The 56,685-nt window shown below is 61.9% G+C and carries 50 protein-coding genes (1 of these 50 only partly in view); 29 read left to right on the forward strand and 21 right to left on the reverse strand.

The features are described from left to right. Positions 1-363 precede the first annotated feature (363 nt). Positions 364-2,568 carry an excinuclease ABC subunit UvrB gene (gene uvrB, locus ABNU55_RS11810; RefSeq protein WP_348764375.1) on the reverse strand — a complete coding sequence of 735 codons (2,205 nt, stop codon included), beginning with the start codon at positions 2,566-2,568 and terminating at the stop codon, positions 364-366. An 80-nt stretch (positions 2,569-2,648) separates the two neighbouring features. Further along, positions 2,649-3,371, reverse strand: a complete 723-nt coding sequence (locus ABNU55_RS11815) for a hypothetical protein (RefSeq protein ID WP_290754370.1) — start codon at positions 3,369-3,371, stop codon at positions 2,649-2,651. 232 nt (positions 3,372-3,603) lie between these two features. On the opposite strand from ABNU55_RS11815, the gene ABNU55_RS11820 reads away from it, so the two are divergent. After that, positions 3,604-5,112 (forward strand): MFS transporter, encoded by a 1,509-nt coding sequence (locus tag ABNU55_RS11820; RefSeq protein ID WP_290754369.1) that lies wholly within the window; start codon positions 3,604-3,606, stop codon positions 5,110-5,112. A 15-nt stretch (positions 5,113-5,127) separates the two neighbouring features. Here the strand turns inward: ABNU55_RS11820 and ABNU55_RS11825 are convergent, their stop codons facing one another. Then, positions 5,128-6,576 (reverse strand): AMP-binding protein, encoded by a 1,449-nt coding sequence (locus ABNU55_RS11825; protein WP_290754368.1) that lies wholly within the window; start codon positions 6,574-6,576, stop codon positions 5,128-5,130. A gap of 285 nt (positions 6,577-6,861) precedes the next feature. Here ABNU55_RS11825 and ABNU55_RS11830 point away from each other — a divergent pair, with 285 nt between their 5' ends. Then, the gene (locus ABNU55_RS11830; RefSeq protein ID WP_348764376.1) at positions 6,862-7,158 is read left to right on the forward strand and encodes a hypothetical protein; all 297 of its coding nucleotides are present in this window, start codon (positions 6,862-6,864) and stop codon (positions 7,156-7,158) included. Continuing rightward, positions 7,112-7,843: an HNH endonuclease gene (locus tag ABNU55_RS11835; protein ID WP_290754366.1), complete on the forward strand. Its 732-nt coding sequence runs from the start codon at positions 7,112-7,114 to the stop codon at positions 7,841-7,843. The genes ABNU55_RS11830 and ABNU55_RS11835 overlap by 47 nt, the downstream gene beginning before the upstream one ends. 241 nt (positions 7,844-8,084) lie before the next feature. Here the strand turns inward: ABNU55_RS11835 and ABNU55_RS11840 are convergent, their stop codons facing one another. Next, positions 8,085-10,250, reverse strand: coding sequence for a TonB-dependent hemoglobin/transferrin/lactoferrin family receptor (locus ABNU55_RS11840; RefSeq protein ID WP_290754365.1), 2,166 nt, complete (start codon positions 10,248-10,250; stop codon positions 8,085-8,087). Between the two features lie 139 nt (positions 10,251-10,389). Between ABNU55_RS11840 and ABNU55_RS11845 the strand changes: the two genes are divergently transcribed. The 7 genes from ABNU55_RS11845 to ABNU55_RS11875 all read left to right on the forward strand — a co-directional run bounded on the left by ABNU55_RS11845 (position 10,390) and on the right by ABNU55_RS11875 (position 17,821). Further along, positions 10,390-11,442, forward strand: coding sequence for a DUF6607 family protein (locus tag ABNU55_RS11845; RefSeq protein ID WP_290754364.1), 1,053 nt, complete (start codon positions 10,390-10,392; stop codon positions 11,440-11,442). Beyond that, the gene (locus ABNU55_RS11850; protein ID WP_290754363.1) at positions 11,439-12,239 is read left to right on the forward strand and encodes a DUF4198 domain-containing protein; all 801 of its coding nucleotides are present in this window, start codon (positions 11,439-11,441) and stop codon (positions 12,237-12,239) included. The genes ABNU55_RS11845 and ABNU55_RS11850 overlap by 4 nt, the downstream gene beginning before the upstream one ends. Before the next feature lie 196 nt (positions 12,240-12,435). Then, complete coding sequence (locus ABNU55_RS11855) at positions 12,436-14,709, forward strand: TonB-dependent siderophore receptor (RefSeq protein WP_290754362.1); 2,274 nt, start codon at positions 12,436-12,438, stop codon at positions 14,707-14,709. Between the two features lie 7 nt (positions 14,710-14,716). Next, a complete protein-coding gene (locus ABNU55_RS11860) occupies positions 14,717-15,592 on the forward strand; it encodes an alpha/beta hydrolase-fold protein (protein ID WP_290754361.1) in 876 nt (291 codons plus the stop codon). Next, the gene (locus ABNU55_RS11865; RefSeq protein ID WP_290754360.1) at positions 15,589-15,870 is read left to right on the forward strand and encodes a hypothetical protein; all 282 of its coding nucleotides are present in this window, start codon (positions 15,589-15,591) and stop codon (positions 15,868-15,870) included. The genes ABNU55_RS11860 and ABNU55_RS11865 overlap by 4 nt, the downstream gene beginning before the upstream one ends. Next, positions 15,867-16,178, forward strand: a complete 312-nt coding sequence (locus ABNU55_RS11870; protein WP_290754359.1) for a hypothetical protein — start codon at positions 15,867-15,869, stop codon at positions 16,176-16,178. The genes ABNU55_RS11865 and ABNU55_RS11870 overlap by 4 nt, the downstream gene beginning before the upstream one ends. Beyond that, positions 16,175-17,821, forward strand: coding sequence for a PepSY-associated TM helix domain-containing protein (locus ABNU55_RS11875; protein ID WP_348764377.1), 1,647 nt, complete (start codon positions 16,175-16,177; stop codon positions 17,819-17,821). Before ABNU55_RS11870 ends, ABNU55_RS11875 begins: the two co-directional genes overlap by 4 nt. 26 nt (positions 17,822-17,847) lie before the next feature. On the opposite strand, the gene ABNU55_RS11880 is transcribed toward ABNU55_RS11875, so the two are convergent. Beyond that, positions 17,848-20,235, reverse strand: a complete 2,388-nt coding sequence (locus tag ABNU55_RS11880; RefSeq protein ID WP_348764378.1) for a transketolase — start codon at positions 20,233-20,235, stop codon at positions 17,848-17,850. A gap of 218 nt (positions 20,236-20,453) precedes the next feature. Between ABNU55_RS11880 and ABNU55_RS11885 the strand changes: the two genes are divergently transcribed. From ABNU55_RS11885 to ABNU55_RS11900, 4 genes are all read left to right on the forward strand, one after another. Next, positions 20,454-23,108: a M14 family metallopeptidase gene (locus ABNU55_RS11885; RefSeq protein ID WP_290753906.1), complete on the forward strand. Its 2,655-nt coding sequence runs from the start codon at positions 20,454-20,456 to the stop codon at positions 23,106-23,108. 67 nt (positions 23,109-23,175) lie between these two features. After that, positions 23,176-23,508 carry a hypothetical protein gene (locus tag ABNU55_RS11890; RefSeq protein WP_290753908.1) on the forward strand — a complete coding sequence of 111 codons (333 nt, stop codon included), beginning with the start codon at positions 23,176-23,178 and terminating at the stop codon, positions 23,506-23,508. A gap of 138 nt (positions 23,509-23,646) precedes the next feature. Beyond that, positions 23,647-25,437, forward strand: coding sequence for a DUF885 domain-containing protein (locus ABNU55_RS11895; RefSeq protein WP_290753910.1), 1,791 nt, complete (start codon positions 23,647-23,649; stop codon positions 25,435-25,437). Positions 25,438-25,601: 164 nt separating this feature from the next. Beyond that, on the forward strand, positions 25,602-26,387 hold the full coding sequence (locus ABNU55_RS11900; protein ID WP_290753911.1) for an EAL domain-containing protein: 786 nt from the start codon (positions 25,602-25,604) through the stop codon (positions 26,385-26,387). Positions 26,388-26,566: 179 nt separating this feature from the next. On the opposite strand, the gene ABNU55_RS11905 is transcribed toward ABNU55_RS11900, so the two are convergent. The 3 genes from ABNU55_RS11905 to ABNU55_RS11915 are packed head-to-tail and all read right to left on the reverse strand — an operon-like array spanning position 26,567 to position 29,481. Next, positions 26,567-27,985, reverse strand: a complete 1,419-nt coding sequence (locus ABNU55_RS11905; RefSeq protein ID WP_290753912.1) for an NAD(P)(+) transhydrogenase (Re/Si-specific) subunit beta — start codon at positions 27,983-27,985, stop codon at positions 26,567-26,569. 3 nt (positions 27,986-27,988) lie between these two features. Then, complete coding sequence (locus ABNU55_RS11910; RefSeq protein ID WP_348764382.1) at positions 27,989-28,294, reverse strand: proton-translocating transhydrogenase family protein; 306 nt, start codon at positions 28,292-28,294, stop codon at positions 27,989-27,991. Between the two features lie 59 nt (positions 28,295-28,353). Next, positions 28,354-29,481, reverse strand: a complete 1,128-nt coding sequence (locus tag ABNU55_RS11915) for a Re/Si-specific NAD(P)(+) transhydrogenase subunit alpha (protein ID WP_290753914.1) — start codon at positions 29,479-29,481, stop codon at positions 28,354-28,356. A gap of 57 nt (positions 29,482-29,538) precedes the next feature. On the opposite strand from ABNU55_RS11915, the gene ABNU55_RS11920 reads away from it, so the two are divergent. Then, entirely contained in the window at positions 29,539-30,306 is a 768-nt protein-coding gene (locus ABNU55_RS11920; RefSeq protein ID WP_290753916.1) for a glucose 1-dehydrogenase, read from the forward strand. 22 nt (positions 30,307-30,328) lie between these two features. Here ABNU55_RS11920 and ABNU55_RS11925 read toward each other — a convergent pair whose 3' ends face one another. Both ABNU55_RS11925 and ABNU55_RS11930 read right to left on the reverse strand, forming a co-directional pair. Then, complete coding sequence (locus ABNU55_RS11925; protein ID WP_290753917.1) at positions 30,329-31,372, reverse strand: mechanosensitive ion channel family protein; 1,044 nt, start codon at positions 31,370-31,372, stop codon at positions 30,329-30,331. Between the two features lie 34 nt (positions 31,373-31,406). Beyond that, positions 31,407-31,607, reverse strand: coding sequence for a hypothetical protein (locus ABNU55_RS11930; RefSeq protein ID WP_290753919.1), 201 nt, complete (start codon positions 31,605-31,607; stop codon positions 31,407-31,409). Here ABNU55_RS11930 and galU point away from each other — a divergent pair. Together galU and ABNU55_RS11940 are read left to right on the forward strand one after the other, a co-directional pair. Next, on the forward strand, positions 31,600-32,475 hold the full coding sequence (galU, locus tag ABNU55_RS11935; RefSeq protein ID WP_290753921.1) for a UTP--glucose-1-phosphate uridylyltransferase GalU: 876 nt from the start codon (positions 31,600-31,602) through the stop codon (positions 32,473-32,475). The two genes, ABNU55_RS11930 and galU, sit on opposite strands and share 8 nt — an antisense overlap. Further along, positions 32,475-33,464 (forward strand): threonine/serine dehydratase, encoded by a 990-nt coding sequence (locus ABNU55_RS11940; RefSeq protein ID WP_290753922.1) that lies wholly within the window; start codon positions 32,475-32,477, stop codon positions 33,462-33,464. The genes galU and ABNU55_RS11940 overlap by 1 nt, the downstream gene beginning before the upstream one ends. Here ABNU55_RS11940 and smpB read toward each other — a convergent pair. Both smpB and dapA read right to left on the reverse strand, forming a co-directional pair. Further along, positions 33,461-33,940 (reverse strand): SsrA-binding protein SmpB, encoded by a 480-nt coding sequence (gene smpB, locus ABNU55_RS11945; protein WP_290753923.1) that lies wholly within the window; start codon positions 33,938-33,940, stop codon positions 33,461-33,463. The genes ABNU55_RS11940 and smpB overlap by 4 nt on opposite strands. Before the next feature lie 6 nt (positions 33,941-33,946). Next, a complete protein-coding gene (gene dapA, locus ABNU55_RS11950; protein WP_290753924.1) occupies positions 33,947-34,822 on the reverse strand; it encodes a 4-hydroxy-tetrahydrodipicolinate synthase in 876 nt (291 codons plus the stop codon). Positions 34,823-34,919: 97 nt separating this feature from the next. Between dapA and ABNU55_RS11955 the strand changes: the two genes are divergently transcribed. Next, positions 34,920-36,953, forward strand: coding sequence for a lytic transglycosylase domain-containing protein (locus ABNU55_RS11955; protein WP_290753925.1), 2,034 nt, complete (start codon positions 34,920-34,922; stop codon positions 36,951-36,953). A 343-nt stretch (positions 36,954-37,296) separates the two neighbouring features. Here the strand turns inward: ABNU55_RS11955 and ABNU55_RS11960 are convergent, their stop codons facing one another. Beyond that, the gene (locus tag ABNU55_RS11960; protein WP_290753928.1) at positions 37,297-37,857 is read right to left on the reverse strand and encodes an RcnB family protein; all 561 of its coding nucleotides are present in this window, start codon (positions 37,855-37,857) and stop codon (positions 37,297-37,299) included. Between the two features lie 120 nt (positions 37,858-37,977). On the opposite strand from ABNU55_RS11960, the gene arfB reads away from it, so the two are divergent. Next, entirely contained in the window at positions 37,978-38,412 is a 435-nt protein-coding gene (gene arfB, locus ABNU55_RS11965) for an alternative ribosome rescue aminoacyl-tRNA hydrolase ArfB (protein WP_290753931.1), read from the forward strand. Positions 38,413-38,487: 75 nt separating this feature from the next. Here arfB and ABNU55_RS11970 read toward each other — a convergent pair whose 3' ends face one another. Then, complete coding sequence (locus tag ABNU55_RS11970; RefSeq protein ID WP_290753934.1) at positions 38,488-39,111, reverse strand: superoxide dismutase family protein; 624 nt, start codon at positions 39,109-39,111, stop codon at positions 38,488-38,490. A 92-nt stretch (positions 39,112-39,203) separates the two neighbouring features. On the opposite strand from ABNU55_RS11970, the gene ABNU55_RS11975 reads away from it, so the two are divergent. Beyond that, a complete protein-coding gene (locus tag ABNU55_RS11975) occupies positions 39,204-39,938 on the forward strand; it encodes a TlyA family RNA methyltransferase (RefSeq protein ID WP_348764379.1) in 735 nt (244 codons plus the stop codon). Here ABNU55_RS11975 and ABNU55_RS11980 read toward each other — a convergent pair. Continuing rightward, on the reverse strand, positions 39,935-40,804 hold the full coding sequence (locus ABNU55_RS11980) for a MoxR family ATPase (RefSeq protein ID WP_290755335.1): 870 nt from the start codon (positions 40,802-40,804) through the stop codon (positions 39,935-39,937). The two genes, ABNU55_RS11975 and ABNU55_RS11980, sit on opposite strands and share 4 nt — an antisense overlap. 179 nt (positions 40,805-40,983) lie before the next feature. On the opposite strand from ABNU55_RS11980, the gene ABNU55_RS11985 reads away from it, so the two are divergent. Genes ABNU55_RS11985 through ABNU55_RS11995 form a run of 3 tightly spaced genes read left to right on the forward strand, consistent with a single transcriptional unit; the run spans position 40,984 to position 42,346 of the window. Then, on the forward strand, positions 40,984-41,376 hold the full coding sequence (locus ABNU55_RS11985) for a flagellar biosynthesis repressor FlbT (RefSeq protein WP_290755333.1): 393 nt from the start codon (positions 40,984-40,986) through the stop codon (positions 41,374-41,376). 16 nt (positions 41,377-41,392) lie between these two features. Beyond that, a complete protein-coding gene (locus tag ABNU55_RS11990; RefSeq protein WP_290755330.1) occupies positions 41,393-41,686 on the forward strand; it encodes a hypothetical protein in 294 nt (97 codons plus the stop codon). Between the two features lie 18 nt (positions 41,687-41,704). After that, on the forward strand, positions 41,705-42,346 hold the full coding sequence (locus ABNU55_RS11995; RefSeq protein WP_290755327.1) for a MarC family protein: 642 nt from the start codon (positions 41,705-41,707) through the stop codon (positions 42,344-42,346). Between the two features lie 26 nt (positions 42,347-42,372). Here the strand turns inward: ABNU55_RS11995 and ABNU55_RS12000 are convergent, their stop codons facing one another. Next, positions 42,373-43,644 carry a hypothetical protein gene (locus ABNU55_RS12000; RefSeq protein ID WP_348764380.1) on the reverse strand — a complete coding sequence of 424 codons (1,272 nt, stop codon included), beginning with the start codon at positions 43,642-43,644 and terminating at the stop codon, positions 42,373-42,375. 241 nt (positions 43,645-43,885) lie between these two features. On the opposite strand from ABNU55_RS12000, the gene dksA reads away from it, so the two are divergent. Both dksA and ABNU55_RS12010 read left to right on the forward strand, forming a co-directional pair. Further along, positions 43,886-44,302 (forward strand): RNA polymerase-binding protein DksA, encoded by a 417-nt coding sequence (gene dksA / locus ABNU55_RS12005; RefSeq protein ID WP_290753902.1) that lies wholly within the window; start codon positions 43,886-43,888, stop codon positions 44,300-44,302. Between the two features lie 384 nt (positions 44,303-44,686). Next, the gene (locus tag ABNU55_RS12010; RefSeq protein ID WP_290753900.1) at positions 44,687-45,631 is read left to right on the forward strand and encodes a FliM/FliN family flagellar motor C-terminal domain-containing protein; all 945 of its coding nucleotides are present in this window, start codon (positions 44,687-44,689) and stop codon (positions 45,629-45,631) included. A 17-nt stretch (positions 45,632-45,648) separates the two neighbouring features. On the opposite strand, the gene ABNU55_RS12015 is transcribed toward ABNU55_RS12010, so the two are convergent. From ABNU55_RS12015 to ABNU55_RS12025, 3 genes are all read right to left on the reverse strand, one after another. Continuing rightward, positions 45,649-46,515: a tellurium resistance protein TerC gene (locus tag ABNU55_RS12015; protein WP_290753897.1), complete on the reverse strand. Its 867-nt coding sequence runs from the start codon at positions 46,513-46,515 to the stop codon at positions 45,649-45,651. A 68-nt stretch (positions 46,516-46,583) separates the two neighbouring features. Beyond that, positions 46,584-47,465 carry a D-Ala-D-Ala carboxypeptidase family metallohydrolase gene (locus ABNU55_RS12020; protein WP_290753894.1) on the reverse strand — a complete coding sequence of 294 codons (882 nt, stop codon included), beginning with the start codon at positions 47,463-47,465 and terminating at the stop codon, positions 46,584-46,586. Between the two features lie 6 nt (positions 47,466-47,471). Beyond that, positions 47,472-49,301, reverse strand: a complete 1,830-nt coding sequence (locus tag ABNU55_RS12025; RefSeq protein ID WP_290753891.1) for a L,D-transpeptidase family protein — start codon at positions 49,299-49,301, stop codon at positions 47,472-47,474. Positions 49,302-49,660: 359 nt separating this feature from the next. On the opposite strand from ABNU55_RS12025, the gene ABNU55_RS12030 reads away from it, so the two are divergent. Then, entirely contained in the window at positions 49,661-52,261 is a 2,601-nt protein-coding gene (locus ABNU55_RS12030; protein WP_290753888.1) for an ATP-binding protein, read from the forward strand. On the opposite strand, the gene ABNU55_RS12035 is transcribed toward ABNU55_RS12030, so the two are convergent. After that, complete coding sequence (locus tag ABNU55_RS12035) at positions 52,258-53,145, reverse strand: class I SAM-dependent methyltransferase (protein ID WP_290753885.1); 888 nt, start codon at positions 53,143-53,145, stop codon at positions 52,258-52,260. The genes ABNU55_RS12030 and ABNU55_RS12035 overlap by 4 nt on opposite strands. 10 nt (positions 53,146-53,155) lie before the next feature. Further along, entirely contained in the window at positions 53,156-53,968 is an 813-nt protein-coding gene (locus ABNU55_RS12040) for an RNA methyltransferase (RefSeq protein WP_290753882.1), read from the reverse strand. 178 nt (positions 53,969-54,146) lie between these two features. On the opposite strand from ABNU55_RS12040, the gene ABNU55_RS12045 reads away from it, so the two are divergent. The 3 genes from ABNU55_RS12045 to rplK all read left to right on the forward strand — a co-directional run. After that, positions 54,147-55,388 (forward strand): hypothetical protein, encoded by a 1,242-nt coding sequence (locus tag ABNU55_RS12045; protein ID WP_290753879.1) that lies wholly within the window; start codon positions 54,147-54,149, stop codon positions 55,386-55,388. Between the two features lie 111 nt (positions 55,389-55,499). Next, positions 55,500-56,291 carry a M48 family metallopeptidase gene (locus ABNU55_RS12050; protein WP_290753876.1) on the forward strand — a complete coding sequence of 264 codons (792 nt, stop codon included), beginning with the start codon at positions 55,500-55,502 and terminating at the stop codon, positions 56,289-56,291. 207 nt (positions 56,292-56,498) lie between these two features. Then, positions 56,499-56,685, forward strand: the 5' end (the start) of a protein-coding gene (gene rplK / locus ABNU55_RS12055) for a 50S ribosomal protein L11 (protein ID WP_290753874.1). Its footprint extends 257 nt past the window's final position; only the first 187 of its 444 coding nucleotides appear in the window; it begins with the start codon at positions 56,499-56,501; the stop codon falls past the right edge of the window.

A 56,685-nucleotide genomic window follows, 5' to 3' on the forward strand; every position in this document is an offset into this window, starting at 1 on the left:
GACCCCTATTTTTATCTACTATAAAGAGAATATTCAATCCTCGGAAAAATTTCCGAGATCAGCTCATTCAAAATAGTAAATTTGGCTCGGTCAGATTTGATCTGAAGCGATAAGTTAGATTTATCTATCAACGCATTGCAGATATTGCGCCTCACTCCGGGTCGAACCCTCACCCTCCGAGTTTGCTCAGGATGCGGGTTTAGAGACCGAGTTCGCCTTCGCGCAGCTACTTAACCTCATCAAGTAATCTAGCATCCGATGCTAAATTCGGTCCATTGGACCGAATTACGCCTGCGGGTCGCATCGAACCCTCATCCTTCGACCCCGGCCTTCGCCGGGGCAGGCTCCGGCCAGGATGCGGGTTTAAAGTCCCAATTCGCCTTCGCGTAACTTTTTGACTTCGTCGCGTAGTCTAGCGGCTTCCTCGAATTCGAGGTTCGCCGCGGCTTCGCGCATCTGTTTCTCGAGGCTGGCGATGACGGCCTGGACGTTGTGGCCTGAGCCCGGCTCCAGTTTGGCGACGGCTTCTTCGGCCATGCCGCGGGCGGGGAGGCGGCGGGATTTGCCGCCCTTGAGCTGCTGGCTCTTGCCGCCGGGCTTTTCGCCGAGGTCGGCGAGGATGTCGGCGACGGCGCGGACGATCGTGGTCGGCACGATGCCGTGTTCTTCATTATGGGCGATCTGTTTCTCGCGGCGCCGCTGGGTCTCTTCCATGGCGCGTTCCATCGAGCCGGTGATCTTGTCGGCATAGAGGACGACGCGCGCTTCTGAGTTGCGGGCGGCGCGGCCGATGGTCTGGACCAGCGAGGTTTCCGAGCGCAGGAAGCCTTCCTTGTCGGCGTCGAGAATGCCGACAAAGGCGCATTCGGGGATGTCGAGCCCCTCGCGCAGCAGGTTGATGCCGACCAGCACGTCGAACTCACCGAGGCGCAGGTCGCGGATGATCTCGATCCGCTCCACCGTGTCGATGTCGGAGTGCATGTAGCGCACCTTCACGCCCTGTTCGTGCAGGTATTCGGTGAGGTCCTCGGCCATCTTCTTGGTCAGCGTGGTGACGAGGGAGCGGAAACCCTTCGCGGCGGTCTCCTTCACCTCGGCGAGGAGATCGTCGACCTGGTTGATATTGCCATTGTCCTTCGTGCCCGTCACGGGGCGGACCTCGACCGGCGGGTCGATGAGGCCGGTGGGGCGGATGACCTGTTCGGTAAACACGCCGCCGGTCTGTTCCAGCTCCCACTTGCCGGGGGTGGCGGAGACGTGGACGGTCTGGGGCCGCATCGCTTCCCATTCGGGGAATTTGAGCGGGCGGTTGTCGATACAGGACGGCAGGCGGAAGCCGTATTCGGCGAGGGTGGACTTGCGGTTGAAGTCGCCCTTGAACATGGCGCCGATCTGGGGAACGGTCTGGTGGCTCTCATCGACGAAGACGAGGGCGTTTTCCGGCAGATATTCGAACATGGTTGGCGGCGGCTCACCCGGCAGGCGGCCCGTGAGGTAGCGGCTATAGTTCTCGATGCCGTTACAGGAGCCGGTCGCGGCCATCATTTCCATGTCATAGGTGACGCGCTGTTCGATGCGCTGGGCCTCGAGCAGCTTGTTGTGCTTCTCGAAATGCTCGATCGTCTCTTTCAGCTCTTTCTTGATCGAGCTGACGGCATTGTTGAGCGTTGGGCGCGGCGTCACATAGTGGCTGTTGGCGTAGAGCTTGATGGCCGGCAGGTCCTGGATCTTCTTGCCGGTGAGGGGGTCGAACTCGACAATGCTTTCCAGCTCGTCGCCGAAGAAGGAGAGCTTCCAGGCGCAGTCGTCATAGTGGGCCGGGAAGATGTCGAGCACGTCGCCCTTGAGGCGGAAGGTGCCGCGCTGGAAGGCGGCGTCATTGCGGGTGTATTGCAGGGCGACGAGCTTCTGCGTCACCTCGCGCGGGTCGATCTGCTGGCCTTCCTCAAGCTTGAAGGTCATCGAGGTGTAGGTCTCGACCGAGCCGATACCGTAGATGCAGGAGACCGAGGCGACGATGATGACGTCATCACGCTCCAGGATCGCGCGGGTCGCCGAGTGGCGCATCCGGTCGATCGCCTCGTTGATGGAGGATTCCTTCTCGATATAGAGGTCCGAGCGGGGGACGTAGGCTTCCGGCTGGTAGTAGTCGTAATAGGAGACGAAATACTCCACCGCATTGTCCGGGAAGAAGGATTTCATCTCGCCATAGAGCTGGGCCGCGAGCGTCTTGTTGGGCGCGAGGATGAGGGCCGGGCGCTGCACCGCCTCGATCACCTTGGCCATGGTGAAGGTCTTGCCGGTGCCGGTCGCGCCGAGGAGGACCTGGTCGCGCTCGCCATTCTGGATACCCTCGACGAGTTCGGGGATCGCGGTGCGCTGGTCGCCGGCCGGCTCATAGTCGGAGGCGACGCGGAAGCGCTTGCCGCCCTCGATCTTCTCCCACTGGCGGTCGGGCCTGTGCGGCGTCCAGTTGTCGGATGGCAGGCCGCCCGCCGCATCGCGGGCGGCGCCGGACCAGTTGAAGGTGGCGGAGGCGTCCGAGACGCCGGAAGTGGAACGGGACATGAACAGCAAGATGGTGCAGGGCGGGGGGCGCGTAAAGGCCCCTCTCTGCGGGCGGTGCTGCTGTCTGTTCCGCCGGGCCGCTAGCAGGGGGCGGTGAAGGCGTCCTCGCTGAGCGCGCCGCTGTCGGCATCGAGCATCAGCACGCTGCCGGTGCGCTCTGCTTCTGGCGGGGTATCGGTGCCGGCGCAGGGGTCGGTGAGGAGGTCCCAGCTGGCGAGGATCTCCAGCTCGCCGCTGCGCAGGCTGAGATGGGTGGCGCGGCCGGTGAGGCCTGTGTCGTCCTCTGTGGTGGTGTAGAGGAGAAGCTCGGTCAGCCCGTCCTGGTTGGTGTCGGGCGCGGCGACGATCTGCGCGCCGGCCGCGTCGCTGTCGAGGGCGACTTCCTGCGTGATGCCGCCAATCGAGACGAGGACGAGGCGCGGGACGGTTGTGTCCTCGCCGGTCTCCTGCGGTTCGACCAGCCAGGCGGTCTCATTGGCGCCCGGCGCGGTGAAGGAGCCGCTGGCCCTGCCAAGCACGCGGGCGTCTTCAATCGCTTCGGGCCGGGTGGCATTTCCGGCGGCGAATTTCGCGGTGGCGGCCTCGACCTCGCGCGGGTCGAAGAGCGGCGCGGCGTCCGTGTCCTCATCGGTCTTCTGCGGCGAGATGCCCTTGGCGTCGCGGATCTCCGGCTTGGGGATTTCGGCCGTCTTGCTCTCTTCTGCAGCGGCTGCCTCTTCCGGCGTGGCGGGCCGCTCCATCGGCTCGGAGCAGGCGGCAAGGGCGGTGCCCAGCAGGAGGGCGGTCACAGGGCGCTTCAGCATGTCAGGTCCTCTTCGGATTGTCCGGCGAGACGAACGTATCCGAGGTCGCCGGGTTCTGTGAAGTGGGGGAGTGTCAGCTGGCCGGCCGCAGGTGCGGCGCTGGACCAGCGGAGGCGGACAGGCTCGGCCCCGGCCGGGATTGACAAGGTCATCGCAACAATCTGGAGTGGATGAATAACGATGTGCCAGCGCGAAGACGACTAAAGGCACACGAACAGGAGGAATTGGCGTCATGGCGATTGTGGACCCTGAGGCTGCGGCGGCCGCTGCAGTGAAATCTCCATCGGCGCATGATGGGCTGAGCCGGCGCGCGATCTATCTGCACGGCTCGCTGGCGATCCCGCTGGCGATCTATGGATACCCGCTGGCCATCTGGCTGCCGCCTTATTATGGCGCGAGCCTTGGCAGTCTTGCGCTTGTCGGCACGCTCCTGATGCTGGCGCGCTTTACGGACGTTTTTACCGATCCGCTCATGGGAGAGATCTCTGATCGCGGACGCACGCGGTTTGGCCGGCGCAAGCCTTACATGGTGCTCGGCGCGCCCTGTCTTATGGTGTCGGCCTGGTTCCTGTTCGTGCCGCCTGACGGCGCCGGGGTGCTCTATCTGCTCTGCTGGCTGACGGCGTTCTTCGCATCGGCGACCATGATCCAGATTCCGTTCCGGGCCTGGGGCGCAGAGCTGTCCGCAGATTATCATGTCCGCAGCCGCATAACGGCCGTGCGGGAAGTCTTTGTGCTGGGCGGACTGCTGCTTGCCGCTGCGGTGCCCATGGTGGTGGAAATCCTCGCCGATGGCGGCGCGGTGGCAGAAGTCTTCACCGCCATGTGGCGCGATATGATTGGCGCGTTTTCCGGCGAGATCATGAACCGGGTGCCCAGCGACCGCTCCGCGCTTGTGAGGCCGGTTCTGTACTGGCTCGCGATCACGATCATTGTCGCGGTGCCGCTTCTGACGCTGCTTGTGGTCACGACCGTGAAGGAGCCGCCGCCGGCCGCCCGCGAACGGGTCCCCGTCATCGAAGGGTTCCGGCATATGTGGCGGAACGGGCCGATGCGCCGGGTCCTGATGATTGCTTTCCTGGTGGTCGCTGGAGAGAGCCTGCGCAATGCGGTCTCGCTGTTCTTTATTCGCGACATTGTCGGCATTCCGACAATCGGGGCGGCCTATTTCCTTTATTTCGTGGCAGGGATCGCCGCGATCCCGTTCTGGCTATGGATGGGACGCAAGGTTGGCAAGCACCGCGCCTTTCTTGGCACGCTCGGTTTTGTAAGCTTTGTCAGCGCCGCAAACCTCTTCCTCGGCTATGGCGACTATTTCGCCTTCTTCTGCCTCTTCCTGATGAAAGGGTTCGCCTTTGGCGGCCTTCAATTCCTGCCCCTGGCAATGCTTGCCGATGTGGTCGATGTCGACAGCGCGCGCTCTGGCGGGCGGCGGGCCGGCGCCTATTTCGCGGTCATCGGCCTGTCCGAGAAGCTGGCGGCGGCCATCTTCACTGGCGTCGCGCTCAATATTGTCGGTCTGCTCGGCTATCAGGCGATGGGCGCCAGCGCGTCGGCAGAGCAGGGCGTCCTTGCGCTCCGACTGGTCTATTGCCTTGGCCCGATTGCCCTCTACAGCCTCGCCGTGCCGCTCATCTGGAGCTATCCGCTGACCCCTGAGCGCCATGCGCGCCTGCGTGCGAGCCTGGAACGGCGCGCGGCCCGCCTCGCCGCAGCGAAGCAAGCTGACAGCCAGGCATAATAGGCGCTGAGGCTGCTAGAGCCGTGCCTCGCGCAGGGCCTTGCGGCGGGTCTTGCCAGCATCGTCGCGCAGGGGCTCGCGGACAAGTTCGATGGATTTCGGCAGCTTGTAGGTGACCAGCCGCTCTTTCAGATGGGCCATCAGGGCGGCCTCATCGAGGTCACGGTCCGGCATGTCGACAATGGCGTGCAGGCGCGCGCCCATATCCTCATCCGGCAGGCCGATCACGGCAGAACTGCGCACGCCGGGAAAGGCATCGAGCGCGGCCTCGATCTCTGCCGGATAGATGTTCGCCCCGCCCACGACGATCATGTCGGAGCGCCGGTCGGTGAGGTAGAGATAGCCCTCCTCATCCATCCAGCCCATATCGCCGAGGCTTTCCCAGCCGCCTTCAATGGCCTTCGCCTCGGCGCCGAGATAATAATAGGAGCTGCCCTGGCCTGCGAGCGGGCGCAGGAACACCTCGCCCACCTCGCCGGGCGGCAGCTCTGCGCCATCCTCGCTGAAAATCTTGATCTCGCAGGTTTCCACCGGCTTGCCGACACTGCCCCTGTGGGTCAGCCATTCGGTGCCCTGGATCGTGGTCGAGCCCTGTCCCTCGGTGCCGCCATAAAGCTCCCAGATCACCTCCGGCCCCAGCCATTCGATGAAGGCCTCCTTCAGCCAGGGCGGGCAGGGCGCGGCTAGGTGCCAGAGCGCGGTCAGGCTCGAGACGTCATAGCGCGCCCGCACCTCTTCGGGCAGGGCCCAGATCCGGCGCATCATGGTCGGCACCATATAGGCGGTCTCGATCTTCATCCGGTCGATCAGCTCCAGCGTCTTCTCCGCATCGAACCGCGTGGTGACGGCGACGGTGGCGCCCTTGAAGAGAGCGATCACGGCCCACATGAAGGGGCCATTATGATAGAGAGGCCCCGGGATCAGCATCGAGCCCTGATTGCGGATCTGCAGGAACTCCATATTGGTGTCCCACTCGGCCGGAAGCTTCGAGACGATGAGTTTCGGCTGGCCCGTCGAGCCGCCGGACGTCATCGCCTTGAAGGAGCGGGCGGTCTTCTCCGGCAGGGGCGTATCGGGCAGGGCGGCGTGCGGCGTGAAGCCCGCCGGTATGGAGGGGATGGGCGCATATTCGTCCGCCTCCACGCCGACCACGAGGGCGGGCTTCGCCAGCGCGACGATCTGGTCGCGCTCATATTTCGGCAGGCGGGCCGAGACAGGCTGGGGCGTCGCGCCGAGCTTCCAGGCAGCGAACACCGCCTCGAAGAATTCCAGACTGTTGGGCAGGGCAATGGTGACGAAGTCGTTTTCCCTGACGCCGAGGTCGGCATAGGCCCGCGCGAGCCGGCTGGTGCGCCCCTCCAGATGCTCCCAGCTGATCTGCTGGCCCTCATGATCGATGGCGACCCGCTCTGGCTGGATATCGGCCCAGTGGGCGAGGATTTGCGAGAGCGACAGGACGGGCATGGATGTCTCCTCCGGGGCAGGCCGTCTGCGACGGCCGGTTCATGGTGCTGGGCCGGACCGTAGCGATTTGGGCGCTGAGGGAAAGGTGGGGATTTTGAGGGGAGCGTCGCGGGGCCTTGGTTCGACTTTGCTCACCATGCGGCCTTTGGGACGTTGAGGCGGGGTGTGGCCTCAGTCAAACCCCTCAAAAGGGGAAAATATAATAAAAACACGCTTTAGTTTTAGGGGGCGCGCGATACTCCACTCATGCGCTTACACGATGCTGCGAGAGACACGGCCGAGATCGTGAACCTTCTGTTGGAGGAGGCAGGCGAAGACTGCCGCGTGCTTGAGCTTAGTGACGGCTATCTCGCAGCCATCCTCAACCCTTGCCTCGGGCCGGAAGAGGAGAGTGTGGTGCGCCTGATGTCGGCTGCGCCGGACATGCTCGCGCTGCTGCAGGAAGCGGCCAGCGCGGAGGGTTTGCCGCAAGACTTTCGTAATCGCGCCAATGCGCTAGTCTCGACCATTCGAGATGGGAATGGTCGAGAGCGGAATGGCGCGCAGGAACTGGGATCGCAGGGAAGTCACGCTCGCGATTGAGCTCTATACGCGGCTGCCTTTCGGGCGGCTGCATAGCGGTAACCCAGAGATCATCGCCCTTGCCGAAGAGATCGGGCGTACGCCGAGCGCGCTTGCAATGAAGCTCGTTAATCTGGCGTCTTTGGACGAGGATTTAGACCGCAAGGGGCTTGGCAACGCCTCCTCGCTGGACCGCGAGGTTTGGGCTGATTTCACGTCTCATCCCACGCAGTTCATAGAGCGCGCCCGCCGCATGGTGGGCGAGATTTTTTATGCGGAGGCCGAACCGTCAGCAGTGCTCGAAGTGGCCGAGGGCAAGGAAGCCGAGCGCGTCGTGAAGGTACGCCAGAACCAGCGTGCCTTTCGTGAGATCGTGCTGCCGTCCTATGACAATCAGTGCGCCGTGATGGGGAAGGTCTCGCCAGCGCTTCTGACGGCCAGCCACATCATCCCATGGTCGGCGCGTGAGGAGACGCGCCTCGACCCGCGCAATGGCATCAGCCTCAATTCGCTGCATGACCGGGCCTTTGATCGCGGGCTGATCTCCTTCCGTGACGACCTCACAATGATGGTCTCATCGAAGATCGTTGTTCCGGACCATGTCCGGTCGCTATTCAATGAGGATATCCGCCTGAAGCCGGCGAAATTTCGCCCGCTGCCGGGGTATCTGGAGCATCACCGGGATGTGGTGTTTGAGGCTGGCTAAAGCATCAAATGATTGGTGGCCGGCTGCGGAGCCGATCCAGGCGAGCGTGGCCGGGTGTCCCTCTGTGACTGTGATGAGGTCGCGTCGCGCGGGGGGAACCTCGGCCATTAGGCGCTCAATACAGTTTGATCATTCCAAGTAAGCACGCAAGGCAAGCTTCCTTCGATAGTCTGCCGTGTTACACTTGGTGATGCCTTGAGGCGGAGCGCCGGGACAGCGCTCCGCCTTTTGCTTACTGGGCTCAGGCGCCGAATTGCCAGGAGATGGCGGCCTTGAAGTTGCGGCCGGGTTCGGAGACGCCCTGGAAGACGCGGTCATAATTCTCGTCGAAGATATTATCGACGCCGACGTCGAAGCGGGCGCCATTGGCGAAGTCGGGCTGCCAGCTGGCATAGACGTCGAGGACGACATAGCCGTCGCGTTCTTCGGACACGGTGAAGCCGCCTGTGCCGTCGGCCTCGCGGCGTTTGAAGTCGTCGGCGATCTGGATGCGATAGCCAAAGCGGCTGTTCCATTCAGGCACTTTCAGACCGAAATTGAGGGCGAGCCGGTCGGGCGTCAGTGAGCCGAGATCGGAGCCGTCGGCGGTGTTCGTGCCCTCAATGATGGAGAGGGTCGCCTGGCCGAAGAAGCGGTCTGAATCATAGCGCAGTTCGCCTTCCCAGCCTTCAAGCTCGGCCGAGTCGACATTGGCCGAATTGGTGGTCCCGGCGGTGCAGGGCTGGAAAGAGGGCGGCGCGAAACAGGTCGCGTCATAGGAGAAATCGACCGAGAGGTTGATGAGGTCGGTGGCGTCGGTCTCAAAATAGCTGAGCTTGCCCTGCAGCCGGTCACGGCGGGCGACGACATTGTGGAAGTCGATCCCGGCGCCGAACTCCACCGTTTCGGTCTTTTCCGGCACAAGATCCGGGTTCGGCACGAAATTATTGTTCACGAACACCATGGAGCCGCGCGCCGGATTGAACAGGATGGGGTGGGGGACGGAGAAGTGAACGCCGTCGAGGTAAAGCTCATTCACCGACGGGGCGCGGAAGCCTTCTGAATAGGACCCGAAGGCGCGGAACCACGCGGCGCCGGCCGGCTCATAGCTGACGGCGAAGCGCGGCGAGACGGCGTCGTCGCTATTGGTCTCGCCGGGGGCGGCCGATGAGCTGCTTTCGAAGTCATCGAACCGCACGCCAGGGACGATGAGAAACTCGCCGGCCCCGGTCTCGATGACCGATTCCAGCTGGGCGAAGACACCGGTAAACTCGCTCTTGCCATTGGGCACGCCGCCGCGCGTACCGTCCGTGGTCTGATCATCCGTGCCGACCTGCTCATCCTCATACCAGTCGACGCCGAGGGTGAAGGTGTTCTGGCTCGGACCGAGGGTGAAGCGGGAGGCGTTGCGGGCGCTGAAGCCGGTCGTCTCGATCTCGCGCAGCGTGGTGCGGGGCACGGTCTGGTCGAATTCGTCGACCTCGGTCTCTGTGCGGTAGGCGGTGAGGCGGGCGTCGATCCAGTCATTGGCGGCCGGGTTGAACCCGATGGCGGCGCGGTAGGTGTCGGTGACGATGTCTTTCTCAACGTCGCGGTCAAGGACGGTGTCCCCCGTACCGGCGACGCCCTGGCCATTGTTCGGCTCGATGGCGGTATTGTCGAAGCGCTGCCAGGAGGCTTCGAGGTCGAGCGCGTCGGTCAGGGCGTAGCTGCCCTTGAGAAGGCCCGTGGTGATGTCGTCATCGGAGGGCAGCGAGGCGCCCGAGCCGAGATCGATGTCGCCGGACTGGCGAAGGCCGATACTGGCGACGCCGTCGAACTTGCCCTGGCGGGTGAAACCGGAAAGCGTGGCGAGGGTCTCTTCATTGACGCTCTGATAGCCAAGGCGCACGCGGGCGCCCATGGTCTGGCCCTCTTCAAGAAAATCAGCCGCATCGACGCTTTCAAAGGCGAGGACCCCGCCAACCGCGCCGGAGCCATAGAGGGCCGAGGCAGGACCCTTGACGACTTCGGCGGTACCGATCAGCGCCGGGTCGAGGAAGAAGCGGCCGTCATGGGCGGAGGTGAAGCTCTGGCGGGCGCCATCGACAAGGATGAGGACGTTCTGGCCGGACAGGCCGCGAATGCTGGGCAGTTCGCCCGTGCGGCGGGGGCCGCCGGCGAAGTCGAGCCCCGGCACATCGCGCAGCGCATCGGAGACGGCGGACGGGGCCAGCGTGTCGAGGTCGTCGCGCGTGATGACGCTGACCTGACCGGGATAGTCGAAGACCGGAATCGGGTTGGAGGTGCCGTAGACGGTGACGGTTTCTTCGCGGCGTTCCTCATCCTCCGGCAGGTCCGGGCTTTGGGCGAGGGCAGGGGCGGACAGGATGAGCGCGCTGCCCATCAGCAGGCCGGCCCTGAGTGTGCGGTGGCGGTTGAATGACATGATTTCCCCTCATGATTTACTTGAGAATGATTTGCAGTCGCCTCATTGCATAGGCGTTCCGCTATTGCAAACGATTCTCACTATCATTATCAGGAGCGTCATCGAGGGCCCGGTCAGGGCAGATCAAGAGGGATAGATCATGAGATATTCGGCTTCATTCAGCGTGCTCGCCTGCGCGGCGTTTCTGCTGACGTCCTGCGCGGCGGGCGGCGCGGTTTCGGGCCAGGCCGCTTCCGCTCAGGTGGCGTCTACGGGCCAGGAGGCCGCCAGTTTCGAGCGCGACCGCCAGTCCATTCTGGCGATGGCAGGCGACTACAAGGTCACATTCGACTTCATCGAGACGGTGCCCTTCGTGGAAGGCTATGAGCTGAAGGACCGCAAACTCTCCGGCGGCAATGAGATCGTCCGCGTGGTCGAGGACACCGGGGACTTCATCAGCCTGCAGCATATCCTCGTCGTCGGGCCGGAAGACGATCCGATTGTCGTGAAGCACTGGCGTCAGGACTGGCGCTATGAGCCGCAGCGTGTGCTGGTCTTCATTGGCGGCAACGCCTGGGAATGGCGCGATGTGCCAGCCGTTGAGCGGGCCGGGGCCTGGTCGCAGACCGTGTATCAGGTGGATGACGCGCCCCGTTATGGCGCGGTGGGCGAGTGGACCTATGAGGACGGGATCGCAGAGTGGACGCCGCCCGCCGAGTGGCGCCCGCTGCCGCGCCGCGACATGACCACGCGCGACGACTATCACGCGGTCGATGCTGTTAACCGGCACACGCTGACCCCCGACGGCTGGGTGCATGAGCAGACCAATTCCAAGCTGATTCTGACCGGTGAGCCCCAGGCGCTCGTCCGCGAGATCGGTGTGAACACCTATCGCCGCAATTCCGGTTTCGATGTCGCTGTGGGCGACGCCTACTGGGCGGCCACGGAGAACTATTGGGCCGGGGTGCGCGATGAGTGGGGGAAGATCGAGGCGGAGTATCCGCGCTTTGCGATCACCATCAAGGGTGAGACCGAAGATCTCTATAATCCGCTGCTCAGCCTTGCCGGTGAGGTTCAGGCAGGCGAGCGCGATACCGCCTCTGCAGTGGCAGAAGCGCGGACCGTTATCCGCAGTTTCGTGACGCCCGATGTCGGCGCGCTGGTGGGCCGTCTTCGCCCGACGACAACGCCGGCCGGTGGAGGTGAGGGATGATCAGATCGCTTCTATCCGGGGCTGCGGCACTTCTGGCCGTGGCCCCGGCCTTCGCCCATGCGGGGTTCCTTGTCCCGGTCACTGAAGGCACGGACGCGGACGGAAAGGTGCTGCTGCATGCGACATTCAGCGATGCGTTCCCGCAGATGGAAATCGGCCTGACCTCCGAGGCGTGGGTGATCGTCACCCCCGAGGGTGAGCGCAAGGATTTCGACCGGATGGCGGAGCGTCCTGACCGGACGCTTTTGCAGGCGACGCTGGAAGAGGAGGGCGTCTACCGCCTCTCATCGGGTGAACGTCTCGGCCGCAAGGGGGAGGTCGCCAGGATTGAGGGCGAGTATTTCCTGCTTGGCCGCGACGGGCTGACCAAGGAGAGCCTGCCCGACGGGGCTGAGGTGCTGACGTCCCAGACGGCGACGGTGTCCGACATCTATCTGGCGCGCGGCGATGGCCCGGCCGCCCCGGTGGAAAACGAGATTGGCCGGCTGGTCATACATCCTGCGGACAACCCGGCGGGCCTTCGCGTTGGCGAGAGATTCGCCGCTGACATCCTCTTCGATTCAGAACCGCTGGCCGGGTATGACATCACCCTTTTCACGCCCGCATCAGGCCGGGAAGAGGGGGAGGCCGATACGAGCCTCACCAGCGATAAAAGCGGCGAGGTCGCGTTTACGCCCGATCAGCCGGGCGACTATCTGCTCATGGTGCGGCACATCGCGCCTGCCCCAGAGGGGGCGGGGACGGACGTGCGAAGCTATACCACGACGCTGACGCTGCAGGTTCCGGGCGCCCGCTAGGCCGCCGCGCTTGAAGGCCCGGGACGCGGGGACGCCTTGATAGGCAGGGTGCGTCCTGCGCCCGCTCGGGCCGAAAAGGGTGCTGGGAAATGAAAGTGAAATGGATGCTGCTTTTCCCCACACCACACCTTGCAAATGAGAATAACTCGCATTAACAGGCGCGGCTTCAGTGTATATGGATTGGGGAGTAATTCCGGTGAAGAAATTTCTGATGAGCGGCATTTGCCTGGCTGCCGTCGCGCAGGGCGCCTTTGCGCAAGAGGGAGCTGGCGAGCCAAGCGATAAGGAGCTTCGCGAGGAGGTCATTGTCGTGACTGCCACGGGGTTTTCGACCGCGACGTCCACAACCAAGACGGACTCACCCATCATCGAGTCGCCCCAGAGCATTTCGATCATCAGCCGTGAGGAGCTTGACCTGCGCGGCGCCATGACGATCGCCGACGCCCTTTCCTATTCGGCTGGCGTGCAGCCTGAACCGTCCGGCATCGACAGCCGGACCGACGAAATCTCCATTCGCGGTTTTGGCGCCGGTGGATTCTCATCCAACAACAATTTCGTCGATGGGCTGCGCCTGCCGACGGGCGGGCAGTGGACCCGGTTCGGCTTCGATCCCTATGGGCTGCAGCAGATTGAAGTGCTGAAGGGCCCGTCCGGTGTGCTCTATGGTCAGTCCGCTCCCGGCGGCATTGTCAACATCGTCTCGAAACGCCCGACCGAGACCCGGCAGTTCAATGCGCTGGCCCAGGCGACCGGCTATACCGATCTTGAGAACTGGACCTATCAGCTCGGCGCCGATGCGAGCGGCCCGCTGAATGAGAGCAAGACGATGCTGGGCCGGGTGGTCGGTCTTGCGCGCCATGGCGACACGGCGATCAACGACATCGAGAACAGCCGGTATTATATCTCTCCCAGCTTCACCTGGCAGCCCACCAGCGACACGAGCTGGACGCTGCTTGGCCAGTATCAGCGCGACGAGGGCGGGGCGACCTTCCAGTTCCTGCCGCTTGCCGGTTCGCTTGAGCCAAGCAATGGCGGCTATATCGACAATGACGCGAATATTGGCGAGCCGGGCTGGAACGATTTCGACCGCGACCAGCTCCTCGTCGGCTCCTTCTTCGAGCATGATTTCAGCCCGAATCTCACCTATCGCAACAATGCCCGCTACACGACGGTCGATACGCTATATCGCGTGACGGTACTGTCAGGCGGTACGGTCACCGACTGTTCGCGGTTTGAAAACGCGGCGCTCTATCCGAACCCGGCCGACGCCGCCAACTGCATTCCCGGCCAGACCGTCGGACGCCGTGCCGTGCAGGGGGATGGCGAAAGCGAAGGCTTCGCCATGGACAACCAGCTGCAATACACGCTCCAGACCGGAGCCGTGGAGCATACGCTGCTCGCCGGGCTCGACTATTTCCACACCGAATGGGAGCACAAGCGCGACCTCGTCACGCTGATGGGCGCGCGCAATGTGGAAGTCGACCCGCTTTACAACATCTTCGATCCTGAATCGCGCGGAACGGATGGGTATTTCGAGAACCTGAACCCGCAGATCTATGGCGAGGCGGTCAGCGAGCAGACGGGTCTATACCTTCAGGATCAGATCAGTGTCGGCAACTGGCGTTTCACCATTGGCGGCCGCCAGGACTGGGCGGATGATGAAAGCACCGATACCACCAACCCTGCGGCCGAGACCTCCTTCGACACCGGTGCCGAGGAATTCACCTGGCGGACTGGCGCCGTCTATCTGTTCGACAATGGCCTCGCACCCTATGTCAGCTATTCGCAATCCTTCCTTCCGCAGGTCACCGATCCCTCCTCGACACTGGACGGGGCGCTGTTCGAGCCGACCACGGGCGAGCAGTACGAAGCTGGCCTGCGCTATCAAGGCGGCCGCGCCATCTACCTGACGCTTGGCTATTTCGACATCACGCAGGAAAACGTGCCCACCTCGGACCCCAATGGCGTGCTCTGCGGCCGGCGTGTCTGCCAGGTGCAGGCAGGCGAAGCGACCGTGCGAGGTTTCGAGTTTGAAGGTCGCGCCTCGCTCGACACCGGAACGACCCTGATCGCCTCGGCCTCGACGCTGGATACAGAGGTCTCCGACCCGACTGCCAGCCTGGACGGCAAGGAACTGGCCGCCGTGCCGGATGCGCTTGCCTCCTTCTTCGTCGACCAGCGCATCGAGTCAGGCCCGCTCAGCGGCGCCGCGTTTGGCGGGGGCGTGCGCTATACCGGAGAGAGCTTCGGGGATTCCGGCAATGCGATCGAGATCCCTGATTATACGCTCTTCGACCTCTTCCTTCGCTACGACCTTGGTGAACTCGCTTCTTCCATGGATGGCGTGCTGCTGTCGGTGAATGCCCGCAACATCGAGGACAAGCGCTATGTCTCGACCTGCACCTCGGAGGCGTCCTGTTTCTACGGGCAGGGCCGGGTCGTCACCGCGCGTGTCGCATACAAGTGGTAGGCCCGGCATGAAGGCCCTCGTTTTCATTGCGACATTGTTTGCCCTTTCCGGCGCAGCCTCCGCGGCGCCGGAAGGGTCAGCCCGCCCGTTCACCATGGAGCGGACGGCGACGTGGACAATGGAGAGCGCCCAAGGCACGACCTACCGTCTCTATGTGCACACGCCTGAGGCCCCGCCGCCTGAAGCGGGGTATCCGGTCCTCTACCTTCTGGACGGGGATGACACGTTTGCGATTGCCGCAGCCACATCGGAGCGGTTCACCAAATATGCAGCCGATCACGGTTTCGAGGCCGGCCTTATCGTGGCGATTGGCTATGAAGGGGCGACACGGCGGTTTTTTGACTACACGCCGGCCTCGCCGCTCACCGAGGACCGGGCCGGACGCCCGCTCGGTGGGGCGAATGCCTTTCGAAAGACGCTGATCGAGGAGATACGGCCGCAAATTGAAGCCGCCTATGAGATCGACCAATCGAGGCAGGCGATCTTCGGCCATTCCTTTGGCGGGCTCTTCATTCTCGACACGCTACTGGAGGACCCGTTCCTCTTCGAGACTTGGGTCATGGCAAGCCCATCCATCTGGTTCGGCGGTCGCGCCGTCCTGGAGAATGAAGATGGCCTGGCTGCCCGGCTGGATAGCCAGCGGCCAAGACGGGTCGTCATCACGGCTGGCGAACTGGAAACCAGGGTCCCACCGGCTCTCAGCGGCCAGCCGGAAGCGCCCCTGAGCCTGCGCGGTGAAGTGGAGGCTCTTGCGGCGCGGTGGTCGGACATGGACGGATTGTCCGTGGACGCGCGTATCCTCAGGCAGGAATCGCATGGGGCGACGATGTTGTCCGGCGTCGGGCTGGCAGTCATGTATGCCTTTGCAGGAGGCCCGTTATGACAATTGCGCTCCTGACGCTTGCGAGCGGTCTTGCCCTTGCGGCGTCGCTGGCTTTCTATCTTGGCGCACCGAGCCAGCGCATTCTGGACAAGCGTCTGGCGCTTGGTCCATGCCTCGGCGCTGGCTTTGGCCTCGCTGCCCTGTCTCTCATCCTGTTTCTTCAGGTCAGCGGACCTGCGGCCTCGGTCTTCATCGTGATGACGCTCATTATGGCGGCATGGTCCGGTCTGCCTTTCCTGATGGCGGTGCTGCGTCCCGGCCAAAGGAGGCGGACATGAGCGACCGGCCTTTCCGCTATTCAAGCCGCAACTGGTTCGGCAAGGCCTCGGCCGGGCTGATCCTCGGTTTCGTGATCGCCATCGCGCTCAGCGGCGTCTGGGCCTGGGCCGGTCCCGGTGGTCTCATGGCCTCGTCGATCAAGACGCAGCTCAACATGTGGATGGTGCCCCCGATCTGGGCGCTCATTCTGAGCCTGTGTTTCTTCTTCCGCTCCGGGGTGAGGGCGTGGGCATGGCTCGGCCTTGCCGCGGTGATCTGCGCCGGCGCGCTGTATGTAGCCAAATTCCTGGTGGGAGGTCTGACATGATCCGAGCCGATGTCGTGAAAATGTACAAGGATGTGCACACCTGGGTCGGCATCCTTTCGGGTCTGGCCCTGTTCATTGCCTTCTATGCTGGCGCAATCACCATGTTCGAAGGGCCACTGAAACAGTGGGCCTCGCCGCCGTCAGACCTCCCAGCGCCGGTCCCGTTCGAGCGTAGCGCCGAGCTCGTCGAGAAAACCATCGCCGCTCATCCCGAAGCGGCTGGAGGCTACACGCTTCATATCGAGACCGACGCAGCAAATCCGGCGCGGATGAGCTGGCTCGTCTGGCCGGAAGGGCGCTCACGCGGGGCGCCGAATGAGACCTGGTTCTCCGCGCTGGACGCGAATGGTGAGCTTGTGGTGGCGCAGGATGGCTCGACCCCGGTGGCGCAGTTCATTGACGTGCTGCACCAGCAGGTCGGCCTGCCGCTCGATCATGAGCTGGCCATGCTGATCATGGGGGCCGTCAGTCTTCTTTATTTCGTGGCGTTGGTCTCGGGTGTCATTGTCTTTCTGCCGGGCGTGGCGAAGGATCTCTTTGCCCTGCGTATCGGGCGCAATCTCAAACGGATGTGGCTGGACGTGCACAATGTGCTCGGCGTCTTCAGCCTGCCCTTCCACATCATCATGGCGCTGACGGCGCTGGTCTTCGCCTTCCACGACCAGATCTATGATCTTCAGAACGAGATTACCTATGACGGGCAGATCGCGCAGATGTTCGAGGCGGGTGAACCGGTCCATCATGTCGACATCGATCCGGCCCGCGACTTCCTTGAGCTGCCGGACCTGCTGGCCCGCCTGGACGCACAGGTGCCGCAATTCAGCATCCAACAGATTCAATATATGGTCCGGCCCGGTAATGAGGCTGAAGTCATGGCTCGCGGGATTGATGACCGCTATGGTCACCGTGGCCCCGACTTCGGCATGGCGGCGATCAATCCCTATACCGGCGATATCATGTCCCGGACCTATCTGCCGGGGCAGCAGCCGGCGTCAAGCGCGGTCCTGACGAGCTTTTTTGCGCTGCACTTTGGCAATTTCGGGGGAGTGCCGGTGCGCTGGGGGTATTTCTTCCTCGGGCTCGCTGGCGCCTTCCTCTTCTATTCGGGCAATCTTCTCTGGATCGAGAGCCGCCGCAAGAAGGCGCGCAAGTCCAGCCCTGACCCCGTGCAGCCCCTCAAGACAAAGGTGCTGGGGGCTCTCACGGTGGGCATTTCGCTCGGCTGTATCGCTGGCATCTCGCTGACGCTGTCGGCGGCCAAATTCCTGCCCGGACGGGTCCAGGATCTCGAACTCTGGCACAGCCTTATCTATTATGGTGTGTTCATCGCCGCAATCGGCTGGGCCTTCCTGCGCGGGACCGCTCGCAGCGCGGTGGAGCTGCAATGGGCCGCGGCGGTTGCGACGCTCAGCATCCCCCTTGTCAGCGTGCTGTCAGTCCTCGTGCCGGGCCTTGGCTGGACACATCCCGGCCAGTCCTGGCTGGTTGAGATCACGGCGGTGGCCGGTGCGGGCCTCCTGTTCTTCACCGCCCATCGCACGCGCCGGCGCATCCGGCAGGCGCCTGAAGACAGTATCTGGTGGGCTGGACCTGCGAGATCGTCAGCTGTGACCGAGAGCGCGCATCATGTCGCTGCTGAATAGGGCGCGCGGGGGGCTTCCCTCTGCGACTAGCCGCCCGCCAGCCTGATCCGGCGTCCGGCGCTCAGATGGTTCGCGGCGTTGACGATGGCGTCGGTGTCGATCTGGTAGTGTTTGTGCAGGTCCGGGATGGTGCCGGTCTGGCCGAAGTGTTCGACGCCCAGGGGCGCCGTCATGTGGCCGGCGACGGAGCCGATCCAGGCGAGGGTGGCGGGATGGCCGTCCGTGACGGTGATGAGGGTCGCGTCGCGCGGGACCTTTGCCATCAGCCGTTCGATCTGGCTTTGGGCGCTGCTGTGGCCCTTTGCGCGGGCGCGGCGGGCAGCGGTCCAGCCTGAATTGAGGCGGTCCGCAGACGTCACGGCGAGAACGCCAATGTCGCGGCGGTCATTGCCGATGCGGCCTGCCGCTTCGATGGCTTCCGGGGCGATGACGCCCTGATAGGCGATCACGACCTCGCAATTGGGGCCCGGTTCACGCAGCCAGTAGGCGCCGTCGACGACGCCGCGGCGGAACTCTTCGTCATCGCGGTTGCGGGGGCCGAGCTGTTCGATGGGGCGGGTGGAGAGGCGGAGATAGACCGAGCCGCCGGTCTCATCCCGCAGCCATGTGCGCTCGTCCGGGTCATTCTCGCCGGAGCGCTGAAGATAGTCGAAGCTCCAGTCCATGATGATGGAAAGCTCATCGAGGAAGGCCGGTTCAAAGCTGACGAGGCCGTCCTGGCTCATGCCGATAAGCTGGGTCCCGACAGACTGGTGGGCGCCGCCTTCGGGGGCGAGCGTGATGCCGGACGGGGTGCCGGCCACGATGAAGCGGGCATCCTGATAGCAGGCATAGTTTAGGGCATCGAGGCCGCGCGCGATGAACGGATCGTACAGTGTGCCGATGGGGATGAGCCGCGTGCCGAAATGGCTGTGGGCCAGGCCGCATTGGCCAAGGTGAAGGAAGAGGTTCATCTCCGCGATGCCGAGCTCGAAATGCTGCCCTTCGGGGGAGAATTCCCACTTCTGGGCGGACGGGATGGACTGTTCCTTGAAGGTGTCCGAGACCTCACGCCGGGCAAAGAGCGAGCGGCGATTGACCCAGCCGGTGAGGTTGGTCGAGGAGGTCACGTCCGGCGACATGGTGACGATATGGTCGGCGAGGTCGGAGTCGCCGCGGGCTAGCGCATCGAGGATCTTGCCGAAACCGGCCTGGGTGGCCAGTTCGCGGTCATCGAGCCAGACAGGGCCGGGGGATTTCACGGCGGGGGCGGTATAGCGGCGCGTGCCCTTGGCGAAGAAAGGGACGGTGTCGAGGAAACTCTGGAGGCCGTCCTTGTCCTCGACGGTGGCGAACTTGTCCCACTCCTCGCCTTCCGGAACGCCCATGCGCTTCTGGAAGTCGGCGAACTGGGGATTGTTCATGAAGCCGCCATGATTGTCCTTGTGCCCGGCGAGCGGGGTCTGCCAGCCCTTGATCGTGTAGGCGAGGAAGACGGTCGGCTTGTCGTCGTCGATCTTGTCGAAAGCCTCGGTGAGCGTTGCGAGGCACTGGCCGCCGAGATTGTTCATCAGGGCGTCGAGTTCTTCGTCGCTGCGCTTGTCGAGGAGGGCGGAAACGTCGCCCTGATCGCCGATGTCGTTCATCAGGCGTTTGCGCCAGGCCGCGCCGCCTTTGTAGGTGAGGGCGGAGTAGTCCATGTTCGGGCAGTTCTGGATCCACTCCTTCAGGGCTTCGCCGCCCGGTTCCTTGAAGGCTTCGCGCTGGAGCTTGCCGTGGCGAAGGACCACGGTGCGCCAGCCGAATGCCTTGAAGATGGCGTCGATCTTTTCCCATAGGCCCTCATGGACGACGCCATCGAGGCTCTGGCGGTTGTAATCGATGATCCACCAGGTGTTGCGGAGGTCGTGCTTCCAGCCTTCCTGCAGGCACTCATACACATTGCCTTCGTCGAGTTCGGCGTCACCAACGAGCGCGACCTGACGGCCCAGTGGCGTGTCGCCCAGCCAGCCCTTGGCGGCGACATAGTCCTGAACGATCGAGTTGAAGGCGGTGGCCGCGACCCCGAGACCGACAGAGCCGGTGGAGAAGTCGACATCGTCTGTGTCCTTGGTGCGGCTGGGATAGGACTGCGCGCCGCCATAGCCGCGGAAATTTTCGAGCTTCTCGCGCGTCTGGTTGCCCATCAGGTATTGCATCGCGTGGAAAACCGGCGAAGCGTGCGGCTTCACAGCGACGCGGTCTTCCGGCTTCAGCGTGTTGAAATAGAGCGCCGTCATGATCGGCACCATGGAGGCGCAGGACGCCTGGTGCCCGCCGACCTTGATCGCGCCGTCTTCCTTCTTGCGGATATTGTTGGCGTTGTGGACCGTCCAGGCCGACAGCCAGAGAAGGCGCTGTTCGATGGTTTTGAGATGATCGAGATCGGCGGTCATGGCTGGCCCTTGCATTTGCAACAGTCTTGTGTGTGCGGGTGTGGCATGAAGTGGCGCGCCAAGTCCATCCGGCGAGCCGTGTCGGCAGCAGGCTGGGGATAGCGAAACCCGGGCAATTGCAGCCGAGCCTGCCCCTTCGAGGGCTTGTGACTTGATAGGCGCAGAGACGTCGGCTTTAGCTGGCGCGTGTAGAGACAAACATTGCCGGGGAGGCACGTATGAAAGTTTGGGTTGTGGCTGCAGCAGGGCTTGGCGCTGTCTGGATGGGGGGTGCAAGTGAGGCGCAATCCTTCCTGACTATCGAGGCAGACCCGGCCATTCCGACACTGGAAGAGGTCGCGGGGCATGTGCCAGGCGAAGAGATATCAACGCCGGTCGAGGCCATCGACTATATGGAAGCGCTGGCGGAAGCTGCACCCGACCGGATGAAGCTCACCGAATATGCCGAAAGCTGGGAAGGGCGCCCGCTCGTCTATGGCGTGATCTCCTCTGCGGAAAACATGGCGCGGCTCGATAAGATCAAGGCAGATATCGCCCGGCTCGCCTCGGCTGAGGACCTCTCTTCGGGCGAGCGCGATACGCTCATCGATGAGACGCCCGCTGTGGTGTGGCTGTCCTATGGCGTCCACGGCAACGAGATTTCGAGCACGGATGCGGCGCTGACGCTCGCCTATCACCTGCTGGCTGCGGAGAATGATCAGACGGTCGATACCATCCTGGACAAGACGATTGTCGTGATCGATCCAATGCAGAACCCGGACGGGCGGGCGCGCTTCGTCAACAGTTTCGAGGCGGCACGCGGGATCGAGCCCCTTGCCGACCGATATACGGCCGAGCATGACGAGCCGTGGCCGGGCGGGCGGTTTAACCACTATCTCTTCGACATGAACCGCGACTGGTTCACGCTGTCCCAGCCGGAAACGCGCGGCCGCGTGGCCAGCATGCTGGAATGGCATCCCGTCGTCGTGGTCGATGCCCACGAAATGGGCGGGGACGAGACCTATTTCTTCGCACCGTCGGCCGACCCGTTCAATCCGAACATCACCGAGCTCCAGAAGGAGAAACAGGTGCTGATCGGCCGCAATCATGCCCGCTGGTTCGATGAGCGCGGCTATGACTATTTTACCCGTGAGGTCTTCGACGCCTTCTATCCCGGCTATGGCGACATGTGGCCGACGCTCGGCGGGGCGATTGCCATGACCTATGAGCAGGGCTCTGCGCGAGGGCTGGCCTATGAGCGGTCGACCGGCGATGTCCTGACTTATGAACAGGGGGTGGAGCAGCATTTCATCGCGACGCTGTCGACGGCGGAAGTGGTGGCGAATAACAAGGATTTGTTCCTGTCGGACTTTGCGACCTACCGGCGTGAGGCGGTGGCAGATGCGCGCGGGGCGAGCGACCGGTATTTCGTCTTCGACCTGTCGGACCGCCGCTGGCAGGCCGAAACCCTTGGCCGCAAGCTCGCCGCGCAGGACATCGTGGTGCAGCGCCTTGCGCCCGGCGCGCAGGTGTGCGGCGTGCGCTATGAGGACGGCGCTCTGGTCATCGACCGGGCCCAGCCTGCCGGCAAGCGGATCACGACGCTCTTGAGCGAGGAGACCAGCCTGCCGGAGGATTTTGTCGAGGAGCAGGAGTCGCGCCGCGACCGGGGCCTCAATCATGAGCTTTACGATGTGACAGCATGGTCCATGCCGCTGATGGAGGGCGTCACGAGCCGCACTTGCGGCCAGGTGAACCTGTCCGATGCCAGCCGGGTGAGCGCCGATGACCCGGTCCGCGCGATAACGGCGTCCGGCGCAGCCTATGGCTATGTGGTGCCGTGGAGCGATGCGGGGCAGGCCAGGCTTGTTCTGGCGGCGCTGGAGGCGGGTCTCTCCGGCAAGGCCACGGTAGAGGAATTCACGGTGCAGGGGCGCGAATATCCACGCGGCTCGGTCGTCTTCCCGCTCAGCGCCAATGATGGCGATATGGCGACCACGCTGAATACGCTCGCGACCGAGATCGGCGCGGAGTATGTGGCGTTGCAGTCGAGCTGGGTCGAAGAGGGCCCCAACTATGGCAGCGACAAATTCGTGGCGCTCAGCTTTCCGAAGGTCGCCATGGCCTGGGGCGAGGGCACGAGCGCCACGGACGCGGGTGCGGCGCGCTATGTGCTGGAGCGTGAGCTCGGCATTCCGGTGGCGCCAATCCGTGTCGGCACGTTGAGCCAGGCTGATCTTGGGCGCTACGACGTGTTGATCCTGCCGGATGCCGGCTGGGGATTTGAGGGCGAGTTCGGCGCGGGCGGCATGTCGGCCGTGTCGGCTTTCGTGCGCAATGGCGGTGTGCTGGTCGGCTTCGAAGGGGCCGTCGGGGCGCTGACAGGCGAAGATGGCCTTCTGTCTGCGCGGCGCGAAACCGCCTATTTGGAAGAAGAGAAAAAGCCGAGAAATGGCGAGGATACGGGACCTGCGGACGGGACGGTCATCGCGGATGAAGATGCCTATGAGACGATGACCGCTGACCCGGAAGCGAGCCCTGACGGCGTGCCGGGTGTCCTTGCCAATGTCGTCGCCGATACCGATCACTGGCTGTCTTCCGGCTATGAGGAGGCTGTGGCGCTCTATCAGGGCTCGACCATCTACGGCCCGCTCAATGAGGCCGATGGCACCAACGTCTTCCACTATGCAGCGGCAGACGATCTGGTGGCGAGCGGCTATCTGTGGGAAGAGAACCGGGCGCAGCTGGCCTACAAGCCTTACCTCATGGCCCAGGAGCAGGGGGCCGGGACGGTGATCGCCTTCACGCAGAGCCCTGTCACGCGGGCCTATCTGGACGGGCTTAACCTTCTTCTGGTGAATGCGGTCCTCTTCGGGCCGGCGCATACACGCTAAGACGTGGAACCGCGCTTGCGACTTGCCCGTTTCCTTATGTGAACAGCAATTACAAAGGAGACCCGCGATGAGCGAGCGCGACCATCAGAGAGTTGAAGAAGTTGAACGTCAGCGCGGCTATGGCGAGGGCTTCAAGAAAGGCGAAGATGTCGAGGACCAGTCTACGGACGGTGCAGGCTATAAGGACGGATCGCCCGTTGCCGATCAGCAGGCACATGAAGCCGACCTCGTTGTCGACATGGACGATGAGCGCCTGCCGAACGTGCCGAATGATGACCATGATGATGATTCAAGCGCCACCATAGACGGTCATTCCAAGATGAAGAAGAAGCCCGACGGGCACCTTCTGGAAGACGCCTATTCAGTGGTCGATCCGGATGTGGAAGACCCCAAGCGCTAGAGATTGAATGAGAAAGCCCGGCCAGAGCGCCGGGCTTTTTTCATGCCGGACAGTTTGGGGCTTGGACAGGGCCGTCAGGCTGTTAACACTGATCACCTTCTCCGCGTGTGTGCGGAAGATATCCAAGGAGCCCCCACCATGAAATTGAGACACCTTCTCGCCGCGACATCCGCAGCGGCATTGATTGCAGGCGGCATGGCCCATGCCCAGGACCAGACCGCCCCTGCCGACAAGAGCGTGGAAGAGGCGGGCTCTGAGGCGCCGGCCGCCGCAGAGACGGCCGAGACCCAGACATGGGACGCCTATATGGCAAACTTCCTCGAGACCTATTTCGAGATGAACCCGACCTTTGCCATTTCGCAGGGCAAGCATGAGTTCGACGGCCAGCTGCCGGATTGGAGCGAGGCGGGCCTGCAGGCGCAGATCGACATGCGCAAGCAGATGATCGCAGATGCCGAGGCGATCGATCCGGCCAGTCTGAGCGAGGCCGATGCCTTCGAGCGCCAGTATCTGATCAACACGATGGAAGGCGAGCTGTTCTGGCTGGAAGAGGCCGACTTGCCGCACCTTAACCCGGATTTCTATCTGGGGCCCCTCAGCCCGAGCGTCTATGTCGCCCGGCCCTATGCGGATGCCGAAACGCGCATGCGCGCCTTTATCGACTATGCCCGTAATGTTCCGGCCGCGACCGAGCATGTGAAGGCCAATCTTCAGGTGCCGATGCCGGCTACCTTCGTGAAACTTGGCACGTCAGGCTTTAATGGCTTTGCCGACTTCTATGAGAATGGCGCGCGCGAAGCATTCGCAGAAGTCGATGACGCCGAACTGCAGGCCGAATATGACGAGGTCGTCGCCGAGGCGGCGGCTGCGATGCGGTCGGTGGCCGACTATATCGAGAGCGAGCCTGCAACCGAGCGCGGCTATGAGCTGGGCGCGGAAAAGTTCTCCGACATGGTGCGCCTGACCGAAGGCGTCGATATTCCGCTTGAGGAGCTCCGCGCTGTTGGCGAGGCGGACCTTGCTTCCAATCAGCAGGCGCTGGCCGATGCCTGCGAGACCTTCGCGCCGGGCATGAGCATGGCCGACTGTATGGGCAAGATGGCGGCCAACAAGCCGGAAGAGGGCCCGGTCCAGGAAGCGCGCGAGCAGCTGCCCGGCCTGAAGGCCTTTCTGCTGGAAAAAGACATTGTCAGCATTCCCGGGACCGAAGAGGCGCTGGTCAAGGAAAGCCCGCCCTATCGCCGTCAGAACTCGGCCTATATCTCCATTCCGGGGCCTTATGAAGAAGGCCTGCCATCGGTCTATTACATCTCACCGCCGGACCCGAGCTGGGACGAAGCGACCCGCGCGGCCTATATTCCGGGCAAGATGGACCTTCTCGGCACGTCGGTTCACGAAGTCTGGCCCGGCCACTTCCTGAACTTCCTGCATGCCAACCGGTCCGATTCCGTCTTCGGCCAGATGTTTGTGGGCTATGCCTTCGCAGAAGGCTGGGCGCACTATACCGAGGAAATGATGCTGGATGCCGGCCTTCATGATGGCGATGCTGAAACCAAGGTCGGTCAGCTGGCAAATGCGCTCCTGCGCAATTGCCGTTACCTCTCGGCCATCGGTCTCCATACCGGCGAAATGACGGTGGATGAGAGCTTCGAGTTCTTCCAGGACGAGTGCTATATCGATCCGGGCAATGCGACCCAGCAGGCCGCGCGCGGAACGTATGACCCGGCCTATCTGAACTATACGCTGGGCAAGCTGATGATCCGCAAGCTGCGCAATGACTGGGTGGCGGCGAACTACCCGGATGCGACCGGCACAGAGGGCTGGAAGGAATTCCACGACGAATTCCTGTCCTATGGCGGCCCGCAGATCCCTCAGGTCCGTCAGGCCATGATGGGTGAAGATGAGGCCCATGCGGTCTTTGGCGAATAAGGCTGGCATCAGGCCAAATGATCAGAGGCCGCCTCCGGGCGGCCTCTTTTTTTGGGCGAAGGAGCGGGGGCTCGAGCGAAGGCCAATTTCGCGCGGGGGTGAAAAAGTAATGAAATCATAACGTCAGCGCGGAAATATCTCTCGTGTTACGAGGAGAAGCGATCATGACCGCAACCCCAGACTGCAACCGGTGCAGGGATAGCGCGCCACTGGACGTCGATATCACCATGGCCTTCCAGCCCATCGTCGATACGGGCAGTGGGCAGGCGCGGGCCTATGAAGCGCTGGTCAGGGGGGTGAATGGGGAAGGCGCAGGCGCGGTTCTTTCCCGGGTAGACGATAACACCCGCTATTCCTTCGACCAGCTCTGCCGCACTACGGCGATCCGCGCCGCGTCCGCGCTCGGCTTGAGCGAGGCCGATCATTCGCCGCTCCTGTCCATCAACTTCCTGCCGAACGCGGTATATGAACCGCGTGCCTGCATCCGCCAGACGCTGAACGCGGCGATGGCGACAGGATTTCCGGTCGAGCGGATCATGTTCGAGTTCACCGAGAATGAGCGGATGGATACCGACCACCTTCTGAATATCCTGCGCACCTATCGCTCCATGGGCTTTGCGACGGCGATTGACGATTTCGGCGCCGGTTATGCAGGGATGAATTTGCTGGCGGCCTTTCAGCCCGACTTCATCAAGCTCGACATGGACCTCATCCGTGGCATCGAGGCGAACGAGCAGAAGAAGATCATTGTGGAGGGAATCCTGAAGATTGCCCGCAAGCTGGACGTCACGCCGATCTGCGAGGGCGTCGAGACGGCTGAAGAGTATGAGACTCTGAGCGAAATGGGCGTCGAGCTGATGCAGGGCTATTATTTCGCGCGGCCGGAGATCGACGCGCTGCCGGTGGGCGGCTGGGCCCAAGGTGAGTTGAAGAGGGCCGGTGCGCGGTAGGCGGGAAGCTTATTGCGCGGAGAGTCCACCATTTGACGTCGCGGTTTGGCGAGATGTCTGGAGATGGGCTCCCATACCGCTTCGCGGTCAGGAGTGAGGCCTGATTTCTGCGACCCTCCATAAAGAAAAAAGCCCGGCCGTTTCAGCCGGGCTTTTCGTTTGTCTGGTAGTGAGCGGCCCTAGAGGGCTTTGACGATGTTCTCCACCATCTTCTTGGCGTCGGACAGCAGCATCATTGTGTTGTCCTTGAAGAAGAGCTCGTTCTGGATGCCGGCATAGCCAGAGCCCATGGAGCGCTTGATGAAGAGCACCGTGCCAGCATCCTCAACATTGAGGACAGGCATCCCGTAGATTGGCGAGGACTGGTCGGTCTTCGCCGCCGGATTGGTCACATCGTTCGCACCAATCACGAAGGCAACGTCAGAGGTGTTGAACTCGGAATTGATGTCTTCCAGCTCGAACACTTCGTCATACGGCACCTGCGCTTCGGCGAGCAGGACGTTCATATGGCCTGGCATACGGCCAGCGACCGGGTGGATGGCGTATTTCACTTCGACGCCTTCTTCCTTCAGAAGCTCTGCCATTTCCTTCAGCGCGTGCTGCGCCTGGGCGACCGCCATGCCGTAGCCCGGCACGATGATGACCTTGGAGGCATTCTTCATGATGAAAGCGGCATCGTCAGCTGAGCCCTGCTTGAACGGGCGGTCGACCTGCGCGGCCGGATCGGCGCCGCCACTGTCGTCCGCGCCGAAGCCGCCGAGGATCACCGAGATGAAGCTGCGGTTCATGCCCTTACACATGATGTAGGACAGGATGGCACCCGAGGAGCCGACAAGCGCGCCGGTGATGATCAGGGCGAAATTGCCGAGCGTGAAGCCGAGCGCGGCCGCGGCCCAACCCGAATACGAGTTCAGCATCGAGACGACGACCGGCATGTCCGCGCCGCCAATCGGGATGATCAGCGTGACACCCAGGACGAAGGCAAGGACGGTGAGCGTCCAGAATGCCCAGGTGGCAGCGCCGCTGGACATGATCAGCACGACCACGAGGGCCACGATGGCGGCGGCGAGCGCAATGTTCAGCAAATGCCTCGCCGGCAGGATGATCGGGGAGCCCGACATATTGCCGTTGAGCTTGGCAAAGGCGATCACCGAGCCGGTAAAGGTCAGCGCGCCGATGGCGGAGCCAACCGAAAGCTCGATCAGCGAGACCAGATGGATATCGCCGACAACCCCGATGCCGAAGCCGAGCGGGGCGTAGAGGGCGGCGGCTGCGACCAGCACGGCAGCCATACCAACCAGTGAGTGGAAGGCGGCCACAAGCTGCGGCATCGCGGTCATGGCGATGCGGCGCGCGGTGATTGCACCGATCACCCCGCCGACGGCCACGGCCGCTATAAGGATGCCCCATGTGGTGACATCAAGGCTTTCCCAGAGCAGGGCAAGTGTGGTGGCGACGGCAATTGCCATGCCGATAATGCCGTTGCGGTTACCGAGACGCGCCGTTGCCGGGCTGGACAGCCCGCGCAGCGCGAGGATGAAAAGCATGCCCGCGACAAGATAGAGAAGCGGGGCCCATGTGTTGGTGAACTGTTCCAAGGTCTACTCCCCCTTCTTCTTGTACATGGCCAGCATGCGCTGGGTGACGAGGAAGCCACCGAAAATGTTCACGCTGGCGAGCGCGACGGCGACACCGCCGAGGATCTTGGCGGTCCAGCCGCCATTGATCGCGCCCGAGGAGGCCGCCGCGACGATGGCACCGACCACGATCACAGAGGAGATCGCATTGGTGACAGCCATGAGCGGGGTATGGAGGGCCGGGGTCACCGACCAGACGACATAGTAACCGACGAAGCAGGCCAGCGCGAAGATCGCGGCAAGGAAGACCGTCGGGTTGATTGCCGTCACTTCGGCGGCGTGGGCTGGCAGGGCCAGCGCGAGCGCCGAGAGAATTACGGGTATGGCTTTCATGATTTCAGCCTTTCATTCACGGTTTCGCCGCCCTTGGTGAGGATCATCGCGGTGACGATCTCGTCATCGGTCTCAAGGTTGAGGGAGCCATCCTCTGCCGTGATAAGCGGCAGGAAGGCGACGAGGTTCTTGGCGTAAAGCGAGGAGGTATCGGCGGGAAGGCGGGCAGGCAGGTTGGAGAAACCGGCCACTTTGACGCCGTTCACGTCGACGACTTCATCGGGCTTGGACAGCTTGCAGTTGCCGCCGGTGGCGACCGCCATGTCGATAATGACTGCGCCCGGCTTCATCGCCTTCACCATATCCTCGGTCACCAGTTCCGGTGCTGGGCGGCCCGGAATAAGGGCCGTCGTGATGACGATGTCCTGCTTGGCGATATGGGTCGCCGTCAGTTCTGCCTGCTGCTTCTTGTAGTCGTCCGACATTTCCTTGGCGTAGCCGCCAGCGGTCTCGGCTTCCTTGAACTCCTCATTCTCGACCGCGATGAACTTCGCGCCGAGAGAGGCGACCTGTTCCTTGGCGGCCGGGCGGACATCTGTGGCAGTTACCACGCCGCCAAGACGGCGGGCGGTGGCAATAGCCTGGAGGCCAGCGACGCCTGCGCCCATGACGAAGACCTTGGCCGGCGCGACCGTGCCGGCGGCTGTCATCATCATTGGCAGGGCGCGGCCATACAGAGCCGCACCTTCGATCATGGCGCGGTAGCCAGCGAGGTTTGACTGTGAGGACAGCGCATCCATGGACTGAGCCCGCGTGATTCGCGGGGTAAATTCCATGGCAAGCGTGTTGAGCTTCTTCGCATTGAAGGCGTCGGCAAGGTCGCCCATGCCGAACGGGTTCATCAGGGCGATGACCGTCAGGCCTTCGGGATAGCTTGCCGATTCCTCGGCGCTCGGCGCGCGGACCTTCATGAGAAGATCGGCGCCGTTCAGCGCTTCGCTGGCCGAGCTGGCGATCGTTGCACCTTCATCTGAAAAAGCCTTGTCTGGAAAGCCTGCGGCCACACCGGCACCTGTCTCAATGGTGACTGTGTGATCGAGGCCGACAAGCTTCTTCACCGATTCCGGGGTTGCCGCGACTCGCGTCTCTCCCGGACTTGTTTCTTTCAAAATTGTCAGCTTCATGTGGCGTGTGATCGGAAAATTTTTGCGTGAAAGCAATAGCAAGACAAAGGAAGAGGCATGGAATTGTTTGATTTAACCGGAAAGACGGCCTTGATTACCGGAGCGTCCGGCGGCCTGGGTGGAAGTTTTGCGCGGGGCCTGTCTGAGGCCGGAGCCACTGTCGTGCTCGCCGCGCGGCGCCTTGAGAAACTTGAGGCGCTGGCCGGGGAAATCAAATCGGCCGGCGGGAAGGCGCTTGCGGTCTCCATGGATGTGACCGATCCGGCGAGCGTCGAAGCGGCCTTCAAGACAGTTCAGGATGAGCTTGGCGGCCCGGCCGACATCATCGTCAACAATTCCGGTATCTCGCGCGACAACTGGTTCACGCAGATGACGGAGGAAGACTGGCGCGCTGTCATGGATTGTAATCTGGACGGTGTCTGGCGGGTCGCGAAGGCCGGCGCGAATGCGCTGATGGAGGCCGGTAAGCCCGGGTCGATCATCAACATTGCGTCCATTACTGCAAAGCGGCCCCAATATACGATCGCAGCCTATGCGGCCTCCAAGGCGGCGGTGGAGCACTTCACGCGCGTAATGGCGCTGGAGCTGGCGCGTTACGGCATCCGAGCGAATGCGCTGGCGCCAGGTTATTTCAAGACCGACATCAATGACGAATTCCTGGAGAGTGAGCCCGGCGACAAGATGCGCAAACGTATCCCAATGCGCCGCTTTGGCGACCATAAGGAATTGACCGGGGCGCTTCTCCTTCTGGCTTCGGATGCGGGCAGCTATATGACGGGCACGACGATCGCCGTCGATGGCGGGCATCTGGTCAGTACGCTTTAGGGTGTTCTCCGCAGCACCTGTTTCAGGCCTTGGGCTCTGGTTGGTCTTCCGGGAGTTTCTCGGTGCCATCCAGAGACTGGTCGCCAAGCTCAATATCTGAAGGGCGAGCAGGCGGGGTAAAGGCCATGGGCTCGTCGGAGACCTCCGCGCGGGCACGGATGCGCGGGAAGGCTTCGGGATGTTCGGCCTGCAGCCAGTTGATCATCTGCTCGCGGATATAGCAGCGAAGGTCCCAGGCGCGGGGGCTCGTGCTGGCGGTGGCGAGGGCGCGCACCTGTATGGTCATCTTGTCGGTTTCGGAGACCTGAAGGTTGCAGACTTCACCGTCCCAGAGGTCGGTCGTCTTGAGGATTTCTTCCAGCTTGTCGCGCATCTTCGCCACCGGTGCGCGATAGTCGAGCCACCAGTAAACCGACCCGATGATCGTCCCGGTCTTGCGCGTCCAGTTCTGGAAGGGCTTCTCGATGAAATAGGTGAGCGGCACGATGAGACGGCGCCGGTCCCAGATGCGCACGACGACGTAGAAGAGGTCGATTTCCTCGATCCATCCCCATTCATTTTCCAGCACAACAGCATCCTCGATCCGGATGGGCTGGGTGAAGGCGATCTGTATGCCTGCGATAAGATTGGCGAGAACGGGACGCGCCGCCAGGCCCACTGCGATACCGACAATGCCGGCGGAGGCGAGCAGGGACACGCCGAGCTGACGCGCCCAGGGCACAACGACGAGGGCGCAGGCAAGCGTCGCAATGGCGCCGATCACGATAATGACGCGGCGCATGACGTCGAGGCGGGTTGCCGTCTTGCGGGCGAGGAAATTGTCGGAGGCGTCAATGTCGAGCCGCGAGATGCGGCGCTTGATGGCAAGGTCGGTCAGGGAAGTGACTGCCCAGCCTATGGCGATGATCGTCAGGAAGCGCGATGCGATCAGCGTGGCCGCCACATAACCGCTGTCCGGCCAGAGATATTCGGCCCCGGCCCACCCACCGATTGAAACAAGCATGATGAGCACGGGCACCCTTAGCCTGGCGATCCAGGCGAGCTTACCGGGTGCGCGTGTATCCATGTCGTCTTCCTGTGGTTGCTGGCGCTTAGCTATCTTAACGCAGTTCGAGACGGCCCGTTGCGGGCCTTGCGCCGGACGGGGTAATTTCGCGGCCGATGCCTTCCGATTGACCAATGAACGCAATTTTGTGCGTCTCTTTGTCTTTTATGAAATTTGACAAGCTGCGGCTGGCGTTCAGGTCGAAGCGCCATATGATGATGTAACGAAGCTGCGCGAAAGAGAACATCATGGGCATTCGGAAAGCAGTGCTGCCGGTCGCCGGGCACGGGACGCGGGTGCTGCCCGCCTCCAAATCCATCCCGAAGGAGCTATTGCCGGTCGTCGACCAGCCAGTGCTCCAATATGTGGTAGATGAAGCACGCGAAGCGGGAATTGAGCATTTCGTTTTCGTGACGGGCCGCGGGAAGGGCGCCATCGAGGACTATTTCGACGAAGCCTTCGAACTGGAACATTCGCTCGCCCAGAAATCCTCCAAGGCCGACATCCTGAAAGATGTCCAGCGCACGAAGCTCGCCCCCGGTGCGGCGAGCTTTACCCGGCAGCAGGCCCCGCTCGGTCTTGGTCATGCGGTCTGGTGCGCCAAGGATATAATCGGCCATGAGCCGTTCGCCGTCCTCCTGCCGGATGTGATCCTGCGGGCCAAGCCCTCGGCGCTCGCGCAGATGGTCGAGGCCTATGACAGGGTCGGCGGCAATATCGTGGCGGTCGATCCGGTGCCTGAGGAAAATGTGTCATCCTATGGCGTGATCGCCCCCAAATCGCGTGATGGACGGCTGATCGAGATGAGCGGCATGGTTGAGAAACCGCCGCGTGAGGAGGCCCCCTCAAACCTCAAGATTACCGGACGCTATATCCTGCAGCCTGAGATCTTCGGCCTGTTGGAAGACCAGGGCAAGGGGGCTGGCGGGGAAATCCAGCTCACCGACGCCATGGTCAGGCTGATGGAGACGCAGGACTTCTTTGCCTATGAGTTCGAGGGTGAAGAGTTCGACTGCGGCTCCAAGGCAGGCTATTTCAAGGCCTGTGTGGCGCACGCGCTTGCCCATCCGGAAACGGCAGAGGCGGCAAAGACTATCCTGAGAGATTATTCTGGAAACCTGTAATGTCGGACGAGACGAGCCTACCCAGCCAGCAGGACGTGCTGGACGCGGCGCGTAGGGTGCATGGGCATGTAAGACGTACACCGGTCCTGCAGAATGAGGCGCTGAATGAGCTTGCGGGCGCAAGCCTTTGTCTCAAATGCGAAAACCTTCAGCTGACCGGCAGCTTCAAGATCAGGGGGGCGACCAATCGCCTGCTGCAATTGCCGGCGGAGGCGCGCGAAAAAGGCGTGGTGGCCTTTTCATCCGGCAATCATGCGCAGGGTGTGGCCCGTGCGGCGCGGGTTTTCCAGATGCCCGCGCTGATCGTGATGCCAGCCGATGCCCCGGCCATCAAAGTGGAAGGCGTGCGCCGCGACTGCGCTGAGATCCGGCTCTATGACCGCGACGGCGAAAGCCGCGAAGAGATTGCCGCCGAAATGGCAAGGGAGCGCGGGGCGACGCTCGTGCCGAGCTTCGACGATCCGTACATCATCGCAGGGCAGGGGAGCGCCGGGGTCGAGTTCGGCCAGCAGATGCGGGACGCGAATACGCCGCTGGACCATATCATCTGCTGTGCAGGCGGCGGGGGGCTGATCAATGGGCTGACGCTCGGCTATCGCAGTTTTGACCCTGATATCCGGGTCTGGTCCGCTGAACCCGAAGAGCATGATGACTGGCGGCGGTCTCTGGCAGCAGGTGAGATCAAGCCGAATGCACCGGGAACCCGGTCTATCTGCGATGCCATCCTGACGCCCGCGCCGAGCGAGCTGACCTGGGCGCTGGGGCGCGAGCTTCTGGCTGGCGGGCTGGCTGTCAGCGACGATGCGATCAAGGAAGCGATGCGGCTGGCTTTCCGCCATCTCAAGCTGGTGCTTGAGCCGGGCGGTGCGGCGGCGCTGGCCTGCGCGCTGTTCGACCTGCCAGAAGAGGCGAAGGGCAAGCGGGTTGGCGTGGTCCTGTCAGGCGGGAATGTCGATCCGGCGCAGTTCGCGCGGATCATCGGCGCCTAGTTTTCCTTGAGGATACGCGACTTTTCGCGCTGCCAGTCGCGCTTCTTGGCCGTCTCGCGCTTGTCTGGCGCCTTCTTGCCGGTCGCCAGACCGATGAGAAGTTTCGCGATGCCCCGGTCATTGAAGTAGAGCTTGAGCGGCACAATTGTGCGCCCGGCCCGCTCCACCTTCTGCGACAGCTCTGCGATTTCGCGCTTTGAGGCGAGCAGTTTGCGGCGCCTGCGAGGATCATGGTTGAACTGGTTCGCGCCCTCATAGGGCGGGAAATCCGCGTTCACGAGCCAGAGCTCGCCATTTTCCACGGCGGCATAGGATTCGGCGATATTCGCGCGGCCATTCCGCAGGGATTTGACCTCGCTGCCTTTCAGTTCGAGGCCAGCCTCCAGCGTGTCCTCAACCTGATAGTCGAAGCGGGCGCGGCGATTCTCTGCCACGAGGCCGTCATTGCGGCCCTTGATCTGGGTCTTTCTGGACATGGGAGGCTATATAAGGCCTGCGATCTCCATTGCAGCCTCTATTCTGCGACGCGACGCTTCATCCGGGCCGACAAGCGGCAGGCGAAGCTCATCGCTGCAGAGGCCAAGACGCGAGAGCGCATATTTGGCCGGGCCGGGAGAGGGCGTGCAGAAGAGCGCCTTGTGAAGAGCGATGAAGCGGGTTTCGATCTCGCGGGCTGTCTCAAGGTCGCTCTCATCCATCGCCTTGTGCATGCGCGCCATTTCGGCGGGCGCGACATTCGAGGTGACGGAGATACAGCCAGTGCCGCCCATCGCGCGGTAGCCGAGGGTCACAGGGTCCTCACCGCAGATCTGGACGAATTGCTCGCCTTTCAGCCCGGCTGCATGCAGGCTGACGCGTGCAAGGTCGCCCGTGGCGTCCTTGATACCGACAATGTTTGGGTGCTTGCCGAGGCGGATCACCGTATCCGGCTGGACGTCGGACACTGTGCGTCCAGGCACGTTGTAAAGAATGATCGGCAGCGCCACAGTATCCGCAATTGCGCGGAAGTGGGCTTCGAGCCCGGCCTGATCGGGCCGGTTGTAATATGGGCAGACACAGAGGGCCGCATCCGCGCCGGCATCCTTGGCGTGCTGGACGAGGCCAATCGCCTCGCGGGTCGAGTTGGAGCCTGCGCCTGCGATAACCGGAATACGCCCGGCGGTTACCTCGATGCAGAGGCTGACGACCTCGCGGTGTTCTTCATGGCTGAGCGTGGCCGATTCGCCTGTCGTGCCGCATGGGACGAGGCCGCCGGCACCGTTCTCGATCTGGCGCTCGACGAGGTCGGCAAATGCTTTCCTGTCGACCTCCCCATTCTTGAAGGGAGTGATAAGCGCCGGAATAGAACCTTGGAACATCGTAATCTTGCCGCGAATTATATGTTACACAAATTGTCGAAATAGACGATATTCGTCTCTTACACGTCAGCAGCCATTAGAAAACAGGCAGGCCTTCATGGGCGTTAGCACATACCGCGCAATTTCCGCAGCCATCTTACTGGCATCGGGTTCACCGATTGCAGTTGCTGCGCCATCTTCCTCGCCGAGCGTCAAACCAGATCTGGTGCCGGCCTCCAGCGTGGTCTCTACAACGGAGGCCCGTATTTTCCGTGACGCCATCACATCGATGGAGCGGGGCGACTGGAGCACGGTGCGAGCCCTGCAGGCGCGGACCGGTGACGAGACAGTCCGCGACCTAATTGCCTGGTTCCGCGGCCGCAGCGACCAGAATATGTCGTTCGACGAGATGACGACGCTTCTGCGCGAACGCGCCGACTGGCCATTCATGACGACGCTTCAGGTCCGTGCTGAGGAGAACATCAACCGTTCTGCTCTCAACGATCAACAGAAGATCGCCTGGTTCAGCGAGATGGGCGGGCCCGTATCCGGAGAGGGGCGCTTTGCGCTGGCAGAAGCCTATCGCCGTAGCGGCGAGGCGCAGAAAGCGATGGACGTAATTCGGGAAGCCTGGCATGGCAATACGCTCGACAGCGCCACGACCCAGGCCGTGCTCGACCAGTATGGCGGTCAACTCACTCAAGCCGATCATCAGACGCGGGCCGACTTCCTGCTGTGGACCAATCAGCGCACGGCGGCGACGCGGCTGAAGGATTATGTCGGTGCAGACTGGGCAAAGCTGATCGATGCGCGCTATCGCCTGCAGGCACGCGCGGCTGGTGTCGATGCGGCCGTGGACGCGGTGCCGGCTTCCTTGCAGAACCACCCCGGTCTGGTCTTTGACCGTGCAAACTGGCGTAAAAAGGCCGGACAAGGCGACGATAACTGGGTTCCGCTTCTGGCAAGCATTGATGGCACGCAAGTACCGCCTGCCGGCCAGGACGACCTCTGGAATCTGCGTCACTGGCCGATCCGCAAGGCGCTGACCGACCGCAATTTCCAGCTCGCCTATGACATGGCTTCCCGCCACGGGATGAGTTCGGGCGCCAATTTTGCAGAAGCCGCATGGGTGTCCGGATGGACGGCCCTGCGCCATCTCAACCAGCCGGCAATGGCCCTGCCGCACTTCAAGGCGCTGGAGACCGGTACCTCCACGCCGATCAGTCAGGCGCGGGCGCTCTACTGGCAGGGGCGCACCTATGAGGCGCTGGGAAATAATACGGAAGCCACCGCCGCCTATGAGCGCGCTGCGCAGTACCCTTATGTGTATTATGGACAATTAGCGGCCGAGAAAGTCGGCAAGACACGGATCTATCTGAAGACCGAGTCGGACGTCACGGAGGCGGAGCGAAACGCCTTCATGAGCCGTCCTCAGGTCAAGGCTGCCATCCTGCTGGCCGAGAATGGTCAGGAAATGGATTTCCGCCGCTTTGCCTACAATATAGACGACATGCTGGAGACGGAGGCGGAGTATGTCCTGCTGTCGCAGGTCGCCAATGACTATCTCTATCCGGAAGTCGGCGTGCGTGGGGCGAAGGCTGGCCTTGCCAAGAATGTGGTGGCGCCGCAGGCCGTCTTTCCTATCCCCGACTATCCGTTGCAGCGCGAACCTAATGTCGAACGCGCCATGATCTATGCGCTGGCCCGTCAGGAAAGCGAGATGAACCCGTCTGCCGTATCACACGCCAATGCGCGCGGCCTGATGCAGTTCATTCCGAGCACGGCGCGCGCGGAGGCGCAGAAGATTGGCTTGCCGTATCGCACCTCCTGGCTGACCGATGACCCCGGCTACAACATGACGCTGGGGGGCGCGCATCTCGATACGTTGCTGGGCCAGTTCAATGGCAGCTATATCATGACGGCGGCGGCCTATAATGCCGGTGCGTCGCGTCCGCGGCGGTGGCTGCAGGATTATGGCGACCCAAGGACCGGAGCTATAGATCCTATCGACTGGGTCGAACTCATCCCTTTCGCCGAGACGCGGAACTATGTTCAGCGCGTGCTAGAGAACACGCAGGTCTATCGCCAGCGTATTCAGGGTGAGGCCGTAGAAATCCGTCTGACGGAAGACCTCAACCGCGGCCGGTTCTAGACATTTCGCGCAAACGAAAAGGCCACCCCGAGGGGGTGGCCTCCGTGAGCCGGATTGGCTCCTGAATCCCGGCGGGCTCAAAAAGCCTGCCTGATGTCAGTGTTAGGAAACAAAGAGAGGCTGCTCTCCAAGTCCACCAACACGAACGGATCCATTTGCCGTTCCTGGTTTCTCACTCGACATTGGATCACCTCCTTTCAGCTGTTGAACAGTAACACCGACCGCGACAGGCGCCCGGTGCCGCCAAATAGACCACGACTCGGGGCGATTCAAAGGGCGACACGGAAAAAACCCGGCTGCGGGGGCAGCCGGGTCATTTGTCAGGCAGTTTCTGGTTGCGGCTTTATTGTGCCAGGATGCCGATGGCGAGGCCAACGATGGCGCCCGTGGCCACTGAAGTCAGCACAGCATCATTGCTCCCGCGATGGTGGACCCAGCGATGGCCGCGGGGCGGGTTATAGAGTCCATAGCGGCCATAGTCGCGAATGACGATTGTGTCTGCGCCATAGTTAAAGTGGCTGCCAATCCTGTATCGCGGGTGATAATAGCCGCGATTATAGTGGTAGACCACGCGCGGGCGCGTGCGATAGGCCGGAACGTTATAGTAGTTGTGCGTTACGACGCGTCCGCGATTGTAATAACCGCGATCATAATAGCCGCGATTGTTGTGGTAGCGATTATACCGGCGCCAGTCGCGGCGATGGTCGCGTCTGTCGTAACGGTCTCTACGATGATGCCTGTAGCCACGGTCGCGATGACGATCCCCGCGATCATAATGGCCTCTGTCATAATGGCCGCGCTCATAGCGGTCGCCGCGCTGGTCTGCCATAGCGACGGGGGTCAGGGTTGCAAGCGCGAGGGCTCCTGCAGCACCTATACGGAGAAAGAACGTCTTGAATGCCATGAGGAACCTCCTTTGGCTCGCCTACTGACCGGCCGGGCCGGTTTTCTTCGTCTTTTTAATACAAGCGTTAACCCTTTATAGGGTTCCCAGCTTGAACCCTAGCTGAACAGGTCCTTCATCATGGCCGGACAACAAGACCTCGAAATAAACGACGAGATTACAGTCCCTTACTGGGAGCTCGTCGAAACATTCACGCGCTCTTCGGGGCCCGGCGGGCAGAATGTGAACAAGACGTCCAGCGCGGTGCAGCTACGCTGGAATGTCGACGCGTCCTCTGTTCCTTCCCGCATCAAGGCGCGCTTCCGGCAAATCTGGAAGAACCGCATGACGAAGGAGGGCGACGTGATCGTGGAGGCGAGCGAGCACCGCTCGCAGGCGCGTAACCGGGAGGAAGCGCGCAAGCGGCTCACCTCTATGATCGCCAAGGCGGCGCGGCGGAAAAAGCGCCGTATCCCGACGCGGCCGACGCGCGGCTCCGTCGAGCGGCGGATCAAGGCCAAGAAAGAAACCGGCGAGAAAAAAGCCCTGCGCGGGAAAGTGGATCCCAAGGGATGAGGAGACGGCGCAGGTCATAAAAGAAACGCCGCCCCAAAGGGACGGCGTTTCCATATGGATATGCTGTTCTGACGCCTATTCGATCACGGCGCAGGCGACGCGGCCGCCGGCCCCGCCAATCGGCTGGCTCATATGGTCGTCGCGGCCCTCATGGATGATTGCGGCGCTGCCATCATCATCAAGGATGTCGGACATCGACACGTAATTGGTGAAGGTCTCGTAATGGGCTGAGCCATCGGAGGCGACATAGAGATTCGTCAGATCGCCCGGCTCCGGCCCTTCTGTATTCAGCAGGCCATGGCCGCCTTCGATCTTGCCAATATGGCCGCCCGACGCCTTGTACTCACCGGTATCGCTGCAATCGCCGGTCTGGTGAAGGTGGATGGCATGCCAGCCCTCTGTCAGGGAGCCATCCTCAATCGTGACTTCGATCAGGACGCCATTTGGGCCTTCGACAAGATTGATGTCGCCGATGGCATTGCCATCATCGCCGAGCAGCTCACCCGTGGCGCGCATCATGGAGGGAATGGATTGCTGGCCATCACCTTCCGGCATCTCTGGCGGGGTTTCAGCCTGCACGGTCTCGCCGGATTCAGGCGGCGTTGGCGCCTCTTCCTGGGCGTTTGAGGTCTGCTGGCTGCAGGCAAAGGCAACGGCGATGGACGCGGTTGCGGCGGAAAGGGCTAGGAAGCGGCTCATGGAGATTCTCCTTGGTGTTTGTGTCCGGACCTTGCAATCAGGTTAGACATACCAACACCTAAATGGAACTCGTGTTCCGGCGAGACGGATCGATGGGAAATCGCGACCGCGCAGACAGAATTCTGGTTGAGCTTGGACATTTTGACAGCCGAGCGGCGGCCCAGGCGGCCATTGCCGCGGGCCGCGTTCGTGTGAATGGCGTGCCACTCGCCAAGCCGTCGGCCAGGATTGGCGAAGGCGACCGGATCGAGGCCGAGCCAGCGCACCCCTATGTCTCACGGGGGGGATTGAAGCTCGCTCACGCGCTGGATGTATTCAGCGTTGATCCGGCGGGCCGCCATTGCCTGGACATAGGCGCCTCGACCGGAGGCTTCAGCGATGTCCTTCTGCAGCGGGGTGCAGCTAGTGTCCTGGCCGTCGATGTCGGGCGCGGACAGCTGCATGAGCGGATCGCCGCTGACGCTCGCGTGACGTCTCTGGAGGCCACTGACGCACGCCACCTCACGGGGGATATGCTGACTTCGCCTCCATCGCTCATTGTCTGCGATGCCAGTTTCATTTCGCTTCAGAAGCTTCTGGGCGTGCCCCTGTCGCTCGCGCGGGAGGGCGCAGACCTGGTGACCCTGTTCAAGCCGCAATTCGAGGTCGGGCGGGCCTATGTCGGCAAGGGCGGGTTGGTCAGCGATCAGGCCGCCGTTGAGCGGGCGGAGACCGCTTTCTGCGACTGGCTGGCCGATATGAAATGGGCTGTCAGTGCGCGCACTGACAGCCCAATCAAGGGAGGCGACGGCAATGCCGAACGCCTCATTCATGCGGTGAAAGCCTAACCTGCCGGGCCGCGGCGTCCGCCACCGCTCTCGCGGCGCGAGAGGAAGGCAAGGCGTTCAAACAGGGCGACATCCTGCTCATTCTTTAGAAGCGCGCCATGCAGCGGCGGGGTGAGCTTGTCGGGATCCTGCTCCTTCATGGTCTCGAGGTCGATGTCCTCATTCATGAGGAGTTTGAGCCAGTCGAGAAGCTCACTGGTGGATGGCTTCTTCTTCATGCCCGGCACTTCGCGCATCGAATAGAAGGTGGTGAGCGCTTCGGCGACGAGCTTTTTCTTGATGCCCGGATAGTGGACGTCGATGATTTCCTTCATCGTCTGCTCGTCCGGGAATTTGATGAAGTGGAAGAAGCAGCGGCGCAGGAATGCGTCCGGCAGTTCCTTCTCATTGTTCGAGGTGATGATAACGAGCGGGCGCTGCTTGGCCTTCACGGTTTCGTCGGTCTCGTAGACATAGAACTCCATACGGTCGAGTTCCTGCAGAAGATCGTTCGGGAATTCGATGTCGGCCTTGTCGATCTCGTCGATCAGAAGGATCGGACGCTCCTCGGAGGTGAACGCCTCCCAGAGCTTGCCCTTCTTGATATAGTTGGAGATGTCCTTGGCGCGCTCTTCACCCATCTGACCATCGCGAAGGCGTGAGACGGCGTCGTATTCGTAGAGGCCCTGCTGCGCCTTGGTCGAGGATTTGATGTGCCATTCGATCAGCGGGACGCCCAGTGCCTTGGCGACCTCGATGGCAAGCACCGTCTTGCCTGTGCCCGGCTCGCCTTTCACCAGAAGCGGACGCTGAAGCGCGATAGCCGCATTGACGGCAACGCGCAGATCCTCGGTTGCAACATAGTCCTGTGTGCCTTCGAAGCGCATGCATTTCTCCAATTCGTTTCCACGCGCGATGATAAGGACAGGATGACGAAGGGCAACCGTCCCAAGTCGCATAACTTGGCGTCAATCGTGCCAAATTGGGGCACTTTCAATTGATATTAACCTTACAATTCGTATTAAATCTGCCATATCGAATGTGGGGAACGGGGAGCGCGCGGAATATGCCGCTGAAACTTTCACTCAAACCCGGCGAAGCCGTGGTCGTGAACGAGGCTGTCATTCGCAATGGCGAACGGCGTGGGACGATGCTGCTTGAAACCAAAGCGCGCATCCTGCGTGAGCGCGATGTGATGTTTCCTGAAGATGTCCTCACCCCTCATGATGCGGCCTATTTCGCCCTGATGCAGATGTATATCGTTGGTGAGACGTCGGGCCAGCTCTATGATGCGGCGATCACTGCCCTGACCGATCTTCTTGAAAAGAGTACGGACCAGACTGAGCGCGACGCCGTACTCAGAATCGCGCAGCTCGTTGCCGCAGGCGATCTTTACAAGGCGCTGGGTGGCTGCCGGAAGCTTCTGAAAACTGTTCTTGCAGAGGCGGACCATGCCTGAAAGCCGAGCAACCATTATGTCCAGTTCTTCCGATACCGACCAGACGACAATACTGAGCGACCTTTCGGCCGCGATAGAAGCGCTGGAGAAAGGCAAAGTTTCGGCGCCTGTCAGAATTGAGGTAGAAGACGGCATCGCCCTCGAAGCGCTGGAAACGTGCGAACTTGCCGCCCTGCTACAGCGCGCCAGGGGGCTTCGCCTTATCACCATGCTGGCCGCCGGAGAGAACGTGGAGCGCCCCGCGAATATGCGCCTAGACAAGCCAGCCCTGCATCCCCGCGTCAGGGAGATACTGGACGCGCTGAAATAGGCCCTATATGGCGCTGCCATGACTGGCGATCTCGTCTCCGTATTTACTGCGTCCTTCGTGACCTTCTTCGTGCTCATCGATGCCCTCGGTGTGGCGCCCGTATTTGCGTCGCTGACGGCGAAGGGGAATCCCCACTATCGGCGGACCATGGCGTGGCGCTCCGTGCTGGTTGCGACCATCATCATTTTCGGATTTGCCTTTTTCGGCACCTGGCTGCTGCGTCAGCTGCATATCACCATCGACGCCTTCCGGGCGGCTGGCGGCGCGCTTCTCTTCCTGATCGCGCTGGACATGGTTTTCGAAAAACGCACCGAGCGGCGTGAGACGCGTGCGGACGAGTATCTTGAAGAACATGAGACGCTGGATGACGTCTCGGTCTTCCCGATGGGTATTCCGATGCTGGCCGGGCCCGGATCCATCGCGACCGCCATGCTTTTCATGTCGGAGGCGGCCAACTGGATGACGCAGGCTGTCGTGCTGGCCGCAATCGGCGCCAACATGCTGCTCTGCCTGTTCGTTTTCATGATCGCCGGCCCGCTTGTAAAAGCCATGGGCGACAGTATTGCCGGCGCGATCACACGGATCTTCGGTGTCATCCTGGCCGCGCTCTCTGTGCAATTGCTGATCGACGGGCTGCAGGGCGCATTCGCAGCAGTCTAGAGCCCGCTGAGGGCCTTTCTTGAAAATTACCAGCGGTGCCCGTTCAGGGGCAGCCGATAGAGAGCCGAAAAGCTTGACCAGCCGAGCGCGATAAAGATGGCGACGACGCCGAGGATCTGGAAAACCAGGCCGGTGGACCATCTGATTCCGAGCTGAGCTAGGCCCGTAAGACGCGGGCCGATTTCCTTTGCAAGCGCAACCGCGCGGTCACTGCCGGAGAGCGCAACGAGCTCCAGCTTGCGCATGTCTTCAGGAGAGCGGGCGAGTTCGACCAGGGCGACGGCGCCTGAAGGGCTGGTGTGGGCAGCGATGGCTGAGATGGAGCCAAGATCGCGCTCCAGACGCGAAAGCCCCTCGGCGTCGACGGCGTCCCGATAAGCCTCAAGCACCTGCTGCTGGCGCTCACGCGGGGGCAGAACGGCTGAGACGGAGCTACGAAGCTCTTGGCGCGCGGTCTCCTCTGGAAGGGCGGCTTCGACCCGTTCGCGCAGATAATCCAGATATGCCTCGTCGAGGCGGCCGGCTCGCCCGGCCGCACGAAGCACAGATATTCCCGAAAGATAGGCGGGGGCGCCACCCTCCTGCTGCAGACCGAGATGCGCGATGGCGCCGAGGCGTAGCTGCATGGTGTCGACGGGATCGCCGTTCACCCATTGCTGGGAACGCCGGACAAGGTCTGCGCGGTCACCGATCATGGAAAATCCGGCTGGCAGGCCTGCCAGGTGTGCGTGGGTTCCGGTCTCCAAGGTTGGTGGCGGGCCGGTGTCATCATAAGCTTCGTTTTCAGTCGCGCCGGACATCTCATCTGCGGGCGGCGTTTGTGGAAGCTGGACATTCGGGCGCTCTACCGCGCGTTGATAGTTGGCGCGCACATCATTGGGCAGGAAGAGAAGGCCCGCCCGGGTGAGCCGGTCGTCCTCGCTGCCGGATTCTTCTGCGGCAAAGGCCGCCATGAGAGCCCGCCGGTCATTGCGACTCAGCATGGTGGGGGCGGCCAGCAGATAGCCCCGGGCGGCGGACAGATCGCGCATGGTCAGCTGTTCGGCGATCTGATCGGCCCAGAAAACACGCGAAGGCACACCGTCCGGCACAATGGTCTCGAAGGTGCGGTCGATCTCCCGGCGGGTTTCGTCGCGCGCCTCAACGTCTGCAATGCCACCAAAGGCCTGGGGCGAATAAGCGTTAACGAGGACGCGGCTGGCGAGCACGGCCAGTATGACGAGCAGGCTGTTGAAGACGAGCGCCTGGCGCCACGTCCCTTTCTGATCTGCCTGCCTGCGTCTGTGATAGCGGGCCATTTGCCGACCTGAGTTGAAAACCTGAACCAAGCGGGCCCTGAGCCCGTCTCCCCCGAGCCGCTATAGGACACAGCCGCTGGCCTGTCCGCAAGGGGCTGCAGTCTCCACCGCACATGGCACTGGGCTTGCAGGATTCAGACCGCGTTCATGTGCGCCCGTGTCTACTCAGGATAATGTATTGCCGGATTGCGCAGCCGGGCGACACGCTATATAGGCCGCGCCAGTGGGAGGTATGGAAACCATGGCCGATACCAAACTGAATGACTATGTCCCGTCCGACGATGAAGATTTCATGAACCCACGCCAGCAGGCCTATTTCCGGATGCGCCTCGAAGAGTGGAAAAACGATATCCTCGCCGGCACCAAATCGACGATTAACAATCTTCAGGAAGATTCGAGCAATCTGCCTGATATTGTGGACCGGGCCTCCTCTGAAAGCGACAAGGCGCTTGAGCTGCGCACCCGTGACCGCCAGCGCAAGCTGATCTCCAAGATCGACGCCGCGCTGCGCCGCATCGATGAAGGCACTTATGGTTACTGCGACGAGACGGGCGAGCCGATCAGCCTGCGCCGTCTGGAAGCGCGTCCGACCGCGACGCTGAGCCTGGAAGCCCAGGAGCGTCACGAGCGTAAGGAACGTACCGTTCGCGACGACTGATCCAGCCGGCCTGTTGATCGTCTGGAATTGAAAACGGCAGAGCCATGAGGCCCTGCCGTTTTTTATCACCCAACGCCCGGCGGTTTTGTAAGGGCCGGTCCGTTAGGTCTGAAACTGCCACGGGAATCCGAATCAAAGATTACCGGAATATTGCGGTGAGCTTAATTTCAGCTGCGGAGCGTTAACCCGTTTTCCCGGGCTGTTTACCTTTTCTGCGAAAAAAGGCTCGCAAAGACCGATTCTGGTGCAGGCGGACTCCAAAACACTAACGCTTCATTAACCAGCGCAGCCCAGAACGGGAGGGGCTGATCCGGGGTTCCTATGAACGATACAGAAAGTACCGAAGAGGACTGGTCCATGTCTGCACGCAGAGAGCGAGCTGTCATGAGGGAGGTTCCCAATGTGAGCGCGCCGCCGCCACTGCCGGAAGCCCCCGATTTCAAGGTGCCGACCGCGCGGGGCATCCTCTCGCGCGAGGAGATTCAGGCACTGTTGCGCCCCGACCTGCCAAGCATCAACGATGAGGGCGGCGCGCCGCGCGGTTTCGATGAGGAGCTTGAGCCGCCTGTCGACAAGAACCGCCTTGAGGGCCAGCGTTTTGCGGCACGGTTCTCAAGAGCGTTCGGCCAGTCGGCCGGGCTAAAGGCGGCGGTCAGCCTCAATTCGGCTGGTGATTTCCAGTCAAAGAGAGAGCTTCTCAAGGAAACGGGCGAGGAAGAAGGGGGCGCGTTCGCGACCTTCGGTGATGAGACGGGCGATGTGACCCACGTCATCCGGCTGAGCGCGGCACTGAGCGACCATCTGATCGCGAATGCCTGCGGTGCGCTGACCTTTGAGGCCGACCCACGTCCACGCCGGCTAAGCGTCATTGACTGTGCCCTGCTTGAACAGTTTCTCTCACCCTTTGCGCGGATGCTCGGCGAAGGGATCTCGCTCGTCGCTATCGAGACGAACCCGACCTATGTGATGTCGCTTCTCTCAACCGATTGCGGGACCCGGTACCGTTTTGACGTCGACGCCTCAGGACGCGCGAGCACAGCTGCGCTGTGGTCGCTCACCTCCGAGGGTAAACGGCAGCCAGCAGAAAAGCCGCGTGCGAAGGCAGGGGCGCGAGAGGGCACAGCCTTGCTGACGGCAAGGATAGCATCCCTGAGCGTGCCAGTGAGCCGGGTCTCGGCGCTGAAGGCCGGCGACACACTGTTGCTTGGCCTGCCAGCCGACCAGCCTGTCGAGCTTCTGTCCGGCGGGCGCGACGGCCGGGTGGCCTATGAAGGCGATGTCGGGCGCAAGGGCGACAGGATGGCTGTACGCGTGCGCCGGTGTGCCTGATGACGGCTTCCGCGGGACTAATGATCCGCTGAGCTGACCTTCTTGCCGCCCTTGCGCAACTCCTGCTCCCGCTGGGCCCAGAGACGTTTCTGGAAGCTGGTGGAGATGATGTCCGATATGATCAGTACGCCGACGACGAGATAGAAGCTCGACTTGGACATGGCGAGAATCTCGAAGGTGAAGATGTGCATGTGGGCAAGATGGGCCCCTTCGGTCACCAGCAGCACACCGACAAGGAATAGAATGAAGAGGCCGAGGACCTCATACATCCGGTTTTTCTGCAGGAAGTCGGCTACATAATCGGCCATCAGGATCATGAGAACACCGGAAGCGAGAATGGCGATGGTCATGATGGTGACCTGGTAGCGCGTCTCTGTTACGCCATCGATGACCTCCTTCACATTGGCAATCGCCATCGCGGACAGAATGGAGTCAAAAGAGAAGACGACATTCATCGTCACAATCAGGAGGATCGCCTGGGTGACGGATTTCTTCTCTTTCTTGTGGTGACCGCCCACCTCATCGATTGTGAGGAGGTGGTGGATTTCCTTGATTGCCGTGTAGATGATGAAGCTGCCGCCCACGAGCGTGACCAGCGACTGCAGGGTAAATTCCCCATCTATGATACGGGGGATATCGAGTGCGAAAAGTGGTTCGGCGAGCAGGCCGAACAGGCTGACGATCACGATCAGCAGGATAATCCGGAACAGCATGGCGAGGCCAATGCCCCAGCGGCGCACTTTCGAAGCATGCTCGCCAGTGCGTTTGGATTCGATCGCGATATAGAGAAGGTTGTCGAAGCCGAGCACGGCCTGTAGCAGAAGCAGCATGAGCAAGGTGAAAAACCCACTCAGTGTGAAAAGGTCACCGAAAATGTCTGGCATGACTGCCCCCGCTGGTTGTCGGCCTTAATGGCCTGGTGTGTTGTCTTTATCGGCGCCGCGTACAGGACCTAGCGGCCCCACCGCGCGGCGCGCCCGCGCCCGTCAACATGAACAAAAGGGCCGTGGACGGCATTTGCGCTGTAGCTGCCAAGCCCGCCCTGAGAGATGCCTTCTGTGGCGGCGAACAGTTCCTGTGCGTAGTCGTAGAGGAAGTCGGCATCGGCCTTATCGACGGTTCCGTCCCGGTTTAGATCGTCCATCACGCCATCGCGCGGGGCCACATCGACATAGATGTCCGTCGCGTCGCCATACATGTGACGCGACAGCGTCGCAGAGCCGATTGCCGTATTGTAGAACGGCGAACGAAAGCCGCTCATCACGAAGAAGGTGTCTGCGTCCGTGATGCCGTCATCATTCAGTGACTTGAGAAGCAATTCGAGGCGTTCGAGGTTGGTGCTTGAGATAAGAAGGTATTTTGGCCAGTGGTCGGGCTGTTGATGGCACAAGAACTGGCCGATCCGGAAACTAGGTGAGACGTTGACGTCACCATATCCCTCATCGAGGCGGATATAGCCGAGCGGTGTATCCTGGGGATATTTGCCCATACGGAACCCATTGACCCGGCCAGAGCCATCGACCTGGTCGGCTGGTTCCAGCACAAAGAGCGCAATCTTGTTTTTCACCTCGCCCTGAAGGCTGCGGATTTCCAGCGCATAGGTTCCGGGTTTTTCGGGGGCAGGGAAGCTGGCCGCATTTTCAAGCCGGGTATCGTCCAGATAGGCGGCCATGCCGGCAGGCACGGTCAGCTCAATAGTGTCGCCCGGCAGCGCCATATAATGCCAGATATCGTGCGGCACGGGTTTGCCGCCGACAGAAACCGGCACGGCTGGCGCCGCGCCGGTAAAAGTCGAAAGCTGTAGAAATGTAGCTGTCAGCAGCGTTTCCAGCATCAAGGTCTAACCCCGGTCTGTCGATGATTGCTCTTGGTTCACCGAGGCGGTCTGACCGAGCGGGGCCGATCTTTCAACCTGCTTGATGCCTTCTGTGCGGTCATAAATATCGCGCCAGAAGTTCACCGTCTCGTCATCGTTCACGGTCACCGTCATATAGGTGATGTGGATCGGCAGACGGCTTTCGAAGTCGATGCGCTGATTGGTAGTCGTCGACAGCGCGTCCTTCACTTCCCGGGCGCGCTCTTCGGAATCCTGACCCGCGACCCATTCTGCCATCTGGTCTGGGTGCTCAAGGCGGATACAGCCAGAGCTGAAGGCGCGTTCCGCGCGGTCGAAAAGGTGTTTGCCGGGTGTGCCGTGCAGATAGACCGAATACTGGTTCGGGAAGATGATCTTGAGCTCACCGAGGGCATTATTGCTGCCCGGTTGCTGCACAAGACGATACTTGCTGGCCGAAGACGGATCGTTCCAGTTTACATTATAGGCGCTGACCTGCTCGCCATTGGCGCGGTCATAGATCTTGAAATTGGCGCGCTGTGCATAGGAAGGATCACGTTGCAGCTTCGGCAGCTTGTCCTTTGAGACAATGCTGACGGGCGCATACCAGCGGGGATTGGCAACGGTGTACTCGATCTCGTCATTGAAGGTGGGCGTCTGACGGCTGGACATGCCGACAATGGACTTCATAGCGATTTCGCGTGTCGTCCCATTCCAGCCTTCGACCGTATAGGAGGGGATGTTGGCCCAGACATATTTCGCGTCTGCCGGGCCCTGCTGGCGCCAGCGTTCCATTGAATCGGCAATACGTGCGATCTTGGAGTCGACGCTTTCATTCAGGGCTTGCAGCGTGTTCGGGCCGACAACGCCGTCAACCTTGATGCCATGGCGCTGCTGGAACGTCTCGACGGCCGCGGAAAGGTCTTCCGAATACAGGTTCGGATCTTTTTGTGTCGCCTTTGCCGCGATGAGGCCGGTCTTGGCGTCGCCATCGGCTTCAGGCGCGCGTTCCTGCATCGAAACGGTCTGAAGGTCGCTAGCGTCGGCAAACATCATCGGCTCGCGGTCTTCTGCCTTATCTTCAATAAAACCCTCGGCAGCCAGGCGTTCGCGAATGGCGGGAACGCGCGGATCAGATTGACCGGGCTCCAGCGTCTCGCCCTCGGGGATTGCGAGCCATCCGCCCTGATCGCGAATATCGCGATAGTGGGCGAGCGCACCTTTCAGTGCTGCATATTGCGGATAGCTCGACTCAAAATCCTGAAAACTCAGCTTGCCGCCCTGACCGGCTTCAATCAGCTTTTCAGGGATAAGGGCATAATTGGCGGTGGAGATCCGCGGCTTCGCAGCTTCGCCTTCATCCGCAAGTCCGCCGCTGATAGCCGCCGCGATACGTAGCCAAGCTGCCGAAAGGGCAAGGTCTGCCTTTGCCTGAGCGTCTTTATCGGAGGAAGAAAAGCGTTGGTCGATGAGGCGATTGAGGTCTTCCTCGAGGACTTCGTCCGCGGCAAGGCCGTGCTTGAACAGGTCTGCCGAAACATCCTGAAGGCTTTTGGCGCCTTCGCGGGTCCAGACCGGCTCGAACATGGTCTGAACATAGGCCCGGCGCGCGGCTTCGCTGACACTTTTGTCGATATCGTCACCAAACTCGGTCTCGAACCAGTCAGCCATAACGGCCTGTTCAATCGCGTTCGGAAGAGGTGCCTTTACGGTAGCACCAGCCATCGAGGCCTGCTCGGTTGCGGTAAGAGTGCGTATGGCGCCTGCGTCACCTTGCTGTGCGAGAGCAACCGGCGATGCCGAGGCGAGGATCAAGGATAGGAAAAGGGGTTTCATGGGGAGGCCCTGTTCGTTCTGTAACTGTTGCTCCTGCAACGGTGTTGGAAGCGAGGCCGTTCCCGACAAAGTTTTCTGCAAATGCTGGGAACCAGAGGCAGGTTTTTGCGTGTCAAGCCCTCAAATCTCGCCACCACGCAGATGAAAAGGCTGATCGCCGCCAGTCTGCCCGCAAAGCTCGGGCGCGCGAGTGAAGGCCAAAAATTAACTCTTCTTTCAAAAACATTAACCATTGCCGTGGCAGGTTGAACGGGATTTGCGGCGCTGAGGCTGCCTGCGCACGGGGCGGCTTTGGCGCTATCATGTGTGAAACGAATCAGTGCGGCCCAATCGGGCGGCGCCCGCCGGGAGTAGGCGAAATGACCGATCATGTGACCGATAGCGAAAACCTCGCCGAACCGCTTGCCGCGGAGCACGACGAGACTGAAATGATGAGCCGGGCAGACCTTCTACAGTTTCTCTTCTGGGGATGCCTTCTCATTTCAGTCGCCGCCGCAAGCGTTGCCATAGCCTGGCCTGATGCGGTCGGTGGACTGGGACCGATGCTTCTCATTTCCATGGCTGCGGGCGGCATGGTCTTTCTCCTCTGGGTCCTGAAGGGCGCTGGCCGCAAGCTTGGTCTGTTCCCGCAGCGTGGGGCAGCGGCGCAGGCGGTTGCAGAAGCAGGCCCCCGTTTTGGCTGGATCGAGGCGCTGGATGAGGCTGTGCTGGTTGCCGATCCGGGCGGCGCGCCGATTGCGGCGAATGCACGCTATAGCGAGCTGACACGCCAGGTGCTGTCCAGCATGAAGGAGACCGCGGCGCCTGTTTCCTTTGACCGTCTGTTCTCCTCCATGCCCGGTCTCGCTGCTCCGGTTTTCCGGCTGTCACGCGCGGCGAAGGCAAATGAAGCGCGTCATGAGACCCTTCCGGCGATGACGATCGGCACCAGTACAGAGACCGTCCAGTATGAAGCGACCGTGGCGCCGCTGCCGAGAGGACGTGTCATGTGGCGGCTGCGCGAAGTCAGCGCGGCGCCTGAGGCGGCCGGCGGAACAACGGATGTCCAGTCACTCTATGTCGAGGACGCACCGGTTGGTTTCTTTGCGGCGCGCCCGGATGGCAGGATCAGCTATGCCAACAAGTGGCTACGTGAACTGATCGGCCTTCCTGAGACCGCGCGCAATGTTCGTCTGGACGATGTCATGCGGCCGGAATTTGTCCGTATGCTGGGCAAGGACAGGAAGAGCGGCCTGCCGGGCCGTGCCCGCATCATGATGCGCACGCGGGATGGGGTAGAGATGCCGATGCAGGCGATTACGACCTGGTCTGGCAAGGGCATCAATGCGCAGGGGCGCACACTTCTACTGCCGGCGGCGCTGGCTGGTGGTGGAGAGCGCGAGGGCCGTTTCAGTGCGCCGATGGCGGCGCGCCCGCCGGCGGCCGATGGCGATCCGATGTTTAACGAAGCCCCTTTCGGCGCGGCCCGGCTGGAAGGCGCCAGCGTCGAGAGCGCTGTGCTTCGCAACGCCAACCGCGCCTTGCGGGAGATTGCGGTCAACTGCGAAGACGGCTCGCGGTTCGCCGACCTTTTTGCCCAGGATGATGAGACCGACGCGGACGAAATCGCGGCGAAGCTGCTCGATGCGGTCGACAAACCGGTGGGGCTGAAGCTTGCAGGCGAGCCGGCGCGTAGCGTCAATGTGTTTGTGTCGCTCGACAGCGCCGGACAGCCCTCAGTTGCCTATATCATCGACATGACGGAGCAGAAGGATCTCGAAGTCCGTCTGGCGCAGGGCGAGAAGATGCAGGCCATCGGGCAGCTTGCCGGCGGCGTGGCGCATGATTTCAACAATGTTCTGACGGGCATCATGCTGAACAATGATGAGCTGATGACGCGCCATCCGGTAGGCGATCCCGACTATGAGAACATCAAGAGCATCTATGAATTCTCTGTGCGCGCGAAGGATCTGGTGCGCATGCTGCTGGCCTATGCCCGCCAGCAGACCTTCAAGCGCGAGATCGTGAATGCGACGGACTTCCTGTCCGAGTTCTCGATCCTCCTGCGCCAGATCCTCGATGAACGCATCGAGTTCAACACGGTGCATGGCCGGAACCTGCCTTACATCAAGGCCGACCTGAACCAGCTGGAGACGGTCATCATCAACCTTGTCACCAATGCGCGCGATGCGATGCTGCTATCTGGGCAGGCAGGCGGGTCGCTGGAGATCCGCACTTCGGCGGCCACCGCCAAGGATGCCCATGACAAGGGCTTTCATTATGTAGACGAGGGTGACTATCTGCTGATCGAGGTGGCCGATACCGGCTGCGGCATCCCGGCCAATATCCTGAACAAGATCTTCCAGCCTTTCTTCACGACCAAGGATGTGGGCGTTGGTACCGGGCTTGGACTTGCCACGGTCTACGGCATCGTCAAACAGTCGGAAGGCTTTATCTGCCCGATCTCCAAAGTGGGGGAGGGGACGACCTTCCAGATTTATCTGCCGGCGCTGAAGGAAGAAGATATTCCGCAGCCCGCAGAAGACACGCCGGTGGAGGAGGCCGAGGAGAGACGGCCAATGGATATCTCCGGGCGCGGACGTATCCTGCTGGTCGAGGATGAAAAGGGGCTGCGCGACATTGCCGTCATGCATCTCATCTCGCGCGGCTATGAAGTGGAGTCGGCTGGCGATGGCGAGGAAGCCCTGGAAATCCTCGAGGATGCGCCAGGGACGTTTGATCTGATTGTTTCAGACGTGGTCATGCCCGGTATGGACGGGCCGACCCTGATCCGGGAGGCCAAGGACTATCTCGGCCATGCGCGTGTCATCTTCGTTTCCGGTTATGCGGATCCGGACATCGCCAAGAAACTCGATGACGACCGCGAGATTTCCTTCCTGCCCAAGCCTTTCAATGTGCGCCAGCTCGCCGAGCGGGTGAAGCAGCAGCTTGGAGTGCGCAAGGAGCGTGAGGCGGCTTAATCCGCCCGCCAGCGGGCGCAGATCGAAGTGGGCAACATGCGTCCGGTCTTCTCCTCCGGAAGGGCCATCTCGCCCATCTCTATGCGCCCGCCAAATGGCTCGAGACGGTCTCCCAGCGCCTGGGCCAGCGCAATGTGCGAGAGTCTGACGGCATAGGCGGTCAGGACGACAAAGAGCGGATCTTCCACCAATAGCTCTGCGACACCATCCAGCAGGCCGGGAAGGTCTTCCTCAAAGCGCCAGGTTTCATTCTTCGTGCCTCGTCCGAACTTCGGGGGATCGAGGATGATCGCGTCGTACCGGTTGCCGCGGCGCTGCTCACGCGCGACGAATTTCATTGCATCATCCGCAATCCAGCGGATTGTGCGGTCATCCAGACCGGACATGGTCTGCGCATCCTTGCCGAACCCATTGGATTTTGGACTGGCGTCCAGGTGAACCACTTCGGCGCCTGCCTGCGCGCAGGCCAGCGACATCAGCCCGGTGTAGCCAAAAAGGTTCAGCACTTTGGCCGGACGGCCGGCTTTCCTGAGCTGATCCTTCGCGAAAGCCCAGTGTACCGAGTGTTCCTGGAAGACGCCCATGTGCCGGAAAGGCGTGCGCCGGGCTTCGAATTTAAGACCCTCCCATGTCATAGGCCAGGTGTCCGGCGCCTTGGGATTGAGCCGTCGCCACTGGCCGCGTTCATCGTCCCCGGCCTTGGCATCGAACCAGGCATCCGCCTTCCATGTATCGACCGGCTGGCGCGGGCGCCAGAAGGCCTGCGGGTCCGGGCGGATGACGGTCTGGCTGGCGAAACGTTCGCGCTTGAGCCCATCGCCGCTGTCGAGCAGGGCGTAGTCGTCCCAGTTGTCAGCAAGAAAGAGGGTCTGTTCGTACTTCATGCGAAATCTCTTATTTGAAGTCTCTCTGGCGCCAGGCTTCATAGGTCATGACGGCCGTCGCCTGAGCGAGGTTGAGACTGTCGGCACCGCCGCGCATCGGGATCAGGCAGAGCGTGTCGCATTTGGCCTCGACAGCATCCGGCAGACCGGCCTGTTCATTGCCCATCAGGATGACGCTCGGTCCTGACATGTCGGCATCGGTGTGGCGGACCGTGCCGTTCACGCTGGCGGCAAGAACAGAGAGGCCGGCGCCTGTGCGCCAGGTGTTGAACGCATCGAAGCTCGCGCGGGCGAAAGGAATATCGAAGATCGATCCCATCGAGGCGCGGACGGCTTCGACGCTATAGGGATCGCAGCACTGGCCGATCAGGAGCACGCCCGACAGCCCGGCGCAGTCGGCAGTGCGCAGGATAGTGCCAAGATTGCCGGGATCGCGGACCTCATAAAGAGCGATCCAGAGCGAGGTCTCCGGAACGGTGAGGTCTTCGAGGGCAGGGTGAGTCTGGCGAAAGGCGCCAATCACGGCCTGCGGATTGTCCTTACGGGCGATCTGACCGGCCAGCCTGTCCGTCACCTGCACGGTGCGGGCGCCTGAACGGGCGGCCTTGTCGACAAGGTCGCGCACGAAGGCCCGCTCTGCGCTGGAGGCGGAGACGACCAGACTGTCGAGCGACCAGCCCGCAGAGAGGCCCTGTTCAACAAGGCGCGCGCCCTCAGCCAGAAAGAGACCGGTTTCGTTCCGGCCCTTCTTGCGCTCCAGGCTGCGCAGCATCTTGACCAGCGGATTACCCGTGCTGGAGATTGTTTCGAGGTTCGATGACATGGGCGCGCTTTAGCACAGACTTCGCGCAAGACAATTGACGCGCGCGCCATGGTTCGGTCTGCTGGCAGAATCAAGACAAGACCGCTGCTCAACCTCGCCCGTGCCGAAGCCGCGCATGAGCTGAGGTGAGTGGAAATTCGGCGCGGTGAAAATCCGGCCCGCATGGAGAGCCGATCTGATGGCCCTGGTTCATGAATATGTATGGTATGTGCTTGCTGGCGCATTGCTGCTTGGTTTTGGGCTGGCGTGGATCCTTCGGGGCCTGAAGAAGTCGCCCGAGGAGCAGCGGGCCATTGTGGACCGGGATATTGCACTTCTGGAACTGCAACAGACCAAGGATGAGCTCGACAGCCTGTTTGCCGCGCAGCGTAAATGGAAGGCGCAGACCAAGGCTGCCGTCGCCGAAGGGGCCGACCCGGCACTGAAGGCTGAGGTCGAACGCCTCCAGGCAGAGCTTGCCGCGCTCCGGGAAGCGGGAGCCGAGCGTCCCAAGACTGAGGCAGAGGCGGGTGCGCCGGCGTCGTCTACCAGCCGCGCGGGGGAAGAGGCATCGCTGCGTAATGCGCTCATCGCTCGCAATGAGTATCTGGAAGAGCGGATTCACGATGTGGAGCTGCGACTCCATCATATGGCGAAGGAAAAGGCTGACGCTGAGACGCTCCAGCCTGCAGAAACTGGCCCGAGCGAAAGTACCCTCAGCAAGGAGGCGTATCTGACACGCTATCTGGTCATGCGGGCCGAGGCGCTGCAGGCCAGGCTGCAGGCAGTCCGGTCCGCTGCGCCGGAGGAGGCAGACTCTTCGATGGCGGCGCGTCCAGATGCCCCAGATGAAAGCGAACCGAGCAAGCGTGATGAAGAAGTTGCCCGTTTGCGCTGGCGTAACCGGTATCTGGAAAGCCGGCTCGCCTATCTGGACCAGCCTTCCGAAGGCGCGGTGCAGGTTAGAAGGGCGGAAGTTACCGACCAATCTGCGGCCCCTGCAAGCAACTCTCCTGAGCCTGTTCGCGCGTCTGAACCCGCGCGCCCATCGCCGCGGCCTGCGCAGCCAAATTCTGCTCAGGTGGCGAACGCTGGACCGGACCGGTTCGCCGTCCGAGGCCCCCGCTTCACCAGTCCGATGTCCGCGCTGGCCTCTGCGGGCGCGGCGCAGCAACCGGCTGCAGCGCAGCAGACGAAGGAAGAAAAGCCTCTCCGCCCCCCGTCGCGGCCAGCTCCTGAAGGGGCGGCCGACGACCTCACCCGGCTCTCCGGCCTCAGCTCTTCAATCGAGCTCAAGCTCAATGAAATCGGGGTCTGGCATTTTTCCCAGATTGCTGAATGGACGCCCGCAAACCTCGCTTGGGTGGATGAGGCTTTCGACCTCGACGGACAGGCGAGGCGGGAGGGCTGGATCAGCCAGGCGCGCCAGCTGGTGGGCTAGATATTTTCGTGTTGATCGCCGGTGAACGAAGTCTTCATTTGAGAGTTAGGCCATGCAGGTTACATATAACGCCATTCATGACATCGCATGACACTGGAAAGGGACGGGTCAATGACAACAGCCAAACCGCAACGGGCAGGTTCATTCGAGCGACGGACATTCGCAGGGCTCGCCGCCTCGCTCGCGTTTGCAGCCACAGCGTGCAGCGTGAACCCCTATACTGGCGAACAGCAATTTGCCGCTTATGACGACGCACAGCTTTCTCAGGCTTCCGCGCAGGCCTGGCAGCAGCTTCGCGCCCAGACGCCGACACTGAATTCGGGCCCGCAATATCAGCGCGTTCAGCGTGTCTGGAGCCGGATTGCCGCCGCATCGCCGAAAGCCGGTGAACAGTGGGATGTCCAGGTTTTCAATTCGGATGACGTGAATGCGTTCGTGATGCCGGGCAATCGGGTCGGCGTATATACCGGCCTGCTCGATGTGGTCGAAAATGACGACCAGCTCGCAGCGGTTCTCGGCCATGAGGTCGCGCACGCCATCTATCGCCACGCCAATCAGCGCGCGACCCGTCAGGCCGCCGCTTCGGCCGCCGTTCAGGTTGGTGCGGCCGCCGCGGGCAATAGCGGTCTTGGCGTCAGCGCAAATCAGGTGAACGCGCTCGGCAGTGTGGCCGCTAATCTGGGCGTTGTCCTGCCGTACAGCCGCAATGCCGAGCTGGAAGCCGACCTCGCCGGCGTCGATTATATGGTGCGTGCGGGCTATGATCCACGCGCTGCGATCCGCCTGTGGGAAGTGATGCAGCAGAATAACAGCCAGCGTACCGCCGACTTCCTGTCGACACACCCCAATCCAGATATCCGCCAGCAGCGCATCCGCGAATACATCCAGCAGAAGGGCTACTAGGCGCTTTTGATCAGGTGCCAGAGCTGACCCGGCGGGCTTGACCTGCCGGGTCTTTTCGTGTGTACCGCGCGCTTCGCCCCTCGCCGGGCGAGATACCTTGTGGGAAGTGCCGGTGGGAAAGACCATCACCGGGCTGGACCACGGGGCCTCAAACCAGGCGGCCGGATCGAAAGACCACCGGCCACGTAACAAGCCAGAGAGGATGACATGGCTAAGAAATTGCTGGGGCAGCTCAAGCTCCAGATCCCGGCCGGTTCGGCCAACCCGTCTCCGCCAGTTGGTCCTGCGCTCGGTCAGCGCGGCATCAATATCATGGAGTTCTGTAAGGCCTTCAATGCGAAGACCGAGAACATGGAGAAGGGCCTGCCGATCCCCGTCGTGATCGACTACTATC

Origin of the sequence: uncultured Henriciella sp. (genome assembly GCF_964005855.1) — a bacterium.
Taxonomy (GTDB): domain Bacteria; phylum Pseudomonadota; class Alphaproteobacteria; order Caulobacterales; family Hyphomonadaceae; genus Henriciella.

Excerpts from the sequence above, each read along its gene's own strand:
- ABNU55_RS12045 (WP_290753879.1), top strand. The coding sequence starts at position 54,147 with ATGGCCCTGGTTCATGAATATGTATGGTATGTGCTTGCTGGCGCATTG.
- ABNU55_RS11870 (WP_290754359.1), top strand. The coding sequence starts at position 15,867 with ATGAGCGACCGGCCTTTCCGCTATTCAAGCCGCAACTGGTTCGGCAAG.
- ABNU55_RS11850 (WP_290754363.1), top strand. The coding sequence starts at position 11,439 with ATGATCAGATCGCTTCTATCCGGGGCTGCGGCACTTCTGGCCGTGGCC.
- uvrB (WP_348764375.1), bottom strand. The coding sequence starts at position 2,568 with ATGTCCCGTTCCACTTCCGGCGTCTCGGACGCCTCCGCCACCTTCAAC.
- ABNU55_RS12015 (WP_290753897.1), bottom strand. The coding sequence starts at position 46,515 with ATGCCAGACATTTTCGGTGACCTTTTCACACTGAGTGGGTTTTTCACC.
- ABNU55_RS11900 (WP_290753911.1), top strand. The coding sequence starts at position 25,602 with ATGACCGCAACCCCAGACTGCAACCGGTGCAGGGATAGCGCGCCACTG.
- dksA (WP_290753902.1), top strand. The coding sequence starts at position 43,886 with ATGGCCGATACCAAACTGAATGACTATGTCCCGTCCGACGATGAAGAT.
- galU (WP_290753921.1), top strand. The coding sequence starts at position 31,600 with ATGGGCATTCGGAAAGCAGTGCTGCCGGTCGCCGGGCACGGGACGCGG.
- smpB (WP_290753923.1), bottom strand. The coding sequence starts at position 33,940 with ATGTCCAGAAAGACCCAGATCAAGGGCCGCAATGACGGCCTCGTGGCA.
- ABNU55_RS11960 (WP_290753928.1), bottom strand. The coding sequence starts at position 37,857 with ATGGCATTCAAGACGTTCTTTCTCCGTATAGGTGCTGCAGGAGCCCTC.
- ABNU55_RS11955 (WP_290753925.1), top strand. The coding sequence starts at position 34,920 with ATGGGCGTTAGCACATACCGCGCAATTTCCGCAGCCATCTTACTGGCA.
- ABNU55_RS11840 (WP_290754365.1), bottom strand. The coding sequence starts at position 10,250 with ATGTCATTCAACCGCCACCGCACACTCAGGGCCGGCCTGCTGATGGGC.
- ABNU55_RS11880 (WP_348764378.1), bottom strand. The coding sequence starts at position 20,235 with ATGACCGCCGATCTCGATCATCTCAAAACCATCGAACAGCGCCTTCTC.
- ABNU55_RS12010 (WP_290753900.1), top strand. The coding sequence starts at position 44,687 with ATGAGGGAGGTTCCCAATGTGAGCGCGCCGCCGCCACTGCCGGAAGCC.
- ABNU55_RS11860 (WP_290754361.1), top strand. The coding sequence starts at position 14,717 with ATGAAGGCCCTCGTTTTCATTGCGACATTGTTTGCCCTTTCCGGCGCA.
- ABNU55_RS11885 (WP_290753906.1), top strand. The coding sequence starts at position 20,454 with ATGAAAGTTTGGGTTGTGGCTGCAGCAGGGCTTGGCGCTGTCTGGATG.
- ABNU55_RS11875 (WP_348764377.1), top strand. The coding sequence starts at position 16,175 with ATGATCCGAGCCGATGTCGTGAAAATGTACAAGGATGTGCACACCTGG.
- ABNU55_RS12050 (WP_290753876.1), top strand. The coding sequence starts at position 55,500 with ATGACAACAGCCAAACCGCAACGGGCAGGTTCATTCGAGCGACGGACA.
- ABNU55_RS11970 (WP_290753934.1), bottom strand. The coding sequence starts at position 39,111 with ATGAGCCGCTTCCTAGCCCTTTCCGCCGCAACCGCGTCCATCGCCGTT.
- ABNU55_RS11940 (WP_290753922.1), top strand. The coding sequence starts at position 32,475 with ATGTCGGACGAGACGAGCCTACCCAGCCAGCAGGACGTGCTGGACGCG.
- ABNU55_RS12025 (WP_290753891.1), bottom strand. The coding sequence starts at position 49,301 with ATGAAACCCCTTTTCCTATCCTTGATCCTCGCCTCGGCATCGCCGGTT.
- ABNU55_RS11925 (WP_290753917.1), bottom strand. The coding sequence starts at position 31,372 with ATGGATACACGCGCACCCGGTAAGCTCGCCTGGATCGCCAGGCTAAGG.
- arfB (WP_290753931.1), top strand. The coding sequence starts at position 37,978 with ATGGCCGGACAACAAGACCTCGAAATAAACGACGAGATTACAGTCCCT.
- ABNU55_RS11865 (WP_290754360.1), top strand. The coding sequence starts at position 15,589 with ATGACAATTGCGCTCCTGACGCTTGCGAGCGGTCTTGCCCTTGCGGCG.
- ABNU55_RS11895 (WP_290753910.1), top strand. The coding sequence starts at position 23,647 with ATGAAATTGAGACACCTTCTCGCCGCGACATCCGCAGCGGCATTGATT.
- ABNU55_RS11920 (WP_290753916.1), top strand. The coding sequence starts at position 29,539 with ATGGAATTGTTTGATTTAACCGGAAAGACGGCCTTGATTACCGGAGCG.
- ABNU55_RS12020 (WP_290753894.1), bottom strand. The coding sequence starts at position 47,465 with ATGCTGGAAACGCTGCTGACAGCTACATTTCTACAGCTTTCGACTTTT.
- ABNU55_RS11825 (WP_290754368.1), bottom strand. The coding sequence starts at position 6,576 with ATGCCCGTCCTGTCGCTCTCGCAAATCCTCGCCCACTGGGCCGATATC.
- ABNU55_RS11815 (WP_290754370.1), bottom strand. The coding sequence starts at position 3,371 with ATGCTGAAGCGCCCTGTGACCGCCCTCCTGCTGGGCACCGCCCTTGCC.
- ABNU55_RS11915 (WP_290753914.1), bottom strand. The coding sequence starts at position 29,481 with ATGAAGCTGACAATTTTGAAAGAAACAAGTCCGGGAGAGACGCGAGTC.
- ABNU55_RS11890 (WP_290753908.1), top strand. The coding sequence starts at position 23,176 with ATGAGCGAGCGCGACCATCAGAGAGTTGAAGAAGTTGAACGTCAGCGC.
- ABNU55_RS12035 (WP_290753885.1), bottom strand. The coding sequence starts at position 53,145 with ATGAAGTACGAACAGACCCTCTTTCTTGCTGACAACTGGGACGACTAC.
- ABNU55_RS11980 (WP_290755335.1), bottom strand. The coding sequence starts at position 40,804 with ATGCGCTTCGAAGGCACACAGGACTATGTTGCAACCGAGGATCTGCGC.
- dapA (WP_290753924.1), bottom strand. The coding sequence starts at position 34,822 with ATGTTCCAAGGTTCTATTCCGGCGCTTATCACTCCCTTCAAGAATGGG.
- ABNU55_RS11845 (WP_290754364.1), top strand. The coding sequence starts at position 10,390 with ATGAGATATTCGGCTTCATTCAGCGTGCTCGCCTGCGCGGCGTTTCTG.
- ABNU55_RS12030 (WP_290753888.1), top strand. The coding sequence starts at position 49,661 with ATGACCGATCATGTGACCGATAGCGAAAACCTCGCCGAACCGCTTGCC.
- ABNU55_RS11835 (WP_290754366.1), top strand. The coding sequence starts at position 7,112 with ATGGCGCGCAGGAACTGGGATCGCAGGGAAGTCACGCTCGCGATTGAG.
- ABNU55_RS11995 (WP_290755327.1), top strand. The coding sequence starts at position 41,705 with ATGACTGGCGATCTCGTCTCCGTATTTACTGCGTCCTTCGTGACCTTC.
- ABNU55_RS12000 (WP_348764380.1), bottom strand. The coding sequence starts at position 43,644 with ATGGCCCGCTATCACAGACGCAGGCAGGCAGATCAGAAAGGGACGTGG.
- ABNU55_RS11820 (WP_290754369.1), top strand. The coding sequence starts at position 3,604 with ATGGCGATTGTGGACCCTGAGGCTGCGGCGGCCGCTGCAGTGAAATCT.
- ABNU55_RS11990 (WP_290755330.1), top strand. The coding sequence starts at position 41,393 with ATGTCCAGTTCTTCCGATACCGACCAGACGACAATACTGAGCGACCTT.
- ABNU55_RS11975 (WP_348764379.1), top strand. The coding sequence starts at position 39,204 with ATGGGAAATCGCGACCGCGCAGACAGAATTCTGGTTGAGCTTGGACAT.
- ABNU55_RS11930 (WP_290753919.1), bottom strand. The coding sequence starts at position 31,607 with ATGCCCATGATGTTCTCTTTCGCGCAGCTTCGTTACATCATCATATGG.
- ABNU55_RS11985 (WP_290755333.1), top strand. The coding sequence starts at position 40,984 with ATGCCGCTGAAACTTTCACTCAAACCCGGCGAAGCCGTGGTCGTGAAC.
- ABNU55_RS12040 (WP_290753882.1), bottom strand. The coding sequence starts at position 53,968 with ATGTCATCGAACCTCGAAACAATCTCCAGCACGGGTAATCCGCTGGTC.